Annotated in this window: 47 protein-coding genes (1 of these 47 running past the window's edge); 29 read left to right on the top strand and 18 right to left on the bottom strand. The window is 58.2% G+C overall.

Annotated features, from left to right (window positions below; genetic code table 11):
- The 5 genes from A15D_RS11535 to A15D_RS11515 all read left to right on the top strand — a co-directional run.
- Window positions 1–191, top strand: partial view of a DUF4345 family protein gene (locus A15D_RS11535; RefSeq protein ID WP_102792056.1) — the final stretch only. It extends 199 nt beyond the left edge of the window; the window shows 191 of its 390 coding nt (coding positions 200–390); its start codon lies beyond the left edge, outside the window; its stop codon occupies window positions 189–191.
- 316 nt (window positions 192–507) lie between these two features.
- Entirely contained in the window at window positions 508–1,287 is a 780-nt protein-coding gene (locus A15D_RS11530) for an SDR family oxidoreductase (RefSeq protein WP_102792055.1), read from the top strand.
- Between the two features lie 375 nt (window positions 1,288–1,662).
- Window positions 1,663–5,283: a hypothetical protein gene (locus A15D_RS11525; RefSeq protein ID WP_102792054.1), complete on the top strand. Its 3,621-nt coding sequence runs from the start codon at window positions 1,663–1,665 to the stop codon at window positions 5,281–5,283.
- Between the two features lie 233 nt (window positions 5,284–5,516).
- A complete protein-coding gene (locus A15D_RS11520; protein WP_102792053.1) occupies window positions 5,517–6,854 on the top strand; it encodes an FAD-dependent oxidoreductase in 1,338 nt (445 codons plus the stop codon).
- Between the two features lie 91 nt (window positions 6,855–6,945).
- Window positions 6,946–8,361, top strand: coding sequence for a hypothetical protein (locus tag A15D_RS11515; protein ID WP_146026873.1), 1,416 nt, complete (start codon window positions 6,946–6,948; stop codon window positions 8,359–8,361).
- 57 nt (window positions 8,362–8,418) lie between these two features.
- On the opposite strand, the gene A15D_RS17315 is transcribed toward A15D_RS11515, so the two are convergent.
- Genes A15D_RS17315 through A15D_RS11505 form a run of 3 tightly spaced genes read right to left on the bottom strand, consistent with a single transcriptional unit; the run spans window position 8,419 to window position 11,877 of the window.
- Window positions 8,419–8,580 (bottom strand): hypothetical protein, encoded by a 162-nt coding sequence (locus A15D_RS17315; RefSeq protein ID WP_199175886.1) that lies wholly within the window; start codon window positions 8,578–8,580, stop codon window positions 8,419–8,421.
- Window positions 8,577–9,686 (bottom strand): PepSY domain-containing protein, encoded by a 1,110-nt coding sequence (locus A15D_RS11510; protein WP_102792051.1) that lies wholly within the window; start codon window positions 9,684–9,686, stop codon window positions 8,577–8,579. The genes A15D_RS17315 and A15D_RS11510 overlap by 4 nt, the downstream gene beginning before the upstream one ends.
- A gap of 43 nt (window positions 9,687–9,729) precedes the next feature.
- Window positions 9,730–11,877 carry a TonB-dependent siderophore receptor gene (locus A15D_RS11505; protein WP_102792050.1) on the bottom strand — a complete coding sequence of 716 codons (2,148 nt, stop codon included), beginning with the start codon at window positions 11,875–11,877 and terminating at the stop codon, window positions 9,730–9,732.
- 157 nt (window positions 11,878–12,034) lie between these two features.
- Here A15D_RS11505 and A15D_RS11500 point away from each other — a divergent pair, with 157 nt between their 5' ends.
- Window positions 12,035–12,745 (top strand): pseudouridine synthase, encoded by a 711-nt coding sequence (locus A15D_RS11500; protein WP_102792049.1) that lies wholly within the window; start codon window positions 12,035–12,037, stop codon window positions 12,743–12,745.
- Here A15D_RS11500 and A15D_RS11495 read toward each other — a convergent pair.
- Both A15D_RS11495 and A15D_RS11490 read right to left on the bottom strand, forming a co-directional pair.
- Window positions 12,742–13,626, bottom strand: a complete 885-nt coding sequence (locus A15D_RS11495) for an oxygenase MpaB family protein (RefSeq protein WP_102792048.1) — start codon at window positions 13,624–13,626, stop codon at window positions 12,742–12,744. The genes A15D_RS11500 and A15D_RS11495 overlap by 4 nt on opposite strands.
- Before the next feature lie 532 nt (window positions 13,627–14,158).
- Window positions 14,159–15,814, bottom strand: a complete 1,656-nt coding sequence (locus A15D_RS11490; protein WP_102792047.1) for an electron transfer flavoprotein-ubiquinone oxidoreductase — start codon at window positions 15,812–15,814, stop codon at window positions 14,159–14,161.
- Window positions 15,815–16,313: 499 nt separating this feature from the next.
- On the opposite strand from A15D_RS11490, the gene A15D_RS11485 reads away from it, so the two are divergent.
- The 7 genes from A15D_RS11485 (at window position 16,314) to A15D_RS11455 (ending at window position 23,364) form a co-directional block, all read left to right on the top strand.
- On the top strand, window positions 16,314–17,063 hold the full coding sequence (locus tag A15D_RS11485; RefSeq protein ID WP_022984216.1) for an electron transfer flavoprotein subunit beta/FixA family protein: 750 nt from the start codon (window positions 16,314–16,316) through the stop codon (window positions 17,061–17,063).
- A complete protein-coding gene (locus A15D_RS11480) occupies window positions 17,063–17,992 on the top strand; it encodes an electron transfer flavoprotein subunit alpha/FixB family protein (protein ID WP_022984217.1) in 930 nt (309 codons plus the stop codon). The genes A15D_RS11485 and A15D_RS11480 overlap by 1 nt, the downstream gene beginning before the upstream one ends.
- A 462-nt stretch (window positions 17,993–18,454) precedes the next feature.
- Entirely contained in the window at window positions 18,455–19,231 is a 777-nt protein-coding gene (locus A15D_RS11475) for an SDR family oxidoreductase (protein ID WP_102792046.1), read from the top strand.
- Between the two features lie 229 nt (window positions 19,232–19,460).
- A complete protein-coding gene (locus tag A15D_RS11470; protein WP_022984219.1) occupies window positions 19,461–20,906 on the top strand; it encodes a circularly permuted type 2 ATP-grasp protein in 1,446 nt (481 codons plus the stop codon).
- Entirely contained in the window at window positions 20,900–21,829 is a 930-nt protein-coding gene (locus A15D_RS11465) for an alpha-E domain-containing protein (RefSeq protein ID WP_102792045.1), read from the top strand. Before A15D_RS11470 ends, A15D_RS11465 begins: the two co-directional genes overlap by 7 nt.
- Window positions 21,826–22,623: a transglutaminase family protein gene (locus A15D_RS11460; RefSeq protein ID WP_022984221.1), complete on the top strand. Its 798-nt coding sequence runs from the start codon at window positions 21,826–21,828 to the stop codon at window positions 22,621–22,623. The genes A15D_RS11465 and A15D_RS11460 overlap by 4 nt, the downstream gene beginning before the upstream one ends.
- 21 nt (window positions 22,624–22,644) lie before the next feature.
- A complete protein-coding gene (locus A15D_RS11455) occupies window positions 22,645–23,364 on the top strand; it encodes a proteasome-type protease (RefSeq protein ID WP_022984222.1) in 720 nt (239 codons plus the stop codon).
- Between the two features lie 55 nt (window positions 23,365–23,419).
- Here the strand turns inward: A15D_RS11455 and A15D_RS11450 are convergent, their stop codons facing one another.
- Window positions 23,420–25,459 carry an LTA synthase family protein gene (locus A15D_RS11450; RefSeq protein WP_102792044.1) on the bottom strand — a complete coding sequence of 680 codons (2,040 nt, stop codon included), beginning with the start codon at window positions 25,457–25,459 and terminating at the stop codon, window positions 23,420–23,422.
- 513 nt (window positions 25,460–25,972) lie between these two features.
- Here A15D_RS11450 and A15D_RS11445 point away from each other — a divergent pair.
- Window positions 25,973–26,758, top strand: a complete 786-nt coding sequence (locus tag A15D_RS11445; RefSeq protein ID WP_102792043.1) for an acyl-CoA thioesterase II — start codon at window positions 25,973–25,975, stop codon at window positions 26,756–26,758.
- Window positions 26,755–27,390 (top strand): 1-acyl-sn-glycerol-3-phosphate acyltransferase, encoded by a 636-nt coding sequence (locus A15D_RS11440; RefSeq protein ID WP_102792042.1) that lies wholly within the window; start codon window positions 26,755–26,757, stop codon window positions 27,388–27,390. Before A15D_RS11445 ends, A15D_RS11440 begins: the two co-directional genes overlap by 4 nt.
- Here A15D_RS11440 and A15D_RS11435 read toward each other — a convergent pair.
- A complete protein-coding gene (locus tag A15D_RS11435) occupies window positions 27,382–28,605 on the bottom strand; it encodes a GAF domain-containing protein (RefSeq protein ID WP_102792041.1) in 1,224 nt (407 codons plus the stop codon). The genes A15D_RS11440 and A15D_RS11435 overlap by 9 nt on opposite strands.
- A 133-nt stretch (window positions 28,606–28,738) precedes the next feature.
- Between A15D_RS11435 and A15D_RS11430 the strand changes: the two genes are divergently transcribed.
- On the top strand, window positions 28,739–29,005 hold the full coding sequence (locus A15D_RS11430) for an acyl-CoA-binding protein (RefSeq protein WP_102792040.1): 267 nt from the start codon (window positions 28,739–28,741) through the stop codon (window positions 29,003–29,005).
- Here the strand turns inward: A15D_RS11430 and A15D_RS11425 are convergent.
- Window positions 28,982–30,178, bottom strand: coding sequence for a tetratricopeptide repeat protein (locus tag A15D_RS11425; protein WP_233192212.1), 1,197 nt, complete (start codon window positions 30,176–30,178; stop codon window positions 28,982–28,984). The genes A15D_RS11430 and A15D_RS11425 overlap by 24 nt on opposite strands.
- 265 nt (window positions 30,179–30,443) lie before the next feature.
- Entirely contained in the window at window positions 30,444–31,391 is a 948-nt protein-coding gene (locus A15D_RS11420) for a DMT family transporter (RefSeq protein WP_199175884.1), read from the bottom strand.
- Between the two features lie 77 nt (window positions 31,392–31,468).
- Between A15D_RS11420 and A15D_RS11415 the strand changes: the two genes are divergently transcribed.
- Window positions 31,469–32,278, top strand: coding sequence for a zinc-dependent peptidase (locus A15D_RS11415; protein ID WP_233192211.1), 810 nt, complete (start codon window positions 31,469–31,471; stop codon window positions 32,276–32,278).
- Entirely contained in the window at window positions 32,275–32,583 is a 309-nt protein-coding gene (locus A15D_RS11410) for an antibiotic biosynthesis monooxygenase (protein ID WP_102792038.1), read from the top strand. Before A15D_RS11415 ends, A15D_RS11410 begins: the two co-directional genes overlap by 4 nt.
- A 67-nt stretch (window positions 32,584–32,650) precedes the next feature.
- Here A15D_RS11410 and A15D_RS11405 read toward each other — a convergent pair whose 3' ends face one another.
- The 7 genes from A15D_RS11405 to A15D_RS11375 form a co-directional block, all read right to left on the bottom strand.
- On the bottom strand, window positions 32,651–35,473 hold the full coding sequence (locus tag A15D_RS11405; RefSeq protein ID WP_102792037.1) for a thrombospondin type 3 repeat-containing protein: 2,823 nt from the start codon (window positions 35,471–35,473) through the stop codon (window positions 32,651–32,653).
- Window positions 35,474–35,475: 2 nt separating this feature from the next.
- On the bottom strand, window positions 35,476–36,576 hold the full coding sequence (locus A15D_RS11400) for an OmpA family protein (protein ID WP_233192210.1): 1,101 nt from the start codon (window positions 36,574–36,576) through the stop codon (window positions 35,476–35,478).
- A 322-nt stretch (window positions 36,577–36,898) separates the two neighbouring features.
- Window positions 36,899–39,265, bottom strand: a complete 2,367-nt coding sequence (locus tag A15D_RS11395; RefSeq protein WP_158245804.1) for a hybrid sensor histidine kinase/response regulator — start codon at window positions 39,263–39,265, stop codon at window positions 36,899–36,901.
- A 304-nt stretch (window positions 39,266–39,569) separates the two neighbouring features.
- Window positions 39,570–39,821, bottom strand: a complete 252-nt coding sequence (gene minE / locus A15D_RS11390) for a cell division topological specificity factor MinE (RefSeq protein WP_022984237.1) — start codon at window positions 39,819–39,821, stop codon at window positions 39,570–39,572.
- A 2-nt stretch (window positions 39,822–39,823) separates the two neighbouring features.
- The gene (minD, locus tag A15D_RS11385) at window positions 39,824–40,639 is read right to left on the bottom strand and encodes a septum site-determining protein MinD (protein ID WP_022984238.1); all 816 of its coding nucleotides are present in this window, start codon (window positions 40,637–40,639) and stop codon (window positions 39,824–39,826) included.
- 30 nt (window positions 40,640–40,669) lie between these two features.
- A complete protein-coding gene (minC, locus tag A15D_RS11380) occupies window positions 40,670–41,395 on the bottom strand; it encodes a septum site-determining protein MinC (RefSeq protein WP_102792033.1) in 726 nt (241 codons plus the stop codon).
- Window positions 41,396–41,779: 384 nt separating this feature from the next.
- On the bottom strand, window positions 41,780–44,236 hold the full coding sequence (locus A15D_RS11375) for an acyl-CoA dehydrogenase (RefSeq protein WP_102792032.1): 2,457 nt from the start codon (window positions 44,234–44,236) through the stop codon (window positions 41,780–41,782).
- Between the two features lie 208 nt (window positions 44,237–44,444).
- On the opposite strand from A15D_RS11375, the gene A15D_RS11370 reads away from it, so the two are divergent.
- From A15D_RS11370 to A15D_RS11355, 4 genes are all read left to right on the top strand, one after another.
- Window positions 44,445–45,314: a tetratricopeptide repeat protein gene (locus A15D_RS11370; RefSeq protein WP_102792031.1), complete on the top strand. Its 870-nt coding sequence runs from the start codon at window positions 44,445–44,447 to the stop codon at window positions 45,312–45,314.
- A gap of 325 nt (window positions 45,315–45,639) precedes the next feature.
- Entirely contained in the window at window positions 45,640–45,978 is a 339-nt protein-coding gene (locus A15D_RS11365) for a P-II family nitrogen regulator (protein WP_022984242.1), read from the top strand.
- A gap of 13 nt (window positions 45,979–45,991) precedes the next feature.
- On the top strand, window positions 45,992–47,278 hold the full coding sequence (locus A15D_RS11360; protein ID WP_102792030.1) for an ammonium transporter: 1,287 nt from the start codon (window positions 45,992–45,994) through the stop codon (window positions 47,276–47,278).
- Between the two features lie 203 nt (window positions 47,279–47,481).
- The gene (locus A15D_RS11355) at window positions 47,482–47,868 is read left to right on the top strand and encodes an SCP2 sterol-binding domain-containing protein (RefSeq protein ID WP_022984244.1); all 387 of its coding nucleotides are present in this window, start codon (window positions 47,482–47,484) and stop codon (window positions 47,866–47,868) included.
- A 79-nt stretch (window positions 47,869–47,947) separates the two neighbouring features.
- Here the strand turns inward: A15D_RS11355 and A15D_RS11350 are convergent, their stop codons facing one another.
- Window positions 47,948–48,511, bottom strand: a complete 564-nt coding sequence (locus A15D_RS11350) for an NTP transferase domain-containing protein (protein ID WP_102792029.1) — start codon at window positions 48,509–48,511, stop codon at window positions 47,948–47,950.
- Between the two features lie 90 nt (window positions 48,512–48,601).
- Between A15D_RS11350 and A15D_RS11345 the strand changes: the two genes are divergently transcribed.
- From A15D_RS11345 to A15D_RS11320, 6 genes are all read left to right on the top strand, one after another.
- The gene (locus A15D_RS11345; protein WP_022984246.1) at window positions 48,602–50,551 is read left to right on the top strand and encodes an ATP-dependent DNA helicase; all 1,950 of its coding nucleotides are present in this window, start codon (window positions 48,602–48,604) and stop codon (window positions 50,549–50,551) included.
- Window positions 50,548–51,222, top strand: a complete 675-nt coding sequence (tsaB, locus tag A15D_RS11340; RefSeq protein WP_102792028.1) for a tRNA (adenosine(37)-N6)-threonylcarbamoyltransferase complex dimerization subunit type 1 TsaB — start codon at window positions 50,548–50,550, stop codon at window positions 51,220–51,222. Before A15D_RS11345 ends, tsaB begins: the two co-directional genes overlap by 4 nt.
- Window positions 51,219–51,656, top strand: a complete 438-nt coding sequence (locus A15D_RS11335; protein ID WP_022984248.1) for a thioesterase family protein — start codon at window positions 51,219–51,221, stop codon at window positions 51,654–51,656. The genes tsaB and A15D_RS11335 overlap by 4 nt, the downstream gene beginning before the upstream one ends.
- 62 nt (window positions 51,657–51,718) lie before the next feature.
- Window positions 51,719–52,516, top strand: a complete 798-nt coding sequence (locus tag A15D_RS11330; RefSeq protein WP_102792027.1) for an undecaprenyl-diphosphate phosphatase — start codon at window positions 51,719–51,721, stop codon at window positions 52,514–52,516.
- A gap of 4 nt (window positions 52,517–52,520) precedes the next feature.
- Window positions 52,521–53,249 (top strand): class I SAM-dependent methyltransferase, encoded by a 729-nt coding sequence (locus A15D_RS11325; protein ID WP_233192209.1) that lies wholly within the window; start codon window positions 52,521–52,523, stop codon window positions 53,247–53,249.
- Between the two features lie 119 nt (window positions 53,250–53,368).
- The gene (locus A15D_RS11320; RefSeq protein ID WP_158245803.1) at window positions 53,369–54,064 is read left to right on the top strand and encodes an outer membrane beta-barrel protein; all 696 of its coding nucleotides are present in this window, start codon (window positions 53,369–53,371) and stop codon (window positions 54,062–54,064) included.
- Between the two features lie 63 nt (window positions 54,065–54,127).
- Here A15D_RS11320 and plsB read toward each other — a convergent pair whose 3' ends face one another.
- A complete protein-coding gene (gene plsB, locus A15D_RS11315) occupies window positions 54,128–56,593 on the bottom strand; it encodes a glycerol-3-phosphate 1-O-acyltransferase PlsB (protein WP_102792025.1) in 2,466 nt (821 codons plus the stop codon).
- 187 nt (window positions 56,594–56,780) lie between these two features.
- Between plsB and A15D_RS11310 the strand changes: the two genes are divergently transcribed.
- A complete protein-coding gene (locus A15D_RS11310; RefSeq protein WP_233192208.1) occupies window positions 56,781–57,653 on the top strand; it encodes a Dyp-type peroxidase in 873 nt (290 codons plus the stop codon).
- The last annotated feature ends 18 nt before the right edge of the window (window positions 57,654–57,671 follow it).

Below are 57,671 nucleotides of genomic sequence, written 5' to 3'. Positions count from 1 at the left end.
CGACAACGGTGCGCGCGGGGGTATGGGCTGTGATACTGGTGCTTGGCGGCATGGCGGTGGGGCGGTGCTATGGCCTGATCGTGGATGGATCTGCCAATGGCTTTATGTATCTGTATCTGGCCTTGGAAATCCTCGCGGTGGCTGTCAGCTTTGTGGTGCTGGCCTTGCGGCCTTCATTTCATCAGGAATAAAGATGGGCATGTATTTGGCCACTTTCTGATCTTTCCTGTCTTGTCTCCCCTGAGGGGCTGTGAAGCCGGTATTTACCGGGCTTGATCGTTTTTGTCCGTGCGAATTCAGTTTTTTTTGCGGCTTTTTCTCGAGGGGTGGCAGTGTTGCCCAGCGTGATCGTTTCTGAACGGGATCACTTTGGTCGCTTCCATCGATTTTTGGTCACCCGGTGTTTCCCCGTTTGGTTGAATCATCACCTTCTTGTTGGCAATTTGCTGCTGCTCGCAGTGATACCTGCAGCGACATTGACGGCTGGTGTGACAAGGGAAGGTGGAGATGAAGCGTTTTTCTGGCAAGACTGCGTTGATTACCGGGGCCTCTTCCGGCATGGGGAAGGATTACGCCCGGTTGCTGGCCGCTGCAGGGGCGAACCTGGTGCTCACTGCCCGCCGGGAGGACCGTCTGGTATCCCTGCGGGATACGCTATTGGCGGAATTTTCGGTGGATGTGCTGGTGTTGCCCTGTGACCTGATGGACCCGGTGTCACGGCAGGCCATGTTGGATGCGCTGGATGGGCGCGGGGTGAAAGTGGACATCCTCATCAACAATGCCGGTCTTGGGCTGCAGGAGCCGTTTGTGGCGATGCCCTGGGACCATTTGCAGGGCATGATGGACGTAGACATGACCGCCCTGACGCACCTCACTCACCATTTTGCCACCCGAATGCAGGCCCAGGGCGAAGGCTATGTGCTGCTGGTGGCGTCAGTGGCCGGACACATGGCGATTCCGGGCTATGCCGGTTACAGCGCCTGCAAACACTATGTGCGGGCGCTGGGTTATGCCTTGAACGGAGAGTTGCGGCCGGCAGGGGTGCGGGTCACGGTTGTGTCACCCGGCGCCACCGAAACCGAGTTTTTTGAAGTGGCGGGGCACCAGCGGAACCTGCTCGCGAAGCTGCTCACCGGCAAGAGTGAAGCGGTGGCCTGGTCAGCGTTAAACGGCCTGCACCGCGGGCGGCGTGAAGTTGTCCCCGGGCTGATCAACTGGCTCGCGACTCTCTCGGCCCGTCTGCTGCCCTATACCCTGATGCGCCGTATCATGGAGATCATCTTCTGATGCTTTCCCCTTTGTGGTGGCGTTTCAGCACAAGGCCCAGGGGAACACGGAACTTGAGCTGAGTGAGCATGGTTCAGTGTTGCTCTGGCACAGGCGTATCAGTTTCCCAGTCTGCCACCTACTTCACAGCAGGACATTCAACACAGGCTCACGATGAAGGCCGGATTGGTGTTATGCGCGATGCATAACGCCTCAGGTGACATGGACGTCGCCCGATATTCGGCAATGACTGAAACCCGCCTCCCCATAGGTAATTTGAGATGGCCTGCTTTCCCCGGCCTGTCCAGCAGGGAAGGGGGCGTGGTGGTTTCCGCCACCATCGTCAGTCGCACCGTCCATGTCGGCTTTTTGTGGTTAGCAGGGAGGCTACCCGACATGACTATCAACGTACTTGTCGTACTCGACGGCAGCTATCGATTTGAGGAACCCGCCGCAGTCAAGGATTTCACCTATCTGACGCTTGTGAACACGCTGACAGCAGCAGGCATGCAGGTCACCCGGGCACATCGGGATGCCAATGGCGATGGGGATATACCGGACTTCAATTTTGCGACCAGCGTGAATCTGCTGGATTTCGATGTGATCTGGCTGATTGGCCATCACGGTCGAAATGCATTTCCAGGCTCCACAGCCCCGAGTGGTGATCACCCGCTGACGAATGCCGAAATGGGGGCGATCACCGTTTTTATGGATGCCGGTGGCGGGGTGTTTGCCACCGGTGATCATGACAGCATCGGGGCGGATATGTGTGGGCATATTCCACGAGTACGTACCATGCGGGCCTGGTTTGGGGACGGCGATGGAAACTCACCCATGCCCGCGGATTTCCCCCGAAACCATACGGTGGTCGGTATTGATCGTGCCGATACCGTTCAGAAAAACCCACTTGGAAATTATGACCTGAACAATGATGGTTCGGATGATGGACATGTGTATTTTGAAAACCAGTCCGACTCCATTCCACAGCCAATCATGCCGCTGGACTCCCCGGCACACCCGATCCTGCGGCGGGGAGGGCAAGACATTATTGTCTACCCGGACCATATGCATGAGGGGCAAACCCTTGGTGATGGTGATCTGTCCGAGTCCTATTACACCCATTCGTTGCCGGCAGGCGTGGCACCCGGATTTATCGAGTTTCCACTGGCAGAGGGTGAACGCGAAACGCCAAGAGTGATCGCCACAGGGCAGGGGCTGGAGCAAACGCAGAAATATGGCGCCACCAATACTGATGTAGATACGGCGGTGTCCGGGCCAAAAACCGTCAACACGCTTTGTGTCTATGATGGCAGAAAGGTTGGAGTGGGAAGGGTAGTGACCGGTTCCACCTTTCATCATTACATCGACATCAACCTCACTGGTGACGGTGATATTGTCACGCCTGAACAGATGGACCGCACCGGCCCCGATGCGGCCAAGGGGGAGGGATTCGGCTATCCGGGTGCGGAAGATACCTTCGCGGATATCAAGGCCGTCTTTGTCAATATCACCCAATGGCTGGCGCGCCCTCGACCCCGTGTGCGCCTGATTCTGGAACGCAGTACATTCAGTCAGGATGAAGTGTCTGGAGCCGGGATTTTTGAAGGGGCGATCCTGGTCACTGTGGATGCGCTCAAGCCTGACCAGTTTCCCGCCGGCCCGATTGATTCACTGATGCCATCGCAATCCGAACTGGAAGATTGGGCGCCGACAGTAACGGTGAGCGGCGCCAGTGGTATCGAAATCGAGCCCACTGGAATCGATTCCGACGCGCCGGGATTGCCGGATCAGATACAGCGCTTTACGTTTACCTATCGGGTGCGCTTTGTGGACGAGTCGGCTTTCGGATTTCCCGACGATTTCATGAACTTTCCGGTGCTGGCGTCGTTGTCGTCACCGGCGGTGGCTGATCCGCTTACCGATTCGGCCTGGCTGCAACTGGTGAAGGCTGCCAATCCGTTCATGCTGGATCTGGCCGCGGATGGCGCCAAGACCTGGCTCAGTTCGGATGTGCGGGTATTCACCGTCGTGGCGGGGACGTCGAAGTTTGGTGTCAGCCTTCCCGACAATGCCAGCAAGGCGCAGGCCTACACCTTCATTCGTGAGGTGATGGACAGCATTTCTGTGGCGCAGTTCGAGAGCCTGAGCATTGCACAGTCCGAGTCCGCATTGAGCCCATTCGCACTCACCACCGAATCCGGAAAGAAGATCTACAACTTTGCCATTGCGCGGGTACGGCTGAGTGAGGACTCGGCCTCGGCCAGCCAGGTACGAGTATTTTTCCGCATCTTTACTTCGCAGACGACAGCGGCACTCACTTACCAACACCCGCAAGGCGGCGAACCCCAGGAAGGCTACAAGCGCACCACAGGGTCGGACCCCATTGCCATTCCCGGGGTGACCGCCAGTGGCAATGAATGGCTTTCTTTCCCGTTCTTCTCGCAACAACGTACCGCCGATCCCGAAAACCAGACGGATGCTGATAACGTCAGGAATATAAGTTCTGGTGACAGCGAAGTATCGACTTTCTTTGGCGCGCTGATTGATAACAATCTCAGCGACCCCTATGTGCCGCAAACGCCCCTGTCCGGTGGACCGAACCAACCCCTCCAGGATTTACTGATGGGCGAGCACCAGTGTCTGGTGGCACAGATTGAGTTCGCAGGAACGCCGATTCCCAATGGTTCCAGGCCTTCCACTTCGGACAAACTGTCGCAGCGAAATCTGGCCATGAGTGCGGTGGCGAACCCGGGCCTGGAGGCCTCACGGCAGGCTTTCCATACCTTTGAGATCGAGGCAGCCCCGGGGCCAATTACCGATACTTTGTGGCCGGACGAGTTGTTGCTGGAGTGGTTGGGCAGTGTCCCCGAGGGGACCTGGACAAGCCTGCACATTCCGGACTGGCAGGCGCAAGAGGTGGTGGCGTTGGCTGATCGCTTTTATCCCCGTCACGATATTCGTGTGGAAGGGGCGCATACCATCACGGTACCGGGTGGGGGAACACGATATATACCGGTGCCACGCAGCCCGTATCGGCGTACCGGGGTGGTCATTGTGGAGTTCCCTCTGGGCATCAAGAAAGGCCAGCGATTCGATCTGGCCGTTCGGCAAGTTACTAACCGGCAGCGGCGGGTGCCTGTTCCTCCTGCCCGCACGGAATTTATTGATCGCAAGACGGCAGAGAAACTGGTGGCCAGTTTGGAAAAACCCCGGGCCAAGGCTTCCGCCCGAACCCGCAGCCGTAAAAAGTCCACCATGCAGGGCAGCTATGATCTGGGTGACAACCGCACCCTGATTACGGAGCTGTCGGCGCTGGATATGGCCGGCGATGGTGCGGTGATTATTACCCATCCTGATCCGAAAGCGGTTGAGCAGGCCAGACGTCAGTCCGGACTCTGGCGGGAAACCATTGGCAGTTTTCAGCTGGGCGTACCGGTGTCGGTCAAGGAGGAAATGCTGGTCCACCATCTCCGTTTGCTGTCGGTGTTTCGTTGGCGCCTGGCAAGACTGCGTCGTAGCAGCCGTTGGTCTGCCACCTTGCGTTATTACGTGGAATTAATGATCAAAAAGGTTCAGGGGCTGGGCGGAGACCCGTTCGCTATTCCTGTGACCCCGGACGGGCAGATTGGCGATGCAGGCAAGCCGCATCCGGGTGGAAACGCCGGACACCAGCCCGGTGACGGTGGCGCTCACGGCGCAGAGGACCCCTTCCTGGAGCCGGGCGAGGATGACTGGCTTGGAGAGACCGGTGGTGTCGCCGATCCTGATAAAAGCCGCGCCTTGCGTATTTCCGGCAAGGTCAGTGGGCTTCTGTACGATCACTTCGGCGATGCAGAAGGGTTTACCCTGGAGACGTACGGTGGCGCGCATGTGCGATTCTTCAGTCGCGAAGCCGCAGTGATGCGGATTGCCCACAAGGCATGGCGTAAACGGTTCGTGGTTACCGTGATGACGCTGTCCGGAACCCGTCGTCAAGTGAGACGCTTGCTGGTGCGAGGCTACCCTGACGATCATTGAGGTCATCCGGCAGGCGCACGCTCTTTGCTCCCCGTCGTTAGCGGCGGGGGGCAACATCCACAGTAGAGACAGCCACAGCGGGACAAGACAATTGTTGAGGGTGGAATGTGCTTGATGTCATTTGGGGCCATTCCCTGCGGGGTGTTCATCTTCCTCTTTTTTGTGTGTCCCCGCCTGCAATCTGCCTTGCTACTCTCCCTGTTCCATCAGGGATGAGCTTGTGAGGGGTTGCGATGAAATGCATTGTTGTGGGTGGCGGTCTGTCCGGTTTGGCATCGGCAGTGTGGTTATCCGAAGCTGGACATGAGGTCACTCTGCTGGAGCGTCGTGGCGCACTGGGTGGTCGCACCATCGCTATCCCGCAAAAGGAAATCAACGACGTCCCCGACAATGGGCAGCATGTGTTTGCCAGTGGTTACGAGAATCTGTTCCGCTATCTGGACAGCGTTGGAACCCGCCACCACGTTGAATTTCCCGGTCACATGACGGCCCGTATGCCAGGGGGGAAAACCCGCCGAACTGCATTTTGGGGCCTGGATGGGCTGCGGGCCATGGCCGGCGACCTGCCTGGCGTAAAGGGGCTCGACAAACTGCGTACTGCCCGTGCCCAGGCACGGCTTTTTCGAGAAGCGCTGAAGCAACCTGCCGATCTTGATCAAATTACCGCTGAGCAATGGTTCGATCGGGTGGGGCTGCCGCTGTCCGCACGCCGCGCAATGTGGGACGGTATTGTGATCGGTTTGACCGGCGACAAGCCCGATATCTCATCGGCGAAAGTGCCAGCGGATTTGTTGGTGACCGGGATTCGCAAGGGAGTGAAGATGCGCACCCCGGTCTCTATCGGTTACCCGACGGTCGATCTGGATACCCTGTTCGTGCGCAGCGCCGAATCCTTCTTCCGACTGAATAATGTGTCGGTGCGTACCCGCTCCCCGGTGAAGAGCGTTGATATCGTGGCGGGTGTGGTGAAAGGCGTCACCCTGCGTGATGGAGAAATGCTGGAGGCGGATGCGGTGATCTGTGCGGTGCCGGTGTGGCAGGTGAAGGATTTGCTGGAACAAATGCCAGAGTACGAAAAAATTGAGCGTGCCGTGGAGGCGCTGACCCCGGTGCCCATTGTCAGCGTCAATCTGTACCTGGATCGGGATATCGGCATGGAAGACTGGGGCGAAATTCTTTACGACGGAGAGGGGATTCTCGAACAGGTGTGGGACCGTCAGCGTATGCATGGGCGTAAGCCTGCCGACAACTGGTTCTTCTCGACGACGGTGTCGGCCTCCTACGAGCTGATCAAGAAGTCCAACGACGAGATCATCGCTATCCAGATGGATATGTTGCGTCGTTATTATCCGAAGGCCAGAGATGCCCAGGTGATTCACAGTCATATTGTGCGCATGCCCAATTCCACCTTTGCCCAACGCCCGGGAACGGCAGGGGTTCGCCCGGATCAGAAAACGTCGGTGGCGGGGCTGGCCATTGCCGGTGACTGGACCAACACGGAATGGACGACCACGATGGAAGGGGCATGCCAGAGTGCCGCCCGGGCCGTGGACGCACTCCTGATGGGGTGACAGCCGCCCCCATTCCGGCCACCATGGCAAAAAGCAATGGGAATGCGGTGGTATGCCAAGGGTTACGGGGTTGTTTTTCGGGTGGCTGTTGATGTCGCTTATGGTGCTGGGGGGGTGTTCCAGCCTGCCAGCCAATGAGTTGGATCAGGTGCGTGCGCAGGTCGACTGGAAAACCGGGGACGCACTCAGTCGGTTTGTACAGGAAGTCCCCGCGCTGGATCAGGAAATCGAGGAGGCCGCGGGCTATCTGGTCGGCACCACCGATGTACTCTTGCTCGGTCCACTGGGCGGCAGTAACGCAGTTGCGGTATTGCATGATAACCGCGACCAGTCGCGCCTGTATCTTGATGTCCATTCTCTTCGGATGGGCTTTGGTCTTGGCGCTAAAGGTGGGCGCTTTCTGGCCGTCATTCATGACCCTGAATTGATTGATCAGCTGCATCATGGCAAGTGGCTGGTCGAGCCCAATGCGTCGTCTAATGTGGGCGGTGAAAGTGGCATGTTGCGCTACCGCAATGATGACGTGGCCCTGTATGTGTCCAGCGACTCGGGTGTGTCTGCCGGGGCCGGGATGAAAGTCAGCCAGGTGAAGGTGAATCACCGTCTCAGTAACACTGCATTGTCCCGTTATAACTTCCCCAGCCGTAATTCAGCCCATCGCCCTGATGGGGATGCGCCGCGCTACTGGGCCCACACGCTGCCCTTTCTTGGCAAGCGGGCGGTCGAGCGTGGATTCAATCTGCCAATGCCTTGGGGCATTGGTGTCGTTCGTGCCGATGTGCGTCAGGAGATGCGTATTGACCACCTGGAGGTGGGATTCAATGGGAATGGCACACGTCCCTATGACTTTGTCTTCTTTGGCGCGGACAGTGATCTGATTACCGAACAGTTGAAGATCGATGCCTGGGTGCTGCCGTTTCTGAATCTGTACGGTACGGTTGGGCAGGTAAACGGCGACCTGGATCTGGACATCGCCATTGATGGCAATGCCATGCTTGGCCAGATCGGAAAGGATTGCACAGGCGTGATTCGGCCAGCGGTCTGTTACCTGTTCGAGAACAAGCAAGTACGCTTCCCGGTGACGGCGGATCTCAGTCCGAAGAACTATGGTGTGGGCGGCGTGGTGGCGTCAGGCTGGCGCGACTGGTTCCTGCTGGTGCCGTTCAATGTAACCTGGACGGATTCCGACAAGGCGGTGCTTGATGGCAGAGCCTTGACCATCAGCCCGAGAGTGGGGCGCGGGTTTGCGCTGAATCGGGCAGGGCGGATGACCGTGTTTGCCGGTGGTAACTATCTGGATGTCCGTACCGTGATCACCGGTAGTTTGGCAATTCCGGGAACGGATCAGGTACTGGATTACAAAGTAGACCAGAACAATGCTGACCGCTGGAATCTGGTGGCAGGTGCTAACTGGGATGTGACGCCCCGCTTATCGGTCATGCTGGAGTACGACGGGTTTATCGGCAGCCGTGATGCCTTCATCTCTGCGGTGACCGTACGTTTTTGACTCGCATCGTCTGCCTGCGTACAGGTGAGCCGCGGGCATCATGCGAGCATAACGTCTTCAGTCACGTTTGGCGTAGGCATACAGGGCGGCAATGACCGGAACCCCAAGGCCTAACCAGGAGACCCAGTCATACACCCCGTCACCCAGCAAGGCGGACAGCAGCCCCACCGTGCTGGTGATGGCGATCAGTAATGGCAGGGCAAAGATACGCTTCATCATGCGCCTCCCGGTGCAGCATTGCCGCGGCGCACCCACCAGAGATACAGGCCGCTTACCAGTACCACAATGGTGAACAGGTCCAGTACAAACCAGATGATTTTCAGCGGCAGCCCGCCGTAATCCCCAAAATGTAACGGGCCGGACAAGGACAGTGCCTTGTTGTACCAGGGCATTTCCCGCATGTCGGCAAACTCACCGGTGCGGGCGTCCACCAGCACTGGAGTGATGATGTGTGAGGTCAGCGGCGTGTTGCCATGAAGGAAGATGGCATAGTGAAAGTCGGTGGACCAGGAGCCCCCGGGGAACGCTACGAACTGCAGGGTCATGTCCGGGGCTGCGGCAACGGCCTGCTCAACGGCGGCGTCCAGGGAGGCCATCTCCGCAGGTGTGGGAACGCTCGCATCCTGATAACCGGCGGTGAGATCGGCCAGTGCCTGGCTGCGCCAGGTGGCGGTGATGGGATCGGCCAGGGTGTTGATCACTCCGGTCAGTCCGACCACGGTGAGCCAGGCCACGCTGACGATACCCAGCAGGTTGTGGTAATCCAGCCACTTGATGCGGCGGGACCGCTGCGTTCGCAGGGTGCCGAAATCCAGCTTTCGCATGAATGGCGCATAGAGCACCACACCGGAAACGATGGCGATGATCATCAGCACGCCCATGGCGCCAAGGAACAGCATGCCGGGCAAGCCGAGGAACATGTCCGTATGCAGCTGTAGCAGGAAGTGCATGATGTCGAACCCCTCGTGGTAGGGCACCAGCTCGCCGCTGGTGCGATCGAAGGAGCTCATCAGCATGTCGCTGCCGGGAGAGTCCGGTGCCGGTCCGGTGGTCACATTGATCACCGGGCGGTCCACATCAAAGCTCATGTAAAGCGGAACGTCACCGGGCCGGTTGGCCGCAGCGTGATCGAGGATCTGGTCCAGACTCAACCACTCACCACCGGGATTGGCCGGTTGCCAGGTGTCGCTGTGCAGAACGCTGTCCAGTTCATCATGAAAGATCAGTGGCAACCCGGTAATGCACAGCATCAACAGGAACAGGGTACTGATCAGACTGGTCCAGGTGTGCCACCAGGACCAGCGACGGAGTGTGCTGGCTTTCATATAGGCTGGCTGGTCCCGGCGCTGCCGGGACGTATCCGTTGTTTCAGAATTCGTAGGTGCCGGAGAGCATAACAGTACGCGGCGCACCGACGGTCAGATAACTGGAGCCCGGGAAGCCACCCGCAGAGGCCCAGTAATCGGTATCCGCCACGTTCTCGACCCGGGCGCGCAGGGTGAGCATTTTCGTTTCACCGATGGGAACCAGGTAACGGGCACCCAGATCAAGGCGGGTCCAGTCGGGAATCTTGGCGGTGTTGGCGGCATCGACGTACTGGGAGCTGGTATAGATGATGCGTCCATCCAGGGACAGGCCTTCCGTGCCGGGGACGGCCCAGTCCACGTTCAGATTGGCCTGGGTGTCCGGGGAGCCAATGGCTTTTTCACCGTCGACATCGGTATCGAGCAGGCTGACACCGCCCAGCACCGTCAGGCTGTCAAGCGGCTTGCCGTAGGCCATCAGTTCCAGGCCTCTGTTGGTCTGGTCGTCGACGATTTCAAACTTGTTGTTGCTGTCGAAACCGGTGATGGGCTTCTCGCTCTGGAACAAAGAGACACTGCCGCCGAGGTTACCAGCGTCAAACTTCATGCCGATCTCGGCTTGTTCGGTTTTAAAGGGGGCAATGGTTTCACCCGCATTGGCCACGGGCCCATTGTTGTCAGCGGGGGCATTGCCTCCAGCCACAAGACCTTCAATGTAATTGCTGTACAGGGACACGGACTCGGTCAATCGGTAGAGCAGGCCAACGGATGGGGTGACCGCATTATCTTCGTACTTGTTGCTGCGATTGCCGGTGTTGTAATCGTAGCTGGTGTCTTCGATTTCCTGATAGCGGCCACCAAGCGTTACCAGCAGGCTGTCGTTGAGCATGCTCAGCTGATCGGCAAAGGCGACACTGCGTAATTCGGTACGAATGGTGGTGCCGGGATCATCCATGTTGCCCCCAGCGAAGGGTGCAGGTGGAATGGCCATTTCGGTGGGGCCATAAATGTTACCGGTGACACCTGAGCCGAAGAGATAGGCGTTCTTGGATTCCAGCTCGTAGCTCGCGGTGGAGAGACTCAGACTGTGAGTAACCGGGCCTGTGGTGAGCTGGCTCCAGCGAACCCCGGCTTCGCCGGTGATGACTGTGTCTTCGCGGACGTTGTCAAAGCGGTTGGCGGTGTAGTCTCCTGCAGTGTTGATCACTGTGGGGTTGGCAAAGATGGCGTCTTCCTTGCCTTCACGGCCACCCAGTGCAACCCAGGTCGTAACGTTGTCAGCAAAGTCATACTCAGCCCGGACCGTCCCGAAAAGGTCTTCGGAATTGGAGTAGGTCCAGGGTTGTGCGACGGTTTTATCGGCATCCGGTGTTTTCTGGATGGGTACGCCGGACGCGAAAGTGATGCTGGGCATGGAGGCATCCATGCTGAATTTCTGGAAGCCCAGGTCAGCGGAAATACGCAGGTTCTCTTCACGGAAGTCCACGCCAATGTGGGACATGGAGATCTTCTGGTTCTCACCATCCACCGCGGTGTCGCCATCACGACGGGCGGCGTTCAACCGGATGCCGGCACGACCATCTTCACTGCGGCGGGCCAGGTCAACGGCGCCATAGGCTTGCCCGCCAGACTGTACCCCCAGCGTAAACTGATTGACGTCATAGTTCGGAGCACGCTTGGGCAATACATTGACGGCGCCACCCAGGCCACTGCCGCCAGGGGCGGCGCCATTGAGAAAGGCATTGGCGCCACGGAACACCTGAACGCGCTGGATAAACTCGGATGCGAGGTACTGACGGGGCAGCAGGCCATACAGGCCGTTGTAACTCATGTCATCGGAGTAGACCGGCAGGCCACGTACCAGATAGAGCTGCTGAAAGTTACCGAAACCGCGGGCGACCCTGACGGCCGGGTCATTCATGAGAATGTCCGCCACGCTTTCGGCTTGCTGGTCTTCAATCAACAGTTCGGTGTAGTTGGTGAAGCTGTAGGGGGTTGCCATGCTGTCCTGTTTCCCCAGAATGCCCAGGGAGCCTCCCTCGGCCACCTGGCCGCCTGCGAAGGCTTCGCTGAGCCCTTCCTTCGACGCATCCGCGCTGCTTTGTACCTCAACGGTTTCGAGGACATGGGCATTGTCTGTGTCGGCAAGAGACGCCGCGCTGGACATGCAGGCAACAGCGAGGGCGGTGAGTCGGAACGGGGCATGGGACATGGACAGATTCCTGAGGGTGACAGCAAAAGTTGTAAGAATTGTGAGCGCAATGAGAACGGTTATGGTTCCTTTTTAACAATAGGCATTTTGAACCGGCTTCATAGCCCCTGGCTATGCCGATTATCGGCCGTTGCGGAACTTGAATTACACTAGAGCCATGCCAACCCGATACTTCCGACTCGATCGATTTCTCAGTCAACAGCTACAGGTGAGTCGCAGTGCCTTGCGTCCGTTGTTGGCGGCGGGGCGTGTGCGCGTGAACGGGGCTGTGGCGCGGGACCGTCAGCGTCGTATTGGTCCCTTCGACCGGGTGGAATGTGATGGCCAGCTTCTCGGCGACGGAACCCGTCGCTATCTGATGCTGAACAAACCTGCGGGGGTGGTCAGTGCGACAACCGATGCGACACATCCTACGGTGCTGGATCTGTTGCCGGAAGCGGCGAGAGAGGGCTTGCATCTGGCAGGACGGTTGGACTTTAACAGCACAGGCCTGGTACTGCTCACCAATGATGGCGAATGGTCACGGCGTTTGAGCTTGCCTGACTCCGCGGTCTGGAAGCGCTACCGGGTGACAGTAGAGCGTCCATTGCGGCCTGAGGATGTGGCCGCGTTTTCGGCCGGTATGCATTTTGAATTTGAAGGGCTGGTTACGCGGCCTGCGCGACTGGAGATCCTGGCGGAACAGGAGGCACGGGTCTTTTTGCAAGAGGGTCGCTATCACCAGATACGTCGCATGTTCGCTCAAACGGGCAATCGGGTGATGACACTTCACCGCGAGGCGGTGGGATCGGTGGTACTGGATGAAACGTTAGCGCCCGGCGAATGCCGGGCGCTAACGTCAAACGAAGTCGAACAGATTGACGCTTAGATCATTGGCTTGCCGCTGGCCATACGCTTGCGGAAATCACGCAGTGGCAGCAGGTAAGCGGCCTGGCGAACCGGGCGCGGCAGGAACTTCATGGTCTTGCCGAAGAAACGCACGGTCTTGTCGAACTTGCGTTGCTTGTCGGCATTCCATTCCAGGTTCATCGCTTCGCGGATTTCCGGCGGCAGGAAACCGCTGGTGACGAAACGGTTGAATTTGCCAAACAGTTTCTGGGTGATTGGGCTCAGGAACTTGAGGTCCACGATAATCATCAGGAATTCGTGAACCCGCTCATCGATGTGAAGGTTGTCCAGGCCGTTTTGCCAATACTCTTCAAACGCATCCAGGTCTTTCGGCCACATTTCCTGGCGCACCTGCAGGGTGGTACCCAGCGGATGAGCAAGTTGATAAAACTCTTCCTGCTCGGCGCGGGTCAGCGGGCGGTGAACCTTTTGATAGGTGTCCACAAAGCCCCAATACAGGCACGCAGCAACCCACAGCTGAAGCTCGGGATCGAAGGCGTTGTATTTCACCGGAGACTCGTCGGTGGAATGCACATATTTATGCGCGCCGTTAACGGCCTTGCGGTAAGCCAGTTTCTCTTCATCGGTGCCCATCATGGCCACGGCCAGATAGGTAAAGGTGGTGCGGGTCCGCTTCAAAGGGTTGTGCAGAACAGAACCACTGGTCACACGGCTCTCGGCCACGCCATGGCCCACCGCGGGCAGGGACAGCTGCATGATGATATTGGCACCTGCTGACAGGAAAACGGTGCTGTCCAGGATACCCGGGTACTTGGCATCCAGTTGTTTGGCGGTCAGGGGTTCCGGCCAGTGATGTTCAAGCCGGGTTTTCTTGTCGATAGCAGTGGCTTGTGCGTTCATAGTCAGATTCCTCGAAGGCTGGCAAAGGGCCAGTCATACGCTCGTTTCATTTATGCTAGCGAGCACAGCGCCACTCCACAATGAGACAAAAGAAATCATATGTATCCACCCGGCGTTTTTGCCAGTAAAACTTGACCAAATGTCACAAAAATTGCGTAATTGGCGGACAAGATGCTGTGAACTTGCCGGTTCTGTCGAAACTAGACAGTCAGCAAATATTTGTTTTCTGGCGGGCTGGAAAGCAGGGCCTTCTGGCACCGGGAGGGTGGCCTGACGGGGGTATCGGCAAGTGTGTCGGGCTGGCATGAAAAGAGGGGCTGTCCTTTCGCGTCAGACGCCCGGCTTCAGACGTTTGACCTGCCTGTACTCCGACTAATCTGGAGAACCTTTTTTGATGAGGGATCGCGCCGCGAGCGACGCTCCTACGGAGAGGCGAGAGGGGCGATTGGGCTTTTCCCTCCAATCCGCGATGAACCATAAAAAAGGCGCTCCGAAGAGCGCCTTTTCCGTGACACGGTAACCGTGGGCTGAATTACATGTTCGGGTAATTCGGGCCGCCGGTACCTTCCGGAGCGACCCAGTTGATGTTCTGGGTCGGATCCTTGATGTCACAGGTCTTGCAGTGTACGCAGTTCTGGGCGTTGATCTGGAAACGCTTGTCGCCAGTGTTCTCGTCCTCGACCACTTCGTACACGCCTGCCGGGCAGTAACGCTGCGCCGGCTCGTCCCACTTGGGCAGGTTGACCTGCAGGGGAACGCTCGGGTCTTTCAGCGTCAGGTGGCACGGCTGATCTTCTTCGTGGTTGGTGTTGGACAGGAAAACACTGTCCAGCTTGGCGAAGGTGATCTTGCCGTCCGGCTTCGGATAGTCGATCTTCTTGCTCTGATCGGCTGGCTTCAGGGTGGCATGATCCGGGGTGGTGTCATGCATGGTGATCGGCAGCTTGCCGTTGAACAGGTTGATGTCCACGAACGCAAAAGCGGAGCCGATGAAGTTGCCGAACTTGTGCTGTGCCGGGCCGAAGTTACGCTGCGCGTGCAGCTCTTCGTACACCCAGCTGCCTTCGAAGGCTGCCTTGTACTCGGTCAACTCGTCGCTGCCACGGCCACCTTTCAGGGCTTCTGCCAGGATCTCGGCGGCAATCATGCCGGATTTCATGGCCGTATGGGTGCCCTTGATCTTGGCGAAGTTCAGGGTGCCGGCGTTACAGCCCACCAGCAGACCACCAGGGAAGGTCATCTTCGGCAGAGACTGCAGGCCACCTTTGGCAATGGCGCGGGCACCGTAGGAAACGCGCTTGCCGCCTTCCAGATGCTTTTTGATTTCCGGGTTGGTCTTCCAGCGCTGCATCTCGTCAAACGGAGAGACGTGCGGGTTGGAGTAGGCCAGATCGGTGATCAGACCCAGGGCCACCTGGTTGTTTTCGATGTGGTACAGGAATGCACCACCCGGAGAGCCGGACTCGCTGAGCGGCCAGCCTGCGGTGTGCACTACCAGGCCTTCCTGGTGTTTGGCCGGGTCGATGTCCCACAGTTCCTTGATGCCGATACCGTAGTGCTGCGGGTCGGTGCCTTCACGCAGGTTGTATTTTTCCTGCAGCTCTTTGCCCAGCTGGCCGCGGCAGCCTTCAGAGAAGATGGTGTATTTGGCGTGCAGCTCCATACCGGGCATGTAGCTGTCTTTCTTTTCGCCATCGTGGCCGATACCGAAATCGCCAGTGGCGATGCCTTTAACGGAACCGTCTTCGTTGTAGAGGATTTCGTTGGCAGCAAAGCCCGGGAAGATCTCGATGCCAAGACCTTCGGCCTGCTCACCCAGCCAGCGGCACAGGTTACCCAGGGAAATAATGTAGTTCCCTTCGTTGTGCATGGTTTTCGGAACGAACAGGTTCGGGACTTTCTGGGCCTTTTCGGCGCCAGTCAGGTAGTAGATCTCGTCACCGGTAACTTTGGTGTTCACCGGGGCGCCCATCTCTTCCCAGTTGGGGAACAGTTCATTCAGGGCGCGCGGCTCGAGTACCGCACCGGAGAGAATATGGGCGCCGACTTCGGAACCTTTCTCTACCACGACTACACTGATTTCCTGACCGGTTTCCTGGGCGATCTGGCCCAGACGGCAGGCAGTTGCCAGACCGGAAGGACCGGCGCCGACGATGACTACGTCGACTTCCATAGATTCGCGTTCCACAGCCTGTCTCCTCGCTATCGGATTGCGTTTCGGCCCGGAAGCCACTGAGAAAGGCTTTCTGGGAACGGTTATCGAAAACCTTTGTCACAGAAAATCTTTCTCAGTAGCTGCCTGCGGCCAGCCTTGGGGTGGCGCGGAGTATATAGAGATAGGGGAATCCGCACCACTGCCTGGGTTGACTCTGCCGCCTTCGAAGTGTGTCAGGGCTTGTATATAAAGGCAGGCGCTTTGCCTGCCGGCGGAGTCAGTTTCAAACAGGTGTTTGGATTATCTCTTGCTAGATGCTTGATTTTCAACAAGATGAGCGACTGCAAAGTCACAAAAAGTGGACACTTTGTGTGGTCTATTTGCAGCAAAATCATCTGCTTACAGATTTTCGGCCTATTGACCTGCTGTGGCCGAGCGTTCAAGATAGCGGCTCTTTCGCGGGGGTGGACCCGGCAACGGCGTCATGTCGCCTCCTTCTACAAGTCACCCAATGGAACATTCCGAGGATCCTATGAAGGTTCTTGTACCCATCAAGCGAGTCATTGACTACAACGTCAAGGTTCGCGTGAAGGCGGACAACTCTGGTGTTGATCTCGCAAACGTCAAAATGGCCATGAACCCCTTCTGTGAAATCGCTGTAGAAGAAGCGGTGCGTCTGAAAGAGAAGGGTGTGGTTTCTGAAATCGTTGCCGTTTCCATCGGTCCCAAGACCGCTCAGGAACAGCTGCGTACTGCCATGGCACTGGGCGCTGATCGCTCCATCCTGGTAGAAACTGACGAAGACGTTCAGCCGCTGGGCATTGCCAAGGCGCTGAAAGCTATCGTTGATGAAGAAAAGCCTGAGCTGGTGATTCTGGGCAAGCAGGCCATCGACGGCGACAACAACCAGACCGGCCAGATGCTGGCTGCGCTGACCGGTATGCCGCAGGGTACCTTCGCTTCTGAAGTGAATGTTGCTGATGGCAAAGTGAAAGTGACCCGTGAAATCGACGGTGGTTTGCAGACGGTAGAGCTGAGCCTGCCGGCCGTGGTCACTACTGACCTGCGTCTGAACGAGCCGCGTTACGCGTCTCTGCCGAACATCATGAAAGCCAAGAAAAAGCCGCTGGACACCAAGACCGCTGCTGATCTGGGCGTTGACCTGACTCCGCGTGTTACCACCGTTAGCGTTGAAGCACCGGCTGAGCGTCAGGCTGGCATCATCGTTGGCTCCGTAGACGAGCTGGTCGAGAAACTGAAGAACGAAGCGAAGGTGATCTGATGAGTGTACTAGTTTACGCCGAACACGATAACGCCGCGCTCAACAAGGTCACCCTGAGCGTCGTTGCTGCTGCCAAGGCTATCGGTGGCGACATCACCGTACTGGTTGCCGGTAAAGGCTGTGGCGCTGTTGCTGAAGAAGCTGCCAAGATTGAAGGCGTTTCCAAGGTCCTGTGCGCTGACAACGACGCTTACGAGCACCAGCTGGCCGAAAACGTTGGTGATCTGGTGGCTGAAGTCGCTGCGGATTACACCCACGTACTGGCTGCTGCCACCACCACCGGCAAGAACTTTGCTCCGCGCACTGCTGCTCTGCTGGACGTGGCTCAGGTGTCCGAGATCTCTGACGTCATCGACGCGGATACTTTCAAGCGTCCGATCTACGCGGGTAACGCTATTGCGACCGTGAAGAGCTCTGATGCCAAGAAAGTGATCACCGTGCGTGGTACCTCTTTCGACGCCGTTGCGGCTGAAGGTGGCTCTGCGGCTGTTGAAGCCCTGGACGTTGCCAAGAACGCTGGCACCTCTTCCTTCGTAGGCGAAGAGCTGGCCAAGTCTGACCGTCCTGAGCTGACTTCTGCCGAGATCGTGATCTCTGGTGGTCGTGGCATGGGTAACGGTGAGAACTTCGAAATCCTGTACAAGCTGGCTGACAAGCTGGGCGCTGGCGTGGGTGCATCCCGTGCTGCCGTTGATGCAGGCTTCGTACCGAACGACATGCAGGTGGGTCAGACCGGTAAGATCGTTGCCCCGAACCTGTACGTTGCTGTGGGCATCTCCGGTGCCATCCAGCATTTGGCCGGTATGAAAGACTCCAAGGTCATCGTTGCCATTAACAAGGACGAAGAAGCCCCGATTTTCCAGGTGGCGGATTACGGCCTGGTGGCAGACCTGTTCGAAGCAGTACCGGAGCTGGACGGCAAGCTGTAACGCTCGCTATCCGCACCAACAAAAACCCGGCCTTGTGCCGGGTTTTTTGTTTTCAGCTATCAGCTATCAGCTGTGAGCTGTGAGCTGTGAGCTGTGAGCTGTGAGCTGTGAGCTGTGAGCTGTGAGCTGTGAGCTGGGAGCTACAAGCTACAACCTACAAGCTACAAGCTACGCTTGGCAGGAAGGAAAAACCCAAAATAGTTCCCGGGTTTTTCGAAGAACGGAAACGCCTTCCAGAGCGTTGAGTTCGGCGCCAATAAATAACCTGAGCACACCGTAGGGGCCATGCTCGCATGGCGATCCGAGTCTAAACGAGGTAAGGATTCCAGAGCTTAGAAGGACACGGCTCGCATGGCGATGCTCGCCAATACTCGGCTCGCTCCAGGCACGTTATGAGCTTCGCTCGGGGCGTATTTCGTGCGTTACTCGTGCCTGCGGCGGCGTTGTCAAAACGGAGGATGAATGTTTTCAGGAAAAACCGCGCTGATCACCGGCGCTTCCAGTGGCATCGGTGAAGAAATCGCACGCCAGCTGGCGGCGATGGGCTGCAACCTGATTCTGGTGGCCCGCCGGGAAGCGCGCTTGCGCGAGCTGGCACAAGCCCTGTCGGGTGTGCAGGTAGCGGTGCTGGTGATGGACCTCAACGAACCGGACAGCGGCCAACAGCTATTTGATCAGGTGATTGCCCTTGGCCTGCAAGTCGATGTGCTGGTCAATAATGCCGGGTTGGGTTTTCAGAAACCCTTGCTGGGAGTGCCGCTGGATCAGCAGCTGGGGATGGTGGATGTGAACGACCGGGCCTTGCTGGCACTGACACGCCTGTTTGCCGAGCCCATGGCGGAACGAGGGGAGGGCTGGATTCTCAATGTCAGCTCGGTATCGGCCTGGTTTCCCATCCCGGGGATGGCCACGTATGCGGCCAGCAAGGCATTTGTGTTGACTCTGGGGCGTGCGCTGCACGAAGAGCTCAAACCGTCCGGTGTGGTCGTCACCACATTATGTCCAGGGGGGACGCGCACCGAGTTTTCCTCCAAGGCACGTGAACACATGGACCCGTCACTGGAAAAGGCCATGATGCCGGTCGAGCCGGTGGCCCGCGCCGGCTTGCAAGCCTTGGCCCGCGGCCGCTCGGTTGTGGTGCCCGGCACGGCGTATCGCGTGATGACCTGGCTCACGCGCATGCTCCCGGATAGCTGGGTGGTGAAGCTGGCCGGGCGAGTGATGGAGCGGCACCACTGACCCGGACAGGCTTTCCAGCGCTTCTGTTGACACCCGCCTGGTCGCTTCGAATCGTGCGCCTTTGCAGGGCGAGGGGCCCGGGCGGGCCGTTCGGGATTGCGCCTAAATGGGGCAAGCCGGCGATAGCCGCAGTTTGAAATGGGCCGTGGGTGCAATCAATTTGGCATGGGACTTGCTCTATTCTGATTCAGAGGATGCGTAATGCGAGCCTCGGGATAAGGAAAGCGCCATGCAGTCATTAGGTTTGCCGGCGGTGACCGGCTTTGATGAGATGATCGGCTCGGGCAGTGAGGTGCGTCCACACTATACCGGCTACCACGACTGGCTGTTGCAACAGGACCGACAGGTACTACAGCGAAAGCGCAAAGAGGCAGAACTGCAGTTTCACCGGGTGGGGATTACCTTCAATGTCTACGGTGAAGACAGTGGCACCGAACGCCTGATTCCCTTCGATACCTTGCCACGCATTATTCCGGGCGCGGAGTGGCTGCAGCTGGAAAAGGGCGTTATTCAGCGCGTGCAGGCGCTTAACCTGTTTCTGCACGATATCTATCACGACCAGAACATTATCAAGGCCGGGCGGATTCCTGCCGAACAGATCTTTGGCAATGCCCAGTACCAGCCATGCATGCAGGATGTGGATCTTCCCAATCAGGTGTACTCCCAGATCAGCGGGGTAGACCTGATTCGTGATGATGCGGGTACCTGGTATGTCCTTGAGGATAATCTGCGCACCCCGTCCGGGGTGAGCTACATGATTGAAAACCGGCGCATGATGATGCGCCTGTTCCCGGAGCTGTTCGCGCAGCAGACCGTGGCGCCGGTAGAGCACTATCCGACCTTGTTGCTGGAGACCCTGCAGCAGAGCGCTGTCCACAGCCATCCCACGGTAGTGCTACTCACTCCCGGCCGCTTTAACAGTGCCTATTTCGAGCATGCCTTTCTGGCCCAGCAAATGGGGATCGAGTTGGTGGAAGGGGCCGACCTGTTTGTGAAGGACGGTTATGTGTATATGCGCACCACCGCCGGGCCACAGCGGGTAGATGTGATTTACCGGCGTATTGATGATGCGTTTCTGGATCCACTGGCTTTTCGTGCGGACTCCATGCTCGGGGTGCCCGGGCTATTGTCGGTCTATCGTGAAGGGAATGTGGTGTTGGCCAATGCCGTGGGCACCGGCGTGGGGGACGACAAATCCATTTACCCCTATGTGCCGGACATGGTGCGTTTCTATCTGGATGAGGAGCCCATTCTTGCCAATGTGCCGACCTGGCAATGCCGCCGCGAAGCGGAGCTCAAGGAGGTCCTTGCGCGTTTGCCGGAACTGGTGGTCAAGGAAGTCCATGGTGCCGGGGGCTACGGCATGCTGGTGGGCCCGGCGGCGAGCCAGGCAGAAATCGAACAGTTCCGACAGCGGCTGTTAGCCGACCCGGATAATTACATCGCCCAACCAACGCTGTCGTTGTCGACCTGTCCGATTTTTGTCGAGCAGGGCATTGCCCCCCGACATATCGACTTGCGTCCTTTTGTGCTCAGCGGCCATGACACCCGGGTGGTTCCCGGTGGGCTAACAAGGGTGGCCATGAGAGAAGGGTCGCTGGTGGTGAACTCGTCCCAGGGGGGCGGCACCAAGGATACCTGGGTGCTGGAAGACGGGGAGGCGTCATCATGCTGAGCCGTACCGCATCGGACCTGTACTGGCTGTCACGTTATTTTGAACGGGCGGAGAACACTGCCCGGATGCTGGATGTGGTCTGGAACCTGTCGCTGATTCGTTATGCCGTCGATACCCAGAAGGAGATCGCCGCGCCGTTGGCAATCACCGGGACCCTGGATCACTACGGTGCCCGTTACGGCAGGGTGAGCATCGGCAACATACTGCACTTCTTTACGCTGGATGCGGATAGCCCGGCCAGTATCTACTCGTGTTTCCGGCTGGCCCGTGCAGGCGCCCATGCGGTACGCGGCAAGATTACTGCCGAGATGTGGGAAAGCGTCAACAGCACCTGGCTGGAGCTGCAAGAGATACGCCACATGGGGTTGCAGGCCTACGGTGAAACCGCGTTTTTCGAGTGGGTCAAAAACCGTTCGCATCTGTTTCGGGGTGCCACCTACGGCACTCTGATGCGAAGCGATACCTTTCGATTCTTGCGTTTGGGGACCTTCATCGAGCGGGCGGATAACACCGCAAGGATTCTCGATGTGAAGCATCGTGAAGGGCAGGAGGATTCCAATGCCACAGTGGATTATTACCGCTGGCATGCGCTACTGCGTTCCGTGGGGGCCTATGAGGCCTTTCGTGAAATGTACAGCGAAACCATCAATGCCGAACGGGTTGCCGAGCTGTTGATCCTGAGCCCGGAGGTGCCGAGATCCTTGCTGTCCTGCTTGCAGGAGCTGTGTGACCTGTTGCCCGGGATTGAAGGGGACGCCGGATTGCAGTCCAAGCGGTTGGCCGCGGTACAGCTTGCCCGCCTGCAATATGGCGATCTGGATCATATTGTCGATATTGGTTTGCACGATTACCTGACTGACTTTCTGCGCCGCATCAATGAACTGGCGGACACCATTCAGAGCGAATATCTGGAGCTGGTATGAAACTGTCTATCAATCACCGTACCGAATACCGTTATTCTGAGCTGGTGCAGCATAGCACCCAGTATTTGCGGCTGACTCCCAGGCCCTCGTCGCGTCAGCGCATTCTGAATTGGCAGATGGCCTTGCCGGAATCTGCCGAGCGAGCGTCGGACGGGTACAACAACATTCTCCATGTGCTGACGCTGGATCGCCCCCATCAGGAAATCGCCTTGACGGTGAAAGGCGAAGTGGAGATCACCGATGAAGACGGCGAAGACGCCGATCACCGACTCTCTCCCCTGGTATTCACCCGTTACACCACGCTGACGGAGCCGGATGAGGCGCTGCGGGCACTGGCCTCTGATTTGCCGGGAGACAACATGGGACGCAAGCTGGAGAACCTGAGTGAGACGATCCTGACGGCCATGCCCTTTACCCCGGGGGCAACCGATGTCGCTAGCAGTGCCAGTGCGGCGTACCGGGTCGGCAAGGGTGTCTGTCAGGATCACACTCATGTGTTTCTGGCGTGTTGCCGGGCGCTGGGGATGCCCGCCCGTTATGTCAGTGGCTACCTGTATAGCCAGGACTCGTCCCATGTGGCCAGCCATGCCTGGGCAGAGGTCTGGCAGGACGATAGCTGGCACACCTTTGATGTGACCAACCAGACTCGCCGCCCGCGTCATCATCTCAAGCTGGCGGTGGGCATGGATTATATGGACGCTTGTCCTGTCCGTGGCGTACGCTTTGGCGGCGGGGCCGAGTCCTTGCAGGCAGTGGCGCAAGTGAGCGAACTTGGGCCCGGGGACAATCAGTAAGGCACTTCAGGGAAAACAGAGATGACCTATTGTGTGGCGATGGCGTTGCAGGACGGGCTGGTTTTCGCAGCGGACTCGCGCACCAATGCGGGGGTGGACCAGATTGCCACTTACCGCAAGTTGCATAAATTCCGAGTCGATGATGAGCGACTGATCGTGATTCTGTCAGCGGGAAATCTGGCCACGACGCAAAGTGTCGTCAGCTTGTTACAGATGCGTTTGAACAGTGACAGGAAGCACCTGTTTGGAGTGTCCTCAATGTACGATGTCGCCACCCTTGTGGGTAGCACCAGTCGTGAGGTTCTCAAACGTGATGCCGGACTGAATCAGGGCACGGTGGATTTTGGCAGCAGCTTCATTGTTGGTGGCCAGATTCGCGGGGAGCAACCGCGTCTGTTTCTTGTGTACCCGGAAGGAAACTTTATCGAGTGCACTCCCGACACCCCGTATTTTCAGATTGGCGAAAACAAATACGGCAAGCCGATTCTTGATCGGGTAGTGCAGTACGACCTGCCACTGAAACAGGGAGCCAAATGCGCCCTGATCAGTCTGGATTCCACCATCCGTTCCAACCTGTCAGTCGGCCTGCCGCTGGATGTATTGATCTACGAGCGCGACAGTTTTGGCGGTGGTCGCCACCATGATGTGACCAGTGACAATGACAGTTTCCGCAGTCTGGGCGACGCCTGGTCTCAGGGCCTGAGAGAGGCTTTTGCCAAGCTGCCGGACATGGAGTGGTAGCGGCCAGGCAACGCGAGCCCTGAATGTAAACAGGGCTCGTTCTGGCATCATGGCGCTACTTGTCGTCTACATTGTCGTAGAACATATAGCGTGCGGTTTCATACTGGCCCCGTGCCAGCTCAAACAATTGCTGGAAGATCTGCGGCTGCTGCTCAGCGTAATCCTTGTAGGGATCTTCCTCATCCAGCTTGTGCAGGGTGGCATTGCTGCCGTCGTGATTCATTCGCACAAACCAGTCTTTGGTAATGGCACCGTACACCGGTTGCGGGCCTTCCTGGAGTACCAGGAAGCTGGCGCGCTCGCCCTCAGATGCCGGGATCTGGAAATCACGGCCCAGGGTAGTGTTGTGGTATTCCAGCCCGGCGAGGCCGGCCACGGTTGGCATCACATCCACCAGACCGACGACCTCCTCAATGACCCGCGGCTTCAGTAATTTGGGGGCGTAGATCATGTGCGGGACGTGGTTGCTTTCCAGGCCCAGTTTTTCCATGGCGGGCGCCATATGGGGCAGCGTTGTGATGCGGTTGTTGTGATCACCGAAGAACACGAAAATCGTGTTGTCGAAGTAGTCACTGCCCTGGGCCATTTTCATGTATTCGCCGACGTTGTAATCCAGCAGGCGTACCGCGTTGTATTGAGCATTACTGCGGAAACCATTGGCCGCCAATTCATCTTCGGCGACATCCCGGCGTTCGAAATCACCATTGTTGGCAGGGATGGTGAAGGGGCGGTGGTTCCCCGCGGTCTGGATAAACGCGAAGAACGGCTGGTCTGATGGCAGTGCGTCCAGAATTTCATTGGATTCGCGGAACAGTTCCAGGTCTGAAATTCCCCAGACATCCACATTGGGCGCTTTCCAGTCGCCTTCTTCATAAAGCTCGAGGCCGTCGATGCTCTGCTGAATCAGGCCATCGATGTTGGCCCAGCTGGCGTTACCGCCAACAAAATAGAACTTGCGATAGCCCTGGAAGCCATTGAGCACCATGCGTTGGTGACTGATCAAGGGATTGCGGCTGGCGCTTTCGGTAGGTGCCACATCCGGGATGCCAGTGAACGTTGCCCAGATGGTCTTGGCCGTACCGGTAACCGGCACGTAGAAGTTGGGGAAGAACCAGCCCTGTTCGGCAATCCTGTCCAGGTTGGGGGTGGGATCGAATGGCGTGCCGTAGGCGCCAACCCGGCTGGCCCCCAACGATTCCAGCATGACGAACACCACATTGGGTGGGCGCGAAGTATCCAGTTTGTGAGGTTGAACCTGTATCAACCGGTCGAAATTGAGGTCGTTGCGCTGATCCGGCTCAATGCCAAGATAGTCTGCGATCAGGGGGTAATAACTCGCCACTGCGTCTTTGTCGTAGGGGGAGGCGGGAATCAGGGTGGTATCGTAGAAATACAGCACCGGGTTCAGGCCGAGGGCCCCCAGTGCCTTGTCGCCAGTGACGAAAGCCTCGCTCCAGCGTAGCGGGATCGGGTTGGCATAATTGATGTTGGTGACGCGGCCGAGAATGGCGAAGAAAAACAGCATAAAGCAGACTGCAAAGCCCATCCCGATCTGTCCTTTGCCGATACGGGTGGCGGGGCGTTGCAGCAGCTTGCGCTCGAGAACCAGAGCCAGCCAGAAGCCCAGACCGGTAAGGGTAAGCCAGGCCAGAGTGATCCACACTACGGGGTAGCTCTCCCAGACCATCTGGGTGGAGATGGCGGTATCCTGCAGGAATCGGAGTGCGGTGACATTCAGGCGGACTCCCAGATAGGCGTAGTGGCCCATATCGAGGAAATGGGTCAGCACCAGTAGTAGCAGGGCAAGCAGCAGGTAGACATGCGCGACAAACCGCACGGCGCTGCTGCGCAACAGGTTAAAACGGGGGAACCATGCCAGTGCTGCCAGTGGCAGCATCATCAGTAGTGCAAGACGAAGATCAAAGCGCAGACCAATGCTCCAGGCATCCCAAACGGCAGATGCGCTATAGTCCGGATTGCCGGACACTTCGGAAAAACCAAAATGGAAAATGGCACGCAGTACGACCATCAGCCCGAAAAACAGGGCGGTGATGGCCAACAGGTACTGCAGGCGACGGGACTTCATCCAGGTCATGGGTTACTCCAGGTTGCAGGCCGAAAATGAGGCCAACGGTGAACGCAAACGCAGGCGACTATGCTACCGGTATGATGACCATCGCGCATGGCTTATTGCTTGAGTTCGGCGTTAGGGGGCCTCTGAATAATTCCTTGCGTACTCAGCGTGGCCTGGAGCGTGCAGCTGTTGTGTCTTGTCTCAATGGTCAGGGTGGTTCCCTTTCCGAGAGACAAGGCGCAGCAGATGGGCGCTCCAGGCCGCGCCCTCCGGGTCTTTCAGGCTGATCCACACTCGTTGTTGCGCTTTCTCGACACGCAAGCAACATGCCTTCAAAAGTGCGCCTAGATTGTGAATCAGCCTGAAAGACTGAGCATGCAAGGAATTATTCAGAGGCTCCCTAATTTGATCAACTTGCGTTGAATGTCGCGTATCACCCGGGGTTTGTCCTGATCTCGCCTTTTCCTGACTGTGCGCCGGTGGTATCAAGTAGCGCTTTGGGCTTGGCGATAGCCTGTATGTAGGAGTAGGGCAATGACGTTTGATGAAATTCTGGCCACGGTGGATGGCAACGGCAATGGCACACTACCCGAAGGCTGGGGGCAGGGACGGGCGCTGTTTGGCGGTCTGGTTGGTGCTGTTCTGTTCGACCATCTGGTCAAGAGTGTTGCCGGTGATCGGCCCCTGCGCAGTTTCTCGCTGTCATTTGTCGCGCCAGCCGCACCCGGCCCGGTGGCGTTGCGCAGTGAAGTGCTCCGGGAAGGCAAGTCGGTCATGCAGGCCATGGTGACGGCGACTCAGGGCGATCAGGTGGTCTCCACCATGCTGGTGAGTCTGGGGGCAGCACGGGACTCTTCTGTTGTGATTGCGGGCCCGGTAGCACCGGCCCTGCCTGGGCCGGATCAGAGCATGCAGCTGCCGTTTATCAAGGGGCTGACACCGGATTTTATTGACCATTTTGATATCCGTTATGCCCAGGGGATGCCGCCATTCAGTGGCAGCCAGGTGCCAGACTTTGCCGGTTATATGGGGTTCAAGGTGCCCCCGTCTGCCATGACTACAGCAGCGCTGATCGCGCTGGTCGATACCTGGCCACCCTCGGTGTTGCCGATGCTCAAGGGGCCTGCGCCGGCCAGTTCACTGACCTGGACGATGGAGCTGCTTGACGATCCGGCAACCCGCCCAGCGGATACCCTGTGGCAATATCAGGTGAAGACGGACCAGTGCAGTGACGGTTATGGACAAAGCCGCGCGACAATCTGGGATGGGGATGGGAATCCGGTGGCGCTGAGCCGCCAGACATTTACGGTATTTGCATGAAACAGGAATTGCCTGCGGTGACGCAGGGAGTGCTGGGAGGACAGATTCCCAGGCGGGGGCACTGGCTGCTGGTGGCACTGGGCAAGTTAATCCTGCGGCTGATGGGCTGGCGCATTGTGGGCAAGCTACCCAATGTGGATCGGGCTGTGCTCGCAGTGGCACCGCATACCTCCAATATCGATGGCCTGATCGGGCTTAGTGCGATCCAGTCATTGCGTGTCTATGTCCGCTTTATGGGCAAGCACACCCTGTTTGAAGGCCGGTTTGGCAAACTCATGTATTGGCTGGGCGGTATTCCGGTCAACCGGGACAGTGCCAAGGACCTGGTGGAGCAAACTGCGGCGGCGATGCGTCAGGCGCCGTGCTGGTTGGGCATCGCACCAGAGGGTACGCGCAAGGGCGCTGAACGATGGAAAACCGGTTTCTACCGGATTGCAGAGGCCTTGGATGTGCCGATCGTGGTGCTGGGGTTCTGTTATCGGCGTAAACAGGTGCGCATTGTTGGTATGGTGCACCCCAGCGGTGACGTGGAGAAGGATCTGGCTACCATGGTGGCCATGCTGTCCGATATCGTGCCCCGCCACCCCGAGCGTCTGTCCGAGCCATTCAAAGGGCGGTCCCCTTTAGCCTGACTTGCTCTGTTGTTCCTGCATGCGCTGCAGAAATGCCTCCCGCCGTTGGGCGGATTGCAGGGCGAAGGCCAGTGGACGGTGGAGCTCGTTCAGTAATGCCAGATCCGTTTCTTCGAAGCTCTGGCTGCCAGCCACTTCGACGATGCCGAGGGGTTGCTCCCCCTGATGCAGTGGCCATAACAGCACGGCGCCCGGTTGGCGCTTTCCTTCGCCGACTTCCAGATCCAGATAGCCTTCCGGTACCGCGTGTTGCTGCAGCGGAATTTTTTGCTGAAGCGCCGCGCCGAGCAGCGATTCGTCTGTTTTGAGTTGTTGTCGGCTCGCTGCCTGGGCGTTGAGGCCCCAGCGGGCATGCTGAATCAGGTTGCCATCCTCCAGCACATAGGCGGCGCCCGCTTTGGCACCGATTTGATCCACCAGGTAACCCAGCACTTTCTGGAGTAACTCGGCAGGAGTCAGGTTGCCGGCAATCTTCTCCATGAAATGATTGAGTTGCTGTTGTCGGAAGGTATCTCTCTCTACCTGCTCGCGCCACAGGCGGAGCTGGTTGGATTCGTTGTCCAGCAGCAGGTGATTGGCAAAGTTGCGGCGGGCACCCACATCCAGGATATAGCCATTCACGGTGCAGATAATCAGCGGGATAACAAAATAAAGCATCATGGCCAGTAGCGGCAGGGCAACTTGCAGCAGCAGAGCGCCGATCAGGGAGACTGCCAGCGCCACCAGGCAGGTGGTCAGGGTTTGCCGTGGTGGCAGCCGCAGGATGGAAAAGCCGATAATCAGCAGGTAGATGGTCTCAAAGGCGGCAATCTGTCCGGCGAAATGGCCATCCAGATAGATGGCGCCCAGCAGGGTCCCGCTAATCGACAGGCCAAGGGCCAGATACATGACGGCAACGGCCTGGAGTTTGAGCCAGCTGATGCGGGTAGACGCCCATAGAGCCAGCAAGGCCAGGGCGATGGGGTAAACGCCAAAGTTACGCCACAGCGCCATCTCTTCAGAGCGCATCAGTATCATGACCGGGACCACCACCAACAGGTAAATGCCGGTAAGCAGGTAAACGGACTGGTGAATCAGCAGGCGAGCGCGGCGATAGGCATAGGCCAGATAGTGTTTTTCCCTGGCCGGGTCGAAGCGGACCATCGTGGTATTGAGCGCCTGGCGGAGGGTGTTGACCTGTTGCTCAGTCAGCGCATCGGAGGTGTCTGTCGCCATGAGGTTCCTGTTGTTGTTCTGTGCAGCCTGTGACCAGAGAGTGTAGCAATGATCGCCTGCAGTATTTCCTGTGACAGGATAAGCGGTTATTGTCTACCGATGGTACATCGTCAACGAACGAACAGGAAAAAACATGACTGATACTGCCCGTTTCGAACAAGCCCAGAAAGATGTCCAGACGCTGGACCGTAAACCTGCCAATGACGACCTGCTGTTTCTTTATGCTCATTACAAGCAGGGTAGCACCGGTGATGTCAGCGGCAAGCGCCCGGGAATGCTGGACATGGTCGGGCGCGCCAAATATGACGCCTGGGCAAAGCTGAAAGGTATGTCTTCAGACGATGCCAAACAGAAATATATCGCTAAGGTGGATAGCCTACTTGAATCCCACAAGGGTTGAGGCGGTTTTCTGACCTTGTAGCAGCTGGGCCTTGCCCAGCTGTGCTTCACCGGCAAGATTCCGGTAGTAACGCTTCATTTCTGGCAGTTCCTCTGCCAATGCGACGCGCACTTGCTGACGCGCCGTGTTCATGTCTTTGTCCAGCTCCGCCTTGCGGGATTCCATAGCGTCTTTGCGAGCGGCCAGATGCGCCGGCAGGGCGGTGCTCCCCAATTGGTTCAGACGTGCGTCCAGGCGTTGCAGACGCTCCTGGGCATCTACCAGTTGTGCCTTTAGATCTGTGGCATTGGGTGCATTGGCAATAATGCGCTGCAGATCGTCGATTTCCTGCTCGGTTGCTGCCTTTTCCATCTTGGCGGCGGTACGGAAAGCACCATTGGAGAGATCGCGTGCAGTGGCGTGCTGGATGGCATTGTTGAGCGACTTTTCTTCTTCCCTCAGGCAGCGCAGGCGGTCATTGGCGGTCATCAGCTTGCGGGTGGCGGGAAGAACCTGGCTGTCTTCGTCACGGACCATGGCCAGCACCAGTTGGTCCATCACGGTGGTGCTGTTGCCCGCCACGGTATTGGTCATGGTGCGGTACAGACGATCGGGATTGGCTTCCAGCTCGTTGAGTGCCTTCAGGTTTTCTGCTGCCTTGTTCAGGGCCAGATTGTAGAGCGGCAGAGCCTGGGCATAGGCACCTTGATTACGCCAGTCATCGCCGGCCAGCACCAGGCCTGAGACGGCTCGGGGATTACCCGGGAAGCGTGCGGCGGTACGCAGCAACCAGGCCCGGGCCTGCTCTTCATTGCCATCACGGCGATAGCTTTCAGCAAGGAGCAGTGCTGCATCCACGGCGGCGGGGCTATTTTGCTCGATCTGGCTGAGCTGTTCGCGGGCAAAGGTGGTATCGCCATCGCGCAGTGCCATGGCGGCCAGCCGAAGGCGGGCGTAGTTGCCAAGAATCGGTTTGTTGATGCTGCTGCTTTGCTGGCTGTACTGGATCAGGGGTGAAGCCTGTGACGCATCGGCATGGCTGTCGAGCAGTGACATCACCGAACGATCAGATTGAGCCAGTGCAACACCGTGCTGTATGTCCTGTGCGCACGTGTCAGCCTGGGCCTGAATTCCCAAGGCAAGAAGCAGGGCGGTCACCAGCCCACGAGCGGGCTTGTCCATGTCAGTCATCATCAGCAGATCTTCATTATTGGCGTTATTTTTTGATCTTCCGCACACCGGCTGGCGGTCAGTGCTGGCAGGTATGGCGGACTCCTGAACCGTGTGCAATATGGTGCGCGATCCGCCTCGTTGGAGCAGGAACTGCATCACACGGCACTGCACAATGTTGGGCATTCTGTCGGTTTGATACCTTCGTCTGTGTTGCGACGGGATAGGGATCACACTCGAGTAGGGGGCGAGCAATCAGCCGTTATTATGGTGGGGCAAGGTTGATTCCTTAGCGTGGGCTGAACAGGGACTTTAGCAGACCTCGCACGAAGCGGTGGCGATTGACCAGCAACGAGATGAAGATCAGCGCGCAGCCGGCCAGTTGCGCGGGATTCATGGTTTCTCCGAACCAGGCGGCGGCGATCAGGGCGGTCCATACCGGTTCCAGCACCATGATGACGACCCCGTGGCTATGCAACGAGAGGCTTTGCGCATAGGTCTGCACCAGAAAGCGTAATGCCGTACCGACAGTGGCGCTGAGTACCACCCACAGCAACAGCATGGGCGTGGCGTGCTCCCAGGTGCTGCGCCAGGGTTCGAACACCGCAGACAGGATGCCGGTTACCAGGCCAACAACACCGAGCACGATGGTCGTTAATGCCAGCGCAGGAATTCGGGTCTGTTCCTGTGTCTTGCCGTCTCTGTCGGTGACGGCAATGGTGTTGGCCGCACGAGTATTGAGGTTGAAGTAGAGCGCGAAAATGGTGGCTGCGGCGACAAAGAACAGTTGCCCGGGCTCCGGATTGAGACCATGTTGAAGCGACAGCATGGCGAGCCCGGCCACCGCCACAGGTAATGCGACCCAGGTGCTGGCAGGAACCGGTTCGGCAAATAGCAGCCGGCCTATCACGGGCACCAGTACCACACCGAGACTGGTGAGGAAGGCGCCTTCCCCAACATGGCTGCCTATCGCCAATCCCATTACCCAGCAACTCATGGCAATACCAAAGACCAGCCCCACACGGCTGCAACGCAGCAGTTGTGTCACGTTCAATCGGCGCAGCTGTGGCCAGGCCACCAGGCCGAGAATCAGGGAGGCAAGCAGAAACCGAACCGCCATGAACAACAGCGGCGGCATGCTGAGCACCGCTTCCTTGGAGAACATCCAGCTGATGGCGGCGAGCAGGGTCACAATCAACAACAGCAGGTCGGCTTTGTGTGCGTTTTGCAGGGGCACCTACGTGATTCCACGACGAGACAAGAGGGGAGGCGATGTTAGCATAGGCGAGCTTCGGCCACGGCGTAATCTGCGCCATGGTTATGGTCGAATGGGTCATTATTGAAAGCATTGAATGGAGTTGCCGGATGGGCTGGTTGCGTGGCTGGCGAGAGTGGCGGGATGCCCGCAAGGTGCGGCGCATGGGATTGACTGCCGAGCAGTGGGAGGCGGCGATTGCCGACTGGCCGCTGCAGGCCCGTTATCAGGGGGCTGAGCGACAGGCCCTGATGACCCTTTCCCTGCGGTTCCTGGCGCGCAAGAGCGTTGCCAGTGGTGGTGGGTTCGCTGTGACCGATGCCATGTGTCTGAAGGTGGCGACCATGGCCTGTGTGCCCATTCTCAAGCTGGGCCTTGAGTGGTACGACGGTTGGTATACGGTGATTCTTTACGAAGGGGCTTTTATTCCCAATCGTCCGCATCGCACTGACGATGGCGTGGTGCATGGCCGTGGGCCGGTGTTGTCCGGCGAGGCCTGGCATCAAGGGCCGGTCATCCTGTCGTGGGAAGCCGTTTGCGAGGCGGGGGGTGCAAGCAACGTGGTAATTCATGAAATGTCCCACAAACTGGACATGCGCCGTAATGGCGCCAATGGCTCGCCGCCCCTGCATCCGGGGATGGACCAACGCCAATGGCATGACACCTTTACGCGCTGTTACGAGGCCCTTCACCGGGACTATGTGTCGCATCGGCACATGCCTGTGGATGCCTATGCGCTTACCGGGCCCGGAGAGTTCTTTGCGGTGTGCAGCGAGGCCTTCTTTGAGTCACCGGACAGCCTGTACCGGGACTGGCCCGCCTTGTATCGTTTGTTGGCACAGTTCTACCGACAGGGAGAGCGCCCATGAAGTACATCTTTGAAGTCACCATGAAGCCGGGGTTCAGCGTTGAGGAATACGCTCGTGGCTGGGTGGAAGCCAGTGAAATCATTCAACAGTCTGCCGGGGCGAAGGGCACCTTTCTGCATCGCAAGATGGGCTGTGAGGATACCGTGTTGGCGGTGGCGCACTGGCAAAGCAAGGCGCATCGCGATGCCAAGGATGACAGCCGCAGTGGCAAGGTGAAGGCGATTCTCGCCAGGCATGCCGAGGTGGTTGAGGTGAAGGTGATCGGAGAATACGAAGACCCCGAGTGGCAGGTGTTGCCAGACTGAGCCGCGATCCGGTCAGCCACCGCTGAGGTAGCTGACCGGTCTGGGGTATTGTCGGCCCGTGCGCGGGTCAGGGCGAGGGTCCGGCGCAGGCCTGGTAGACGTTCATGTCGGTGAACAGCCCCACGGCCGAAGCCATGTCCAGGCGAACCGAATCGAAGCTTTCGTCGCTGTCCACATACAGGAACTGCTGTGGGCTGCCCGGCCAACCGATCAGGTGCAGGCTGATCAGGCTGCTGGTCTTGTTGGAGGCGACGAGCTTGCCGTCATTCAGCAGGGCGACGGTAAACTGGTTCAACAGGCCGGCACTGAGCAGGGCGCCTGCGCTGGGGTTGAGGACAAAGCCGGCACGGTTCTGGCCATGGAAGGTCTGGCCGCTGTCCACATCCAGTCGGGCGCCGCCGAGCAGGCCCAGCGTCACATGCATCTGGGCGGCAGTGGCTTCATTGCCGTCAATGGCTTTGCCAGTGTTGAAAACGCCGCAGCCGATACAGATCAGACCGAAGTCTCCGCCCTGCGCAGAGGCAGCAGGGGCCATTAGCGGTGACAACCCGCTCCCGAAGCTGCCGCTGCAGGTGAACTGGGTGTCGCAGGCGTCACCGTTGCCATCTTCGTCGGTATCTGTCTGGCTGGCGTTGGGCGTAGCGGGGCAGTTGTCATTGCCGTTATCGACGCCGTCGCCATCGCTGTCGCTATCGCAGCTGTCGCCTTCACCGTCATTGTCGGCATCGGCCTGATCCGTATTGTGCACCAGTGGGCAGTTGTCGGCTCCATCATCGTGGCCGTCACCATCACTGTCGGTGCTGCTGTCGCAGGCATCGCCGATGCCATCGGTGTCGCCATCTTCCTGACCTGGATTGGACTGTAACGGGCAATTGTCGCTGTCGTCATCGACACCATCGTTGTCGTTGTCTGTGTCGCAGCTGTCACCGGTGCCGTCGCTGTCCACATCCGACTGGTTGGCGTTGGCGATCCAGGGGCAGTTGTCGGCGCTGTTTTCCACGCCGTCGTCGTCCTGATCGTTGTCACAGAGGTCGCCTAGTCCGTCGCTGTCCGTGTCGTGCTGGTCTGCGTTGGCAATCAGGGGGCAGTTGTCGCTTTCGTCAGGGGTGCCATCCGCGTCACTGTCGTCGTCACAGGCATTGCCCAAACCGTCACTGTCGGTATCCAGCTGATCCGCGTTACTGGTCAGCGGGCAGTTATCCGTATCGTTGTCGATACCGTCGTTGTCGTTGTCAGTGTCGCAAACGTCACCGCTGCCATCGTTGTCGTTGTCCGCCTGATCCGCATTGGCCACCTGGGGGCAGTTATCGGTGTCGTCACCCAGGCCATCATTATCGCTGTCGGTCAGGGTGTCGCAGGCATCGCCACTGCCATCACCGTCGGTATCCAGCTGGGTTGGATTGCTGATGGCGGGGCAGTTGTCGTCTCCGTCGGCAATGCCGTCACCGTCGCTGTCATCGTCACAGGCATCACCGAGACCATCACTGTCGGTATCGGTCTGTGAGGCATTGGGCAGGGCTGGACAGTTGTCCGCGCCATTATCGACGCCATCGCCGTCGCTATCGTCATCGCAGGTATCGCCGAGGCCGTCGCTGTCAGCATCGGCCTGGCTCGCATTGGCGATGGCCGGACAATTGTCGGTGTCGTTGTTGAAGCCGTCGCCGTCGCGGTCGTCGTCACAGGCGTCACCGTTGCCGTCGTGATCGGTGTCAGTCTGATCGGCGTTGGCGACAAGTGGACAATTGTCCAGGGTGTTATCGGTGCCGTCGCCATCACTGTCGGTATCACAGCTATCGCCTTGACCATCGCTATCGATATCGGTCTGGTCAGCATTGGCCAGCAACGGACAATTATCTGTGTTGTCGGGGATACCATCGCCATCAGCGTCGATATCACATTGGTTGCCTATCCCGTCGCCATCCAGGTCTGCCTGGTCGGCATTGCTGACCATCGGGCAGTTGTCGGCGTCATCATCTATGCCATCGCCGTCACTGTCAGTGTTGGCGTCACAGGCGTCCCCGAGGCCATCGCCGTCAGTGTCCAGCTGGGAAGGATTGGCAATGAGAGGGCAGTTATCGCCGAGATCCGGGACACTGTCCTGGTCGTCGTCGGCATCACATACATTGCCCTGACTATCCAGATCGGTGTCGGTCTGATCGGCATTCGCCACTAGCGGGCAGTTATCCTGATCATCACTGACGCCATCGTCATCGGTGTCGCTGTCACACACATCGCCCAGCCCGTCGTTGTCCAGGTCCTGTTGGTCAGGGTTGCCTGTCAGTGGGCAATTGTCACTGCTGTTATCGACGCCATCACCGTCGCTGTCATTGTCGCAGGCGTTGCCGTTACCGTCATTGTCGGTGTCCAGTTGGCTGGCATTGGCGACAGCTGGGCAGTTGTCGGTGCCGTCGTCGATGCCATCACCGTCGCTATCGGTGTTGGCGTCGCAGGCATCACCGGTGCCGTCCAGATCGCTATCAATCTGGCTTGGGTTGGCAATAGCCGGGCAGTTGTCCGTGGGGTCGGGAATGCCATCTCCATCCACATCGGTATCACAGATATCACCCAGCCCATCGCCGTCAATATCCTGTTGGGCAGGGTTGGCGATGCCGGGGCAATTATCGGTGTCGTTATCCTGACCATCACCGTCGATATCATCGTCGCAGGCGTTGCCGATTCCATCGTTATCGGTGTCTTGCTGCGCCGGGTTGGTGGCGAGAGGGCAGTTGTCGACGGGATCCTTGATGCCGTCGTTGTCCTGGTCGTTGCTGTTGGTCGTTTGCAAGCGGTTGCTGTTGCGGCTATCGGCTTCATCGGCCTTGCAGCCACTCAGGCCCAGCGCGATGACGGCCAGCAAGGGCAGCAATAAGACGCGTAGTGTCGTCACCATGGTTATTCCCCCTGTTCAATAACGCGAAATTCAACGCGACGATTCATGGCTCGGCCGGAGGCGCTACTGTTGTCGGCCACAGGCTGTGATTCCCCGTAGCCGTGGGCGCTCAACCGGGCTCCGTCGATGCCTTGCTGGATCAGGTACTGCCGCACGGCGTGGGCTCGCTGATCGGACAAGGTCTGGTTATAGGCGGCGGAACCGGTGTTGTCAGAATGGCCGGCAATTTCCACGTTGAAATTGGTTTGCGAGTGCAGGGCCTGTACCAACGTATCCAGCGGTTGGCGAGAGCCTGCGCTGATGCGGGCTGCATTGAGTTCAAAATTGATGTTGTTGAAGGTGATGGTCTGGTTGACGATCATGCAGCCATTGGCGTCGACACGGGCCCCCGCGAGGGTATCGGGGCATTGGTCGCGTTCATCGCTTATGCCATCGCTATCGCTGTCGACAAAGGGTTTTTCGACAATACGTTCCACTTCTCGGGTTTGATACACGACGCGTTCGATGGTGCGCACGCGGGTGTAACCAAGCGGCACTTCAACCCCAAGGGAAAACCGCCAGTCACCGAAATAGCCATGGGAATCGGAAGTGGCGGTGCGGTCCTGGTTGGCATCGTCATAGAGGTAGCGGGCTTCAGCGCGCAGTTTCAGGCCATTATCAAACAGCGGACCGGTGACCGCTCCCAGACCCGCGTTGAGGTGCAGGTTGAAGCCGTCGTTGTCATCGGGGATGACATCGCTATACATGGCTCCAATGGCGCCTACAAGGTAGGGCGTGAACCCCTTGCGATCACCGAAGGCATACAGCAACCCGGTGGTCAGACCGGCCTGATAAAAGTCGGTGCTGCCGTTTACGCCAGACTCCAGATTGTAGCCGGCCAGTTCGGTTTCCCACCATAGACGGGATGTCCACTGACGGCCGTACTGCACCCCCATGCCCACGCCATTGCGCGCAATGGCGCGGTCGGAATCAGGAACGAGATAATGTAGCTGGGTGCTAAGGTATTGCCGGGGCTGTGACTCTTCAAAAGTGTCAGCGGTACTTTCCTGAATCTGCACGTTCTCTTGAGCCTGCTCCTGTACCCCATCGGCGTGAACCGTCACAGGAAACGCCGCAGTCAAACAGATCAGCGGTGTACAGAAACGTGAGGTGATGTCAGCAAGCGAAAAAGAAAAACGATTTTTATAAGAGGAGCGTAATGCCGCCATATAACCTTCCCTAGTTATGTTGCGGCGGGGATTATGTGAATTAGTTCACGGTAGGTACATTGTCAAATTAGGCAATTTTTTTGTTAATTCGGGCACTTTGGTCGGGGAGATGATGCGTTGTTCTCAAGTGAAGTTTTCGATCTCATTCAATCGGTTGAATGGCCAATTAGCCATAGGGATTAATTTGTTCGATTCGTTACCCAAGTGGGGCATGCCTTTAGCTCGCATCAGGCGCAGCCCATTGCAGTAATTTCTCCTTGAGCTGGGCCAGGGTGACAGGCTTGGACACATGATCGTTCATTCCACAGCCAAAACAGCGCTCGCGATGTTCCGTGGTGGCGTGGGCGGTCAGCGCCAGAATAGGGAGCGCCGGTCGAGAGTCTTGCTGCTCCAGACTGCGAATCAGGCGAGTGGTCTCGTAGCCGTCCAGCCCCGGCATTTCACAGTCCATCAATACCAGGTCGGGCAGGGCGTCGCTGCTTTGCAGCTGTTCCAGCGCTTCCTCCCCACTGCTTGCCAGAGTGACACTGACGGCAAGTTTTTTCAGGAGCGCGCCAATGACCATCTGATTGACAGCATTGTCCTCTACTACCAGCACGTTAAGGCCTTCAGTGCCGAGCTGTCCGCTATGCTCAATGGGGGTGTCGTTTCTGATGCTGCGTCGTAGCGGAACAGTCAGGGTGAACGTGGATCCCTTACCGGGCTTGCTAGAGGCCTGCAGGTTGCCTTTCATGAGTTCGGCCAGTTGCCGAGAGATCGCCAGTCCCAGCCCCGTGCCGCCATATTTGCGCGAGGTGGAACTGTCCGCTTGCTGGAAGGACTGGAACAGGTTGCCCAGCTCCTGCTTGTTCATGCCGATACCTTCATCAATGATCTGGCAGCTGAGCAACAAGGTGTCGCGCTCCAGGCTGTCGGCGGCACGGGCGCGAAGGGTAATGGTGCCCGTCTCGGTGAATTTCACCGCATTGGAAAGCAGGTTAAGCAGGATCTGACGCAGTCGGGTGGGGTCGCCCTCCACCCATTCGGGCACCTGCTCATCCCAGTCGCTGATCAGCCGCAGGTTTTTCTGTTCGGCATTGGCATGGAAGATCATCAGGCAGTCTTCCAGCAGCCGCTGGAGATTGAAACTGCTGACCTCCAGTTGCAGTTTTCCTGAACTGATCTTGGAGAAATCGAGAATATCGTTTATCACGTTCAGCAGACTGCCGCCGGCGCTGTAGATGGTTTCCACATAATTGCGCTGGGTGGCATCCATGCGTGTGCTACGTAGCAGATCGGCCAGACCCAGCACCGCATTCATGGGGGTGCGAATTTCATGACTCATCTTGGCCAGAAAATCGCTTTTGGCTTCGTTCTCAGCCTGGGCTCGCACGATTTCCTGCTGGCGCTGCAGGCTTTCGTTTTTCAGTGTCCGCAGCCGCCCGGCCAGCCCGAAGGACAGTAATACCTGCTGCATGACCAGACCGATTTGCACCCCGGTGACATTGAGCAGTCCAGGCAGGGTAATGGCCCCGTAGGCTCCCAGCGCAAGTAGCGTTACCGTGATCAGGAACATGCTCCAGGCAAGCACAAAAATACGGGCTTCGGGGCGTCCCTGCAGCAGGCTATAGAGCCCGGATAGCAGCAGTAATGCCAGCGTGACCAGCGCCACGGCCCCCTGCAGGGTGGCCACGGTACCTGGCGGAGTCGATAGCAGGGCGATGATGATGCCAATCTGGAGCCAGGACGTTGCAAGCAGGAGCCGGTCCAGCCATTGCCACTGCCGGGTATGCAGATAATCCCGGGCAAACAACAACCCGGAAAGCAGGGTCAGGTAGCCGAAAAGGTGGTTGGTCGCCTGGGGGACAACCCAGTCATCAAGCCATAGCCGATGGAGGATGCCTTGCAGGGTGGCCACGTAGAGGGTGGCAGAGGCCACGTGCAAGACATAGAAGCGACTGGTTTTTTCCCGCCCACCGAGCCAAAGCACCAGATGGTAGATAAAAAGCCCGAGGGCGATGCCATAGAAGCCCCCCATCAACCATTCGTTGGTGCTTTGCTGTTCAATGAAGGGTTCGCGGCCAATCAGACTGACGGGAACGGTCATGGCACTTGTGAGCGTGTGCACCCGCAGGTAGAGCGTGCGGGGGGTGGCCGGTTGCAAGGTAAAGGGCAGGGTGAAGCTGCGTATCTTTACCGGCCGTAGCGCAAACGGCAGAGTATCCCCCATTCGGGAAAATGACACGCCGTGCTCATCCACAAGATAGAAATCCACCTCGTCGAGAACGGCATAGTCTACCTGCAGCCACAGGGCTAGCTCGTCGTGCCCGGTATTCACAAAGCGAACCCTAAACCAGCAGGCATCCTGACGGTAACCAAAATTGATCTGTTGGCGTTTGACCGGTTGGTAAGGCGCCTCACGGGCCTCAGCAAGGCTGGCGGTACCGTTGCCATCGCACCAGCTTTGCATGGATGGCCCAAGCTGCCGTGTGGAGACGGGGTCCTGAAGGTTAAGAATGGTGATCCCGGCAGCAGAAGCAGGCACGACTACGGCGAGTAGCAGGCCTAACGGCAACAGCAACTGCAGCAGTGCTCTGACTGGCATCGGTCTCTCCCTGTGGCCTGTCAGTGGCGGCTGACGGCATATCCCTGATTCTTCTTGTCTCTCCATGTTGGCGCAACAGAGGGATTGTGGCCAGTGCAGAAACCACCAGTGGGGTGGCGAGAGTGGCCGTTGGGGCAGAACTGGTGAAGCGGGATTTACTGGGCGGAGGTGAACCCTTTAATGGGGCGCAGGAGAGGTGGGTGTTGATCTACCCCGGGTGTCAGCCAGGAAAGCTAATCTTGGGAGTGAAAGTGCCGGAGGCGAATCGCGTTGCGATCCGCCTCTGGCACTTTTTCGGGCGGGTTCAGCCCTCGGGGAGCGTGATGTTCAGTTCGAGAATCTCGCAGCCGGATTCACGGTCCAACTGGATGTTCACGGCATCCTGATCCACCGGGACATACTTGCGCACCACCTGCAGCAGTTCTTCCTGCAGCTGCGGCAGGTAGTCAGGTCCACCGCGGGTGGAGCGCTCGCGGGCAACGATGATCTGCAGGCGTTCCTTGGCCACTGAGGCCGAGGTCTGCTTCTTCGGCAACAGATAACTGAAAATACTCATGATCAGCCCCCAAACAGACGGCCGAACAGACCTTTCTTGTTAACGGTGGTGAAACGGTGCGGTAGCTGGTCGCCAAGGAATCGGGCAACGGCGTCACTGTAGGCCTGGCCTGCATCGGAGTCGGTGTCCAGAATCACCGGGCTGCCGGCATTACTGGCATTGAGAACCGCCTGGGATTCGGGCACCACGCCGAGCAGTTCAATAGCCAGAATTTCCTGCACATCTTCCACTGACAGCATCTCGCCTTTTTCGACCCGTTCCGGTGAATAGCGGGTCAGCAGCAGGCGGGCAGGGATGTCCCCTTTGCCTTCCTCGGCGTGCCGGGTCTTGCTGGCCAGAATACCGATCATGCGATCAGAGTCGCGCACGCTGGAGACCTCCGGGTTGGTCACTACCACGGCTTCGTCGGCAAAGTATGCTGCCATCAGCGCACCTTTCTCGATACCGGCAGGGCTGTCGCAGATGATGTAGTCCATCTGCATGTCTTCGCGCAGGGCACGGAACACGCCTTCAACGCCTTCCTGGGTCAGCGCATCCTTGTCGCGGGTCTGGGAGGCAGGAAGGATGAACAGGTTGTCCACCTTTTTGTCCTTGATCAGTGCCTGCTTGATGTTGGCATCACCATTGATCACGTTGACCAGGTCGTAAACCACCCGGCGTTCGCAGCCCATGATCAGGTCCAGGTTGCGCAGGCCCACATCAAAATCAATCACGGTTGTCTTGAAACCACGCAGGGCTAGCCCGGTTGCCAGTGCGGCGCTGGTGGTGGTTTTGCCGACGCCACCCTTGCCGGATGTCACGACCACGATCTTTGTCACGCTCTTCTCCTTCGCTGTCTTCCCTGAGCGCTATTTCAGCGCGGTAAAATGCATTGCCTCGCCCTGCAGGGACAGGTGCACAGGCTGGTTTCGGTGTGCATCGGGCAGGTCTTCGGCTACCCGATAGTGGCCAGCAATGGAGACCAGTTCGGCATTCAGTTGCTGACAGAAAATCCGTGCGCTGCTGTCGCCACGCACCCCGGCAAGGGCGCGGCCGCGCAGGTTGCTGTATACGTGGATATTGCCTTCGGCCATGAGTTCCGCGCCGGTGCTTACCGGGGCGAGAACAATCATGTCGCCGCGGCTGTAGACCTGTTGACCGGAACGCACCGGTTGCTCGACCACCATGGTTTCCACTCGTTCTGACTGTTGGCTGGCGCCTTGAGCGCTGGTGTCAGCGACGGGCTCGGTGCGGCGGGGGACATCCCGGCCACCGGCCAGACTGAGGGTGCCCAGACCGAGTGTGCTGGCGGTGTCGATGTCGATGCGGTCCGTGCGCGCCAGCGCGACCAGATTCACTCCCAGGTTACGCAGCGTATCCACGGCCGGCATCAGATTGACGTGGTCGATCTCCAGATCGCTGTGTATGTCGATCACCACCGGCGCTTCCTGAAGCCACTGGGCGGCGTCCTCAAGGCGCTGGCTGATTTCCTGGTGTAGCTGGCTGGCATCCAGTGTGCGGAGCTGAAGGACCGTCATCATCAGCATGCGGCCCTTGAATTCGATTACCGATTTTTCTTCGACGACTGCTGTCATTCCTGACCTGTAGATCCTGGGGGCGAGGCGCGTTGTGCGCGGGCGAGGCCCGGTGGGGCAGAATTGGGCAAAGCCTAGACCAAAGCCGCGATCCGTAAAAGCGCCAAATGGGTGATATGAATGTTAAATCTTTCTGTCACGGGGCTGACACGGAATTAACTGCTGGAAAAACCAGCAATTTGAAACATTGAGCGGCCTGTTGGCTTTTTGTGAAAGTGTGAGCTGGTTGGAATTTGAGCAATTCGGGTGGCAAGGGCGAGCTTGGTGTTGCGAAGGCCTTGCTGAGCGGGGGCTGGGCCCTGGCTTAAAACCCGCTTCTCGAGACTCGACACTCATAGCGGAAAAAAACAGGCGGAGCAGCACAGTGCTCCGCCATCATGGGCTCTACATTATTGGCCGCTCTGCATGTACTTTCACCTTCTTCAGGTTTTTGTCGAAGGCATCGGTGAGCAGGCAGTCATAGCGCATGGCGTCGTACTCATTAACCGCCTCAACCTGGTCCTCACTGATAATGCCTTTGCTGGCGGCATCCTTGAGTTTCTCGAGGACGCTATTACCGTCCAGTTGGCCCTTACCGTCCGCCTTGAGGAAGGCCAGCCAGGCCGGTTCCACTTCCAGCAGCTTGTTATAGGTGGCTTCCACACGACCAATGGCATCGTCCGGGTCACTCGGAATGTAGGCCGGTTGAGCCAGCGCATCACGTACCGAGCTCGGTGACATGATCATCTCGCCGAGGGTGCGGATCTGCTCGTCGCCCGGTGCCTGAGCCTTGCAGGGCCGGCCAAACGGGAAGAACAGACGCTTGAGTACATGGCCAATGCCATAGAAACCGAAGTTCCGGTAGAACGCTTCCAGCGAGTTGTGGGCAAGGCTGAATGCGCGACGCAGGGCGTAGTGCGCGTGGGCATCATTGGCCTCGTCACGGGGCAGGGTAGCGTGGTACTTGAGAATGGCACAGGCAATCAACAGCTGGCTGTGAACATCACCCAGGCGCGCGGAAAGCAGCTCGCGGCGCTTGAGGTCTCCACCCAGCAGGGCCAGGGCCACGTCAGAGGTGCTGGCCAGCACCGCGCTGTAGCGATTGATCAGGCGGTACCACGGGGCGCTGAAGGCATCGGCGTTGGCCGGTGCGTCAGAGAGGTAAGTGCCCAGCAGTGCCTGAAAGACGGCGCTGCTCATATTGCCCAGAGTATGGCCGGCATGGGCGAAGAACAGCCCGTCAAATTCCTGCAGCCCTTTTTCCTTGTCTTCTGCCTGGATGGCCTGCAGTTCCTCATACAGGTAAGGATGGCAGCGCATCGCCCCCTGGCCGAATATCATCAGTGAGCGGGTCAGGATATTGGCACCCTCTACGGTGATCGCGATGGGTGTAGATTGATACGGCAGCACCAGGAAGTTACGCGGCCCCAACTGGATGCCACGGCCACCGGCAATGTCCATCCCATGGTTGATCAGGTCCCGCATCATTTCGGTGGAGTGATACTTGGCCATGGCGGTGACCACCGACGGCGCGCCATCCTCCAGCGAGCGGGTTACCAGGTGGCGGTAGGCTTCCAGTGTATAGGCGATGGCCGCCACCTCTGCAGAGGCTTCCTGCACCCCTTCAAATTCGCCTACGGCAGTGTTGAACTGGCGACGGATACGGCCAAACGCCCCGGTCATGCGGTAGCCCATCTCGCCACTGGCGGTGGCCAGAGCAGGCAGGGAAACACCGCGCCCGGCGCCGAGACACTCAATCAGCATGCGCCAGCCTTTGCCGGCCATTTCCGGCCCGCCAATGATGGCGTCCAATGGCACAAAGACATCCTTGCCGTTGATCGGCCCGTTCATGAACGGGGAGCCCGGGTAGTGACGGCGACCGATTTCCACGCCTTTGGTGTTGGCCGGAATCAGCGCACAAGTGATACCGAGTTCGTCTTCCTCTCCCAGCAGGTGTTCCGGGTCGTAGAGTTTGAAGGCGAGCCCGACCACCGTGGCGACCGGCGCCAGGGTAATCCAGCGTTTGGCGAAGTTCAGGCGCATGCCCAGCACTTCCTTGCCGTCGATCTTGCCCTTGCAGATCACCCCGGTGTCGGGAATGGCGCCGGCATCGGAACCGGCCTCCGGGCCGGTGAGGCCGAAGCAGGGGATTTCGTCACCCTTGGCCAGGCCCGGTAACCAGCGGTCTTTCTGTTCATCCGTTCCGTACTCAGCCAGGAGCTCGCCGGGACCCAGGGAGTTGGGCACCATGGCGGTGACGGCGGCAGTCAGGGAGCGGGTGGCGATCTTGCTCATGATACGGCTCTGGGCATAGGGGCTGAATGCCTTGCCGCCGTACTCCTTCGGAATAATCAGGCTGAAGAAGCCCTTGTGTTTGAGGAAATCCCAGACCTCTTCAGGCAGGTCCTTGAGTTCATGGAAAATCTGCCATTCGTCCAGCATGTCACACAGTTGCTGGACCTCGTTATCGATGAAGGACTGCTCTTCTTCTGTAAGGGGGGTGAAGTTGATGTGGGAAAACTTCTCCCAGTCCGGGCGGCCGGAAAAGAGGTCTGCCTCGAACCAGGTGGTCCCGGCTTCAATCGCCTCGCGTTCGGTGTCACCGATGGCGGGCATGACTTTGCCCAGTGCGTTATAAACCGGTTTGGAGATAAATTTCTGACGCAGGTCCACGTGGTTGATCACGGCCACGCCAGCGGCAAGCAGGATCAGAGAAAGGGGGTGGACAAGCCAGGGGGCGAGAAAAGCGCTTAACAACCAGACGACAACAAAAATTCCGCTGCCAACACCTCGGCTCACCTGCTGGTAGAACAGGGTCATGAGGGTGGCAATCAACACAACAATAGCCAGAAGGCTAAGCATGGTGGTCTCCTTTGCCTGAGTGAATACTATCCAGCGTACTCATTCGCCATGCAGGCAACGTGAAGCCCCCAGCGGGCGACCGAAGCAGCTCCAATGGCGAGCAATCAGTCTAACCCGTCGGGGCGGCAAGGTGCACAGCATTTAACCGGATTTTATTGGTTGATTACCTTACAATTGCGCGCAATTAACGGAATCTGGGAGTCTTTGCGTGCAGCAGAACAGCTACATCTTTGAAGCCACCGAACAGAACATTCAGCAAATCCTGGAGCAGTCGCGGCAGATACCGGTGATTGTCGATTTCTGGTCTGCTCGCAGTCAGCCCAGCCAGCAAATGGCACCGGTTCTGGACCGCCTGGTTAATGAATATCAAGGCAAGGTCCTGTTGGCGCGCATCAATGTGGATGAGCAGCCCATGCTCACCAGTCAGTTTGGCGTGCAATCCCTGCCCAGCTTGAAACTGGTGTTCCAGGGGCAGTTGGTCAATGAACTGGACGGCCCACAAACCGAAGCCGGGTTGCGAGAGTGGCTGGCCCCCATCGTTGATCCCGAGGCCGCCGAAGCGCAGCAAGAAGAGGGCTTTATCGAACAGGTGCGGATGGCCATTGAGGCTGGCCATGGCGAGCAGGCGGAAGCCGCTCTGCGGCAGACCTTGCAACAGACGCCGGACAAGCACGCCATTCGCGCGCTACTGGTGGAATACTTGCTGGGTCAAGGGCAACTGGATGACGCCCAGTCAGTGTTGGCGGAAGTGACCGAGGATGCCGAGCCGCTGCGTCCGTTCCGAGCCCGTTTTGCCTTGCTTGAAAAGCTGGAAGGGGCAGGGCAGAGCCTGAAGGATCTGGAGGCGCGGATTGCTGCCAGCCCCACAGCAGAAGACCTCTATGCCCATGGTCTGCAGGCGGCGGCTGCCGGGCAGTTCAAGGCGGGTCTGGAATCGTTGTTGGTATTGCTTCGTGACCACCGTGACTACAAGGATGGCGTAGCACGCAGCGCATTGCTGGAAGTGTTCGAGTGCCTGCCCAAGGGTGACCCGCTGGCCAGCGAATACCGTCGCAAGATGTTCAATTACCTGTACTAGGCATGTTTCTCTCAGGCGCAACTGTCTCCGGTTGCGCCTGATATTGGTGCTTTTCCGATCCCTGACTACTGTGATGCCCGCCCGGCAGCACCAAAATGCCCCATCGGGCCTCCTTCTTTCCTTGTTTGTGTGCATTATTGTGGTGCGAGATGTGATTTATTGCTCGCATATAGTGCAGCCAGAATCCTTTTCTTCCCTAACCTATTGTTTTTCTGTTGTCTGTTAAGTGGCCTGATTCTTGTATGCCCTTATGCGGTGCATATTTCCGACACGGGTTTGTGTTGGTGCATTCACGTTGAGGATTGATGAGGATCAGGAGACAACCATGAAAATGCTGACTGCGGTAATCAAGCCGTTCAAGGCTGAGGACGTGCGCGATGCGCTGGCTCAGGTGGGTGTTCAGGGGCTGACGATTACCGAGGTGAAGGGCTTCGGTCGTCAGAAGGGGCATACCGAGCTGTATCGAGGCGCCGAGTATGTGGTGGATTTCGTGCCAAAGGTAAAGCTGGAGCTGGCGGTACGTGAAGACCAGCTCGATCAGGCCATTGAGGCCATCATGAAGTCCGCCGGGACCGGCAAGATTGGTGACGGCAAGATCTTCGTGAGCGATCTGGAGCAGGTTATTCGTATTCGTACCGGGGAAACCGGTCAGGAAGCCATCTAAAGGGGAAGGACTGATGAAAAAACTGTTTGCTGTACTGTTAACGCTGCCTTCCTTGGCGATGGCGGAAGGCCTGGATACCGGCGATACCGCCTGGATCCTCACTGCTACCGCGCTTGTGTTGTTCATGACGTTGCCAGGTCTGAGCCTGTTCTATGGTGGTTTGGTGCGTAGCAAGAATGTGCTGTCGGTGCTGATGCAGTGTTTTGCAATTACCTGTGCCGTGTCATTGGTGTGGCTGATTGCCGGTTACTCGCTGGCCTTTTCCGATGGCGGCAGCATGAATGCCTGGATTGGCGGGCTGCAGCATGTGTTCTTCGACGGCATTACCCGCGACAGTCTGGAAGGGACTCTGCCAAAAAGCCTGCATGGTCTGTTTCAGATGACCTTTGCGATTATCACGCCCGCCTTGATCATCGGTGCCTTTGCCGAGCGCATGCGCTTTGGTCCCATGTTGGCGTTTTCGGTGCTGTGGTTGCTGGGGGTCTACATTCCGGTTTGTCACTGGGTGTGGGGCGGCGGCTGGCTGGCTCAGCTGGGGGTGTATGACTTTGCGGGCGGTATCGTTGTCCACATTACCGCCGGTGTGGCGGCGCTGGTGGCGGCCAAGGTGCTGGGTAACCGCAAGGGCTTCCCGACCCAGGGCATGATGCCGCATAACATGACCATGACGGTGACGGGCGCAGGGATGCTGTGGGTCGGCTGGTTCGGCTTCAATGGGGGCTCTGCGGTTGCGGCCAATGGTGATGCCGCCATGGCCATGCTGGTAACACACATTTCCGCTGCTGCAGGCTCGCTGGCCTGGATCACCATGGAATGGAAGAAATTCGGCAAGCCCTCCGCACTCGGCATCGCCACCGGTATGGTTGCCGGGCTGGGTACGATTACCCCGGCATCGGGTTTTGTTGGTCCGGCCGCGGCACTGGTGATTGGTCTTTCTGCTGGTGTGATCTGCTTCTATGCGGTGATTTTCATCAAACACAAACTCAAGATCGACGATTCTCTGGACGTCTTCCCGGTGCATGGGGTCGGCGGTATTCTCGGTACCTTGTTTGCCGGTGTGTTTGCGTCCACTGAACTGGGGCTGTTCTCCGGGTACGGTTTTGCCAAGCCCGAGTACACCATGCTGGACCAGCTTGGTGTCCAGGCGCTGGGCGTGGTGGCAACCTTCGTTTACACCGCGATCGTGACTTGGGTGTTGCTCAAGCTGGTTGGGCTGTTCTCGACGCTTCGTGTTGACGGGGATGAGGAAACCCAGGGGCTGGATATTGCCCTGCACGAGGAACGGGGTTACGACCTCTGATTCTGCCCCGTGGCAGACAGAAAAGACCCGGCCCTGCGCCGGGTTTTTTTGTCCCTATCAGAGCACAGAAGGGCTATTGCCACCCCCCGGGGCTTTGTATAAGGTACGGGTAAGTTTCGAACGCTCGTTTGAATTGGCTGCGTGTAACCTGCCCTGTAACGAGATGGCGTCGAAGCCATAACGATAGTTAAGGAGAGATAAGAATGAGCCTGGAATTTCTGTCTGACGAGTGGTTTGCAAAAGTTAAGGAACTGCGTGACGGTGCTGGCAACGTTGAGGCCCCGGCTGCCCTGGCGGACCTGGTGATCAACATCACCGTGTCTGCTGACGGCGGTGACAAGGAGCTGGCCCTGGTGGGTGGCATGATCGAGGAAGGCCATCACGCTGATGCGCCGACCACCATGATTCTGCCGGCCGATCTGGCCAAGCGCATCTTCATCGAAGGTGACCAGTCTGCTGGCATGCAGGGCTTCATGAGTGGCCAGATTCGCATCGAAGGCGACATGAGCAAGCTGATGGCGCTGCAGACTGCTCAGCCGTCTGCGGATCAGGTTGCCCTGATGAAGCAGATCCAGGACGTGACTGCCTGATTCTTTCGGTAGTTAACACCTGACAATGCCCGCCTCGTGCGGGCATTGTTGTTTTGGGTCATGGGCTTTCAACAGCCTGCTAGGGGGCAGGGCTGTCTGTCAGTCGCTGCGCATGATTCAGGTTTTGCAGCGGGGTGCCGACCGCCACGGGCTGTACTGCCAGAGTCTCCAGCCAGCCATAGGCGCTGCGTCCACCGTTGTCGAGATAGTCCGTCAGAGAGGTGCGCCACTGCTGCGCGTGCAGAGACAGGCACAGGGGCTGGCGTCGTATCGGGTCCTGGGCCACGCAGACATGTCCAATGGCCGCCTTGGCCAGCAGATCTGCGGCCATGGAGGCGGGAGGCTGAAGCAGGTCGCAAGGCAGGCACAGACATAGCCCCTCGCAGGCCTGGAATGCTGCTTCCAGCCCGGCCATGGGCCCGGGGAAATCCGGCCGCAAGTCTTCCACCACCTGATCTGCCCACTGCCGGTAGAGCGCCTGATTACGATTGGCGCTGATCACGACCCGCTGCGGGCGAGGCGCAAGATGCTCCAGTAGATGGGCAATCAACGGCTTGCCATCCACCTCAAGCAATCCCTTGTCGGCCCCCCCGACCCGAGAGCCTTTACCCCCTGCGAGAATAATGAGTGTGTAGTCATGCATGGCGTGTGTCCGTTGGGTTCCGCCCGTGAATCGGCTATGCTCTGCGGCCGTGCCATGGCCTGTTGGCACGCGCCGAATCCAGGATAATACGTGAAGAGTGCCCGTTCCCATCTTACCGACTTGAGCCGTTTTGCGCCGCTGCTACCGGGCTATCAGCCCCGTGAGCCCCAGCTGCAAATGGCTGACGCGGTGGAAAACACCATTGGTGGGGGCTCCACCTTGATGGTAGAGGCGGAGACCGGCACCGGCAAAACCCTGGCTTATCTGGTACCCGCATTGCTTTCTGAAGGCCCTACGTTGGTGTCAACGGGGACCAAAAGCCTTCAGGACCAGTTGTTTTTCAAAGACCTGCCATTGGTGCGCAAGGCATTGGGATTGCCCCGCAAGGTGGCCTTGCTGAAAGGGCGCGCCAACTATCTATGCCCTTATCGTATGGAGCTCCATCAGCAGGAAGCCCGTTTTCTTACCCGTGAAACTGCTGAGCAAATGCAGGTGGTCGCACACTGGGCCAAGCGGACCCGTACCGGTGATATCGCTGAATTGCAGCAACTGCCAGAAGATGCGCCGATCTGGCCGTGGGTCACCAGCACCGCCGATAACTGCCTGGGCACGGAATGCCCCAGTTATCAGGATTGCCCCTTGATGAAAGCCCGCAAGGAAGCCCAGGAAGCCGATCTGGTGGTGGTCAATCATCACCTTTTCTTTGCTGACGCGGCCTTGCGGGGGAGTGGTGCTGCCTCGGAATTGTTGCCCAGCGCCAATACGGTGATCTTTGACGAAGCCCATCAGCTTCCTGAAATTGCGGCGGCGTTCTTTGGCGATACCCTGAGTACCCGACAGGTGCAGGAGCTTGGCCGTGACAGTCTATCTGAAGCGGGGCATACGGCCGCGGATCTTGCTCGCTTGAACCAGCTGGTTGCCGCAGTTGACAAGGGCTGTATGGACCTGCGCCTGAGTCTGGGGGAGATGGAGCGGCGAGCACCCTGGTCGGAAGTGTGCGAGTCCGATGCGGTGATTGAAGCGGGCGATGCCCTGCTGACTGCGCTGCGTGAGCTGGAAGTCTTTTTGGGGCCTCTGGCCAAGGCCAGCCGTGGCATGGAGGCCTGTGCCCGCCGGGCCAGTGAGCAAGTGGATTGTCTGGCGGCTTATCTGAAGGGAGACCAGCCTAACCGGGTCTACTGGTTTGAAACCTTCAAGCGAACGGCGGTGCTGCACAGCACACCTTTATCGGTGGCCGCCCAGTTGCGGGCCCAACGCGAGCGCCATCCTTGCAGCTGGATTCTCACGTCGGCCACCTTGTCGGTGGGAGGGCGGTTTGAACATATCCAGAAACGGTTGGGGTTGGATAGCGCCGATACCCTGCGGTTGGAAAGCCCGTTCGATTTCAAGAAGCAGGCGGTGTTTTATGCGCCAGAAGGGCTGCCGCCTCCCCAGGACCCGGATTATACCCGTCAGCTCACCGAGCAGATGATTCCGGTAATCGAGGCGGCCGGCGGTCGCACTTTTTTCCTTTTTACCAGTCACAGAGCATTGCGTGAGGCGGCTGCTATCCTGCGCACCCGTTTGGAATATCCGTTGCTGGTGCAAGGTGAGTCCGGGCGGCGGGAGTTGCTGGAAACCTTTCGCGAGAAAGGCAATGCGGTGCTGCTGGGCACCAGCAGCTTTTGGGAAGGCATTGATGTCCGCGGTGAAGCGCTAAGTTGCGTTATTATCGACAAGTTGCCCTTTGGCTCGCCCGGCGATCCGGTAGCCGCTGCGCGAATTGAGCACATCAACCGTAATGGCGGCAATGCGTTTCGCGATTATCAGTTGCCTCAGGCGGTGCTGGCTCTGCGCCAGGGCGCGGGGCGTCTGATTCGGGATCCGAAGGACACCGGGTTGTTGGTGGTGGCTGACCCGAGGTTGCTGACCAAAAGCTACGGCAAGTTGTTCGTCAACAGCCTCCCGAACATGACCCGCACCCGCAAGCTGGATGTGGTGAAGCGATTTTTCGATTACCTGGCCCGGCAGGGGCAGGAGACAGAACAGGCACAATCATGACGCGAATTCTTGCCCTGGAAACAGCGGGCGAAACCTGCTCCGTGGCACTGCTGGATGGCAGTGAGGTGCTGGAAAAATTTGAAATGGCACCACGCAAGCAAACCGAGCTGGTGCTGCCCATGGTCGAGTCGTTGCTGGCGGAAGCCAGTGTGTCGCTGGCGCAGCTGGACGGCATTGCCTTTGGCCACGGCCCCGGCGCGTTTACGGGTGTGCGAGTGGCGGCGGCGGTGACGCAGGGGTTGGCGTTTTCAGCGGACCTGCCGGTGGTTGGGGTGTCGACGTTGGCTGCCTGTGCCTTGAGCGTGCAGACCCTGGCGCCCAGCCCGAAGGTGATTGCGGTTTTTGACGCGCGCATGGGAGAGCTCTATCTCGGTGCCTATCGGGTTGAAAACGGCAAGCAGGCAGTCGTGCTTGAGGATGGCCTGTTTCGCCCGGATGCGTTACCCGAACTGGACGGCGACGACTGGCTTATCGCAGGCTCTGGACTGGTACACGAGGAAGCATTGCTGGCGCGCTATGGCGCAAGCCGCTGCATTCCTGACGCCCACCCCCATGCGCAAGCGGTAGCGGTGCTGGCATTATCTAGCTTTGAGCGTGGCGAAGGCGTCAGTGCTGATCTGGCACAGCCGGTTTACCTTCGCGACCAGGTGATACAGGGAGCTGTTCGATGAGTAACTGGGATCTGCCCAACGTCCATGTGCTGGATGTGACCGTGCCTGCTGAAGCCATTGATGTCATGGGGCATGTAAACAATACCGAATACCTGCGCTTCATGGAGCAGATCGCCTGGCACCATACCACCGTGCTGGGGCTCGGTTGGGATCTCTACCAAAAGCTCAATCGTGGCATGGTCGCCCGCCACACCGAAGTGGAATACCTGGCGCCAGCCTTCGAAGGGGAAAAGTTGCAGGTGGGAACCTGGATTATCGAGAATGATCAGCGAATCAGCATTACCCGTCGCTACCAGATCATTCGCGAATCTGATGGCGTGACCCTGTTGCGAGGCAAAACCCGCTGGGTCTGTGTCGCTCTGGATTCTGGCAAACCGCGGCGCATGCCCCCTGAGTTTTTACAGGGCTACAAGGTAACCGCCAGCGAAAAATAAATGCATGGCATGTCTCTGGCATGCCTGCTGATCTTTCCTAATTGTAGTAGAAAGGATTTTCCATGGATTGGTTTCAGGCACTGGTGCTGGCCCTTATTCAGGGGCTGACCGAGTTTCTTCCCATCTCCAGTTCGGCGCACCTGATTCTGCCTTCCGAAGTCCTCGGCTGGCCGGATCAGGGCCTGGCCTTTGATGTGGCGGTGCACGTTGGCACCCTGGTGGCGGTAATGGCCTATTACCGGCGTGACCTGCTCGCCATGTTGGGTGGGGCGGGGCAGGCTGTCAGTCAACGACGCATGAACCAGGATCTGAAACTGGCATTGCTGGTGGGGCTTGCCACGGTTCCTGCGGTGGTGTTTGGTTTTCTGGGCGATGACTGGATTGAACGCGAACTGCGCTCGGCGCTGGTGATCGCGATTACCACCTTGCTGTTCGGCGCGTTGCTGTGGCTGGCCGATGCCTATGGCAAGCGCTCCCGGGCGCTCACAACCCTGGGTGTGGCGGGGGCATTGTTGATCGGTTTCGCCCAGGCCCTGGCGCTGATTCCCGGCACGTCGCGCAGTGGTATCACGATTACGGCTGCGCTGGCGCTGGGATATCGCCGCGAGGAGGCGGCCCGGTTTTCCTTCCTGCTGTCCATTCCGGTCATTCTTGGTGCCGCGCTGCTCAAGAGCAAGGATCTGCTGGAACAACAACTGCCCGTGGATTGGGGAATGATGGCCCTGGGAGCGGGTGTCAGTGCAGTAACGGCCTACCTGACCATTGTGTTCTTCATCCGTTTGCTCGAGCGTATCGGCATGCTGCCATTTGTGATTTACCGCTTGATCCTGGGTGTGGCGCTGCTGGCATGGCTGGCCTGACTCGGTGAGTAAAGCGGCACTGGGGTTATTACCGGGTTGCCCGGAGGGGCTACCCGGTCAGGCCGTTGCCGACGAGCTGTCGGCGCAAGCGCAGGGCCATTCACTGGTCATGGGCTGGTATCAGGATGCCCTGGCACTGTGGGTCCCCGGGGGTAAGGAAACGCCGCTCAGCGTGAATTTTACCGATGGCAAGCAAGGCTACCGGCTGAGCCCGGAACGGGTGCGCCACGAGCGCCTGATCAAGGCGCTGGGCAAGCCTCGCGATGACCGTCACCAGATCCTTGATGCGACGGCCGGGCTTGGCCGTGATGCTGCGCTGATGGCGCAGGCGGGGTTTGATGTCACTCTTGTTGAACGCTCCCCTCATATCCATGCCATGCTGGAAGATGGCCTGCGCCGAGCGCCTCCAGCCCTGTCGGCAAAGATGACGCTACTGCCGTGTCAGGACAGTGTCCAGGTACCAGCGGATGTCTGGCATGCCGTGTATCTCGATCCCATGTTTCCTGCCCGCGAGAAAAGCGCCGCCGTAAAGAAAGATTTGCGCTGGCTGCAGGTGTTGTGTGCGTATCCTCAACCGGCAGAAGAAGAGGCCCTGCTTGCCTGGGCGATGTCATTGCAGCCGCACAGGGTCGTTGTGAAACGACCTGGCAAGGCGCCTGATCTGGCCGGTAAAACGCCGGGATTTAGCCAGAAGGGTAAGGCTGTGCGTTTTGATGTTTATCTAATGGGCTAGGAATTTCTCCGGCGCCTTTTCTCCTTCTCTCCATTATTTGATCTGCTCTCCATTTCCTGATGGTCAGTGTGCCAGCAATCGTTGTATTGATAACTGGTTCACTCTTTTTGGAGAAGGCCATGAAGGGGATTTATGTGGGGCTGTTCGCGCTGTCAGTGTCATCCCAGGCGTTGGGGGACGCTTACGTTCGGCTTGGTTATGGGTATTCCGATTTCCGCAGCCAGGAGATGTCCATCAAGCATTACGGTTACGATCAGATCAGCATGGAAAACTACGACCCGGGATCGGACGAACTTGTAGTTTTTAGCGCGGGCTACTTCGTTACACCGCATTTTCGCGCCGAATTGGCCCTGGACATGGGTCTCGGGGACGCGGATACGGATCGGGTGACCTACACGCGAAACAATTCAGTGACCGGAACTGTCACGGCGGATGTTTACAGCCGGGTGTTCATGATGAATGGCTATTTCCACTTTAAGGATGCCCATGCCGGAGGACGCCTTGATCCGTATATCGGCGCTGGTCTGGGCTTGGCGGTAAATCGTTTCGAGGAGGTCAGCACCCGGATTCCCACCACGGGCGCCACGATCAACGACAGCGATGATACGGATTGGGCCATTCGGTTGGGAGGTGGGCTGATGTACTGGTTCTCGGACCACATCAGTACAGACCTGTCGATTTACTACCTGAATGCGGGCTCTGTAACCACGGAAGACCGTGCGTTCAAGCAGGGGGTCAGTGTGCCTTTTTCGGAAGGCATGGAACTGGAACTCGAGAGTTTCAATTACACCCTGGCGTTGTTGTATCGGTTCTGATGTTGCCAGATCGCTGTCAGCGCCCCGTACGGGTAGGGCGCCGACAACGTAAAGGTGAAGGGATCAAGCCTGTAGACGGGTTACCCGCTGGATGGCATCGCTGATGTCGGCGCTGAGAATTCGGCGGGCTTCATCATCCAGCGCTTCCAGCTTGCTATCGAAGAGCAGTTGCCCCGAGTCGTCCGGCGTCACCAGCCCGGTGCTGTATAGCTGGCTGATAAAGTGCTTGAGCACCACCTTGTCGAAGAACTCCGGTGAGTTGAACTCATACAATAGCGACAGCCGCTGAGCGGTCTGGTGTGCCAGCTCGCCAAGCTGGTCTGCGGTCAGCATTCCTGAACCCCGCTGCACCAGCAGGCGAATGGTCAGGTAGTAGCGTTCCAGCGACGGTAGTACGGTTTTGCCCAGGTGGTTGAGCATGTCTGCCTCGTGGGTGTGCAGGGCAGCACCCATCAGGCTGTCACCCTGGCGACGGACAAGCTTGCAGCTCTCCAGCACAGACGCCACATTCTCCACTGCCTGTGACAGTTCTTCACCTTCTTCCCAATGCAGAAAATATTCATTGCGAAGGAAGGGATAGAGCAGATGCACCATGTTTTGCAAGACATCCATACGGATCTCGCGGGCGTTCATCACCAGTGAGCAGACCAGTCCGGGAAGTACAAACAGGTGCAGGCTGTTATTACGCACGTAGGCCATTTGCAGGGCGCTTTTCTGATCGGTCGTGACCACATCTCCGAGCTGGTGCTTGATGCGAATGAGGAAGTCGTTATCCAGCCCGTAGTCGATGATTTCCTGGGCATCAGTGCAGCCTAGTGCCGCCGTCTCGCTGTACGGCGCCAGTTTCAGCAGATCGATGTACAGGCTCAGTTGCTGGTGAAGCTGGCCGATATCCATGGTGTGCTTGGGCGAGGCCAGCAGGGCAAGGCTTAACAAGTTGATGGGATTGGCTACTGCTGCGGCATTGATGGACTCCACCACATCCTGGCCGAGTTCATTCACCACGTGCTTGAACCAGGGAGGATTCTCTGTCGCGCCAAGCGACTCGTTACGCCAGTTCTGGTGATGTTGGTCCAGATAGTCCACCAGTTTGATGGGCTCGCCAAAGTTCACATGGACCTGACCAAAGTAACTGCGTAAGACAGACAGGGATTTCATCAGCCCGAAAATGGATTCTTTCTGTTTCTTTTCGCCGTGCAACTCTCCGATATACGAGCCGGACTCGATCACTTTTTCGTAACCAATATAGACGGGCACAAAGGCGATGGGTTTGCGCGAGTCACGCAGGAAACTGCGCAGTGTCATGGCGAGCATGCCGGTGCGAGGCTTCAGCATCCGGCCACTGCGACTACGCCCCCCCTCGACAAAGTATTCGATAGAGAAACCACGGGCAGTGATCGTGTGCAGGTATTCGCTGAACACACTGGCATAGAGCGGATTATCGCGGAAGCTTCGACGCATGAAGAAGGCACCGCCACGGCGGAGGATGGTGCCCACCACGGGCAGGTTAAGGTTGATGCCTGCGGCAATGTGCGGGGGCACAAGGCCGTTGCGGAAAACCACAAAGGACAGCAGCAGGTAATCGATGTGGCTGCGGTGACAGGGCACATAGATCACCTCGTGATCACCGGCGACCTTGGTCAGGTTGTCCATGTTGTACAACCGGATACCGCCGTACAGCCGGTTCCAGACCCAGTTCAGAAACAATTCCAGGGAACGGATCACCGTGTGGGAATAGTCAGCGGCGATCTCCATCGCGTAACTGCGGGCTTTTGCCTCCAGTTTGTCCTTGCTGACGCCCTGATTTCGGGACTCTTCCTCAATGACGGCCTGAACGGAAGGGTCGTCTACTACGGTGTTGACCAGGGTGCGACGGTGAGAGAGATCCGGGCCAATGGCGGCCTCTTTCTGGCGACGGAAATGGACCCGCAGAATTCTTGATGCCTTGCGTACGGCCTGTTCGTCGGTCTCGCATTCATCCACCAGCTTGCGCAGGGACATGGGGCGACTGAACTGCACATACAGCTGGCGCCCCTGGGTGACGATGATGAAAAATTTCTTGATAAAGCCGGCTGGGGACCAGTTATCTGAAAACAACAGGCGCCAGAATGAACTTTCCTTCTCGGGGCGTCGCCCCCAGAACACTGAGACCGGCACCAGTTGCACATCCGCGCCGGGTGTTGCGCGAAGCGCGGCCACCAGTTTTTCCAACCGCGGAGGGGAAATCGGACTGCGCTGGCGGCGATTACCGAATTGACGACGATAGAGCTGGAAATAGCTGTGGCGAAGGCGCGTCTGCCCCAACGTCAAGCCGCCCAGTGCGGAAGAAAGCCCCAGGCGTCGCGCAGACTGGTCAGCCGCGGCAGCGTCTGATGCCGAGCGTTCGCGCAGCACATAGACCACCGGTGTATTGGGGGCCAGTTGCAGGTCATCCACATTGCCGGGCAGGGCGTTAGCACGTGTACACAAGCGCAAGAAAATGCGGATCAGGAAAAAGGCCAGTCGGTCCAGGCCAAACCAAGGATTCATAGTGGCTATCAGGTGACTAATGTGCGCCAAGTTTAGCGAAAGGGGGCTGGCGCGAACACCAGTGGATATTTCAATTTGTTTCAAATTGGCTGCCAAATGCGCCCTTTTCCCACACTATGGCTACGGGTTAGCGCCGTTGCCTGCTAAAATGCCTGTCGAGCTTACCCGGGTATCCAAGGAGTCGCAGGTGTCTACACCGCAAGCGGGGATCTTCGATCGCAGTTATCAGTACCATCTTTTTTTCGAGCTGAGTCTTGGCAGTGGCCGGGATGAACAGGTCATCCGTAAGGCGTTGGCTGCACTGAATGCCCTGAAAAGCGAGCAGACGCCGGTAATGCTGGCGCTGGGGCCGGAGCTGTGGAGCCGTCTCGACTCTCGCTTCAGCTTTCCGCCTTTTTCCCTTGAGGGGCATGTGCCGGCAACCCAGGGGGACCTGTGGGTCTGGGTACAAGGCAAGAGCCGCAGCGATGTGTTCGATACCGGACTCAAGGTGCGCCAGCAGGTGGATGAAGCGTTCAGTACCCAGCTGGAACTGAACGGCTTTGTCTATCATGACATGCGTGACCTGACCGGTTTTGTGGATGGAATCGGCAACCCCACCGGCGAGAAAGCGGAAAAGGCGACCTTCATCGCCGAACCTCATCCGGGGGCAGGGGGCAGTTGGTTGTTGACCCAGAAGTGGGTTCACGACCTCAAGGCCTTCAACGCGCTGGCCGTGCCTGACCAGGAAAAGGTGTTTGGCCGGACCAAAGCGGATGCGGTGGAGTTCTCCCCGGAAGAGATGCCGGATGATTCCCACGTGGGGCGCACCGATGTGGACCGTGATGGCGTCCCCCAGAAGATGTGGCGCCGCTCGGTGCCCTTTGGCGACACCACTGAACACGGCCTCTACTTCGTGGCCTTTGCCTGCGAGCTTGACCGTCACGATTACCTGCTGCGTCGCATGTACGGTATTGCGGATGATACCGTCCGTGACCGCCTGCTGGACTTCAGCCGGCCGGTAATGAGTTCGTGGTGGTATGTGCCGACGCAGGCGTGGATTGATGGGGTTAGTGAATAGTTAACAGTTAACAGTGAA

It is taken from the genome of Alcanivorax sp. MD8A (assembly GCF_002888555.1).
Lineage (GTDB): Bacteria > Pseudomonadota > Gammaproteobacteria > Pseudomonadales > Alcanivoracaceae > Alcanivorax.
The sequence above is the reverse complement of the archived record's forward strand: the minus strand, read 5'-3'. Positions and strand labels throughout refer to the sequence as shown.

Excerpts from the sequence above, each read along its gene's own strand:
- minC (WP_102792033.1), bottom strand. The coding sequence starts at position 41,395 with ATGACAGCAGTCGTCGAAGAAAAATCGGTAATCGAATTCAAGGGCCGC.
- A15D_RS11450 (WP_102792044.1), bottom strand. The coding sequence starts at position 25,459 with ATGACCTGGATGAAGTCCCGTCGCCTGCAGTACCTGTTGGCCATCACC.
- A15D_RS11440 (WP_102792042.1), top strand. The coding sequence starts at position 26,755 with ATGAAACAGGAATTGCCTGCGGTGACGCAGGGAGTGCTGGGAGGACAG.
- A15D_RS11520 (WP_102792053.1), top strand. The coding sequence starts at position 5,517 with ATGAAATGCATTGTTGTGGGTGGCGGTCTGTCCGGTTTGGCATCGGCA.
- A15D_RS11475 (WP_102792046.1), top strand. The coding sequence starts at position 18,455 with ATGTTTTCAGGAAAAACCGCGCTGATCACCGGCGCTTCCAGTGGCATC.
- A15D_RS11465 (WP_102792045.1), top strand. The coding sequence starts at position 20,900 with ATGCTGAGCCGTACCGCATCGGACCTGTACTGGCTGTCACGTTATTTT.
- A15D_RS11495 (WP_102792048.1), bottom strand. The coding sequence starts at position 13,626 with ATGAACGCACAAGCCACTGCTATCGACAAGAAAACCCGGCTTGAACAT.
- A15D_RS11515 (WP_146026873.1), top strand. The coding sequence starts at position 6,946 with ATGTCGCTTATGGTGCTGGGGGGGTGTTCCAGCCTGCCAGCCAATGAG.
- tsaB (WP_102792028.1), top strand. The coding sequence starts at position 50,548 with ATGACGCGAATTCTTGCCCTGGAAACAGCGGGCGAAACCTGCTCCGTG.
- A15D_RS11415 (WP_233192211.1), top strand. The coding sequence starts at position 31,469 with ATGGTTATGGTCGAATGGGTCATTATTGAAAGCATTGAATGGAGTTGC.
- A15D_RS11330 (WP_102792027.1), top strand. The coding sequence starts at position 51,719 with ATGGATTGGTTTCAGGCACTGGTGCTGGCCCTTATTCAGGGGCTGACC.
- A15D_RS11470 (WP_022984219.1), top strand. The coding sequence starts at position 19,461 with ATGCAGTCATTAGGTTTGCCGGCGGTGACCGGCTTTGATGAGATGATC.
- A15D_RS11430 (WP_102792040.1), top strand. The coding sequence starts at position 28,739 with ATGACTGATACTGCCCGTTTCGAACAAGCCCAGAAAGATGTCCAGACG.
- A15D_RS11355 (WP_022984244.1), top strand. The coding sequence starts at position 47,482 with ATGAGCCTGGAATTTCTGTCTGACGAGTGGTTTGCAAAAGTTAAGGAA.
- A15D_RS11505 (WP_102792050.1), bottom strand. The coding sequence starts at position 11,877 with ATGTCCCATGCCCCGTTCCGACTCACCGCCCTCGCTGTTGCCTGCATG.
- A15D_RS11530 (WP_102792055.1), top strand. The coding sequence starts at position 508 with ATGAAGCGTTTTTCTGGCAAGACTGCGTTGATTACCGGGGCCTCTTCC.
- A15D_RS11320 (WP_158245803.1), top strand. The coding sequence starts at position 53,369 with ATGAAGGGGATTTATGTGGGGCTGTTCGCGCTGTCAGTGTCATCCCAG.
- minE (WP_022984237.1), bottom strand. The coding sequence starts at position 39,821 with ATGAGTATTTTCAGTTATCTGTTGCCGAAGAAGCAGACCTCGGCCTCA.
- A15D_RS11375 (WP_102792032.1), bottom strand. The coding sequence starts at position 44,236 with ATGCTTAGCCTTCTGGCTATTGTTGTGTTGATTGCCACCCTCATGACC.
- A15D_RS11395 (WP_158245804.1), bottom strand. The coding sequence starts at position 39,265 with ATGCCAGTCAGAGCACTGCTGCAGTTGCTGTTGCCGTTAGGCCTGCTA.
- A15D_RS11435 (WP_102792041.1), bottom strand. The coding sequence starts at position 28,605 with ATGGCGACAGACACCTCCGATGCGCTGACTGAGCAACAGGTCAACACC.
- A15D_RS11460 (WP_022984221.1), top strand. The coding sequence starts at position 21,826 with ATGAAACTGTCTATCAATCACCGTACCGAATACCGTTATTCTGAGCTG.
- plsB (WP_102792025.1), bottom strand. The coding sequence starts at position 56,593 with ATGAATCCTTGGTTTGGCCTGGACCGACTGGCCTTTTTCCTGATCCGC.
- A15D_RS11350 (WP_102792029.1), bottom strand. The coding sequence starts at position 48,511 with ATGCATGACTACACACTCATTATTCTCGCAGGGGGTAAAGGCTCTCGG.
- A15D_RS11445 (WP_102792043.1), top strand. The coding sequence starts at position 25,973 with ATGACGTTTGATGAAATTCTGGCCACGGTGGATGGCAACGGCAATGGC.
- A15D_RS11335 (WP_022984248.1), top strand. The coding sequence starts at position 51,219 with ATGAGTAACTGGGATCTGCCCAACGTCCATGTGCTGGATGTGACCGTG.
- A15D_RS11455 (WP_022984222.1), top strand. The coding sequence starts at position 22,645 with ATGACCTATTGTGTGGCGATGGCGTTGCAGGACGGGCTGGTTTTCGCA.
- A15D_RS11480 (WP_022984217.1), top strand. The coding sequence starts at position 17,063 with ATGAGTGTACTAGTTTACGCCGAACACGATAACGCCGCGCTCAACAAG.
- A15D_RS11410 (WP_102792038.1), top strand. The coding sequence starts at position 32,275 with ATGAAGTACATCTTTGAAGTCACCATGAAGCCGGGGTTCAGCGTTGAG.
- A15D_RS17315 (WP_199175886.1), bottom strand. The coding sequence starts at position 8,580 with ATGATGAAGCGTATCTTTGCCCTGCCATTACTGATCGCCATCACCAGC.
- A15D_RS11500 (WP_102792049.1), top strand. The coding sequence starts at position 12,035 with ATGCCAACCCGATACTTCCGACTCGATCGATTTCTCAGTCAACAGCTA.
- A15D_RS11485 (WP_022984216.1), top strand. The coding sequence starts at position 16,314 with ATGAAGGTTCTTGTACCCATCAAGCGAGTCATTGACTACAACGTCAAG.
- A15D_RS11425 (WP_233192212.1), bottom strand. The coding sequence starts at position 30,178 with ATGATGACTGACATGGACAAGCCCGCTCGTGGGCTGGTGACCGCCCTG.
- A15D_RS11510 (WP_102792051.1), bottom strand. The coding sequence starts at position 9,686 with ATGAAAGCCAGCACACTCCGTCGCTGGTCCTGGTGGCACACCTGGACC.
- A15D_RS11365 (WP_022984242.1), top strand. The coding sequence starts at position 45,640 with ATGAAAATGCTGACTGCGGTAATCAAGCCGTTCAAGGCTGAGGACGTG.
- A15D_RS11405 (WP_102792037.1), bottom strand. The coding sequence starts at position 35,473 with ATGGTGACGACACTACGCGTCTTATTGCTGCCCTTGCTGGCCGTCATC.
- A15D_RS11525 (WP_102792054.1), top strand. The coding sequence starts at position 1,663 with ATGACTATCAACGTACTTGTCGTACTCGACGGCAGCTATCGATTTGAG.
- A15D_RS11360 (WP_102792030.1), top strand. The coding sequence starts at position 45,992 with ATGAAAAAACTGTTTGCTGTACTGTTAACGCTGCCTTCCTTGGCGATG.